Origin of the sequence: Priestia aryabhattai, assembly GCF_023715685.1 — a bacterium.
Classification (GTDB): Bacteria; Bacillota; Bacilli; order Bacillales; family Bacillaceae_H; genus Priestia; species Priestia aryabhattai_B.
In genome coordinates, this window is sequence record NZ_JAMBOQ010000003.1 from 403,699 (window position 1) to 461,369 (window position 57,671).

The 57,671-nt window shown below is 38.8% G+C and carries 59 protein-coding genes and 1 riboswitch (2 of these 60 only partly in view); of the genes, 36 read left to right on the forward strand and 23 right to left on the reverse strand.

Annotated elements, in window-relative coordinates; all coding sequences use genetic code 11:
• From M3225_RS15155 to M3225_RS15175, 5 genes are all read left to right on the forward strand, one after another.
• Positions 1–718, forward strand: the 3' portion of a protein-coding gene (locus M3225_RS15155) for an SGNH/GDSL hydrolase family protein (protein WP_251395051.1). 29 nt of this gene lie to the left of the window's left edge; only the last 718 of its 747 coding nucleotides appear in the window; the start codon falls outside the window, past its left edge; the stop codon is at positions 716–718.
• 729 nt (positions 719–1,447) lie between these two features.
• A complete protein-coding gene (nirB, locus tag M3225_RS15160) occupies positions 1,448–3,862 on the forward strand; it encodes a nitrite reductase large subunit NirB (RefSeq protein WP_251395053.1) in 2,415 nt (804 codons plus the stop codon).
• A gap of 18 nt (positions 3,863–3,880) precedes the next feature.
• A complete protein-coding gene (nirD, locus tag M3225_RS15165) occupies positions 3,881–4,207 on the forward strand; it encodes a nitrite reductase small subunit NirD (RefSeq protein ID WP_013055862.1) in 327 nt (108 codons plus the stop codon).
• A gap of 70 nt (positions 4,208–4,277) precedes the next feature.
• Positions 4,278–5,048 (forward strand): uroporphyrinogen-III C-methyltransferase, encoded by a 771-nt coding sequence (gene cobA / locus M3225_RS15170; protein WP_251395055.1) that lies wholly within the window; start codon positions 4,278–4,280, stop codon positions 5,046–5,048.
• A gap of 24 nt (positions 5,049–5,072) precedes the next feature.
• Positions 5,073–5,909, forward strand: coding sequence for a formate/nitrite transporter family protein (locus M3225_RS15175; protein WP_251395057.1), 837 nt, complete (start codon positions 5,073–5,075; stop codon positions 5,907–5,909).
• A 217-nt stretch (positions 5,910–6,126) separates the two neighbouring features.
• Here the strand turns inward: M3225_RS15175 and M3225_RS15180 are convergent, their stop codons facing one another.
• On the reverse strand, positions 6,127–6,453 hold the full coding sequence (locus M3225_RS15180) for a cyclic-phosphate processing receiver domain-containing protein (protein ID WP_063670890.1): 327 nt from the start codon (positions 6,451–6,453) through the stop codon (positions 6,127–6,129).
• Between the two features lie 456 nt (positions 6,454–6,909).
• Between M3225_RS15180 and M3225_RS15185 the strand changes: the two genes are divergently transcribed.
• From M3225_RS15185 to M3225_RS15210, 6 genes are all read left to right on the forward strand, one after another.
• The gene (locus tag M3225_RS15185) at positions 6,910–7,887 is read left to right on the forward strand and encodes a carbohydrate kinase family protein (RefSeq protein WP_251395059.1); all 978 of its coding nucleotides are present in this window, start codon (positions 6,910–6,912) and stop codon (positions 7,885–7,887) included.
• A 464-nt stretch (positions 7,888–8,351) separates the two neighbouring features.
• A complete protein-coding gene (locus tag M3225_RS15190; protein ID WP_251395061.1) occupies positions 8,352–9,215 on the forward strand; it encodes a GRP family sugar transporter in 864 nt (287 codons plus the stop codon).
• Positions 9,216–9,502: 287 nt separating this feature from the next.
• Entirely contained in the window at positions 9,503–9,949 is a 447-nt protein-coding gene (locus tag M3225_RS15195; protein ID WP_251395063.1) for a VOC family protein, read from the forward strand.
• A 106-nt stretch (positions 9,950–10,055) separates the two neighbouring features.
• Entirely contained in the window at positions 10,056–11,189 is a 1,134-nt protein-coding gene (locus M3225_RS15200) for a DUF2087 domain-containing protein (RefSeq protein ID WP_251395065.1), read from the forward strand.
• Positions 11,190–11,251: 62 nt separating this feature from the next.
• Positions 11,252–12,574, forward strand: a complete 1,323-nt coding sequence (locus M3225_RS15205; RefSeq protein WP_251396096.1) for an MATE family efflux transporter — start codon at positions 11,252–11,254, stop codon at positions 12,572–12,574.
• Positions 12,575–12,684: 110 nt separating this feature from the next.
• Positions 12,685–13,329, forward strand: coding sequence for a cupin domain-containing protein (locus M3225_RS15210; protein WP_251395067.1), 645 nt, complete (start codon positions 12,685–12,687; stop codon positions 13,327–13,329).
• Between the two features lie 51 nt (positions 13,330–13,380).
• Here the strand turns inward: M3225_RS15210 and M3225_RS15215 are convergent, their stop codons facing one another.
• On the reverse strand, positions 13,381–14,211 hold the full coding sequence (locus M3225_RS15215; RefSeq protein ID WP_251395069.1) for an LCP family glycopolymer transferase: 831 nt from the start codon (positions 14,209–14,211) through the stop codon (positions 13,381–13,383).
• A gap of 76 nt (positions 14,212–14,287) precedes the next feature.
• Entirely contained in the window at positions 14,288–14,659 is a 372-nt protein-coding gene (locus tag M3225_RS15220) for a PilZ domain-containing protein (RefSeq protein ID WP_251395071.1), read from the reverse strand.
• 607 nt (positions 14,660–15,266) lie between these two features.
• On the opposite strand from M3225_RS15220, the gene corA reads away from it, so the two are divergent.
• Positions 15,267–16,238 carry a magnesium/cobalt transporter CorA gene (corA, locus tag M3225_RS15225; protein ID WP_016763319.1) on the forward strand — a complete coding sequence of 324 codons (972 nt, stop codon included), beginning with the start codon at positions 15,267–15,269 and terminating at the stop codon, positions 16,236–16,238.
• Positions 16,239–16,276: 38 nt separating this feature from the next.
• Here corA and M3225_RS15230 read toward each other — a convergent pair whose 3' ends face one another.
• Positions 16,277–19,216, reverse strand: coding sequence for a S8 family peptidase (locus tag M3225_RS15230; protein WP_251395073.1), 2,940 nt, complete (start codon positions 19,214–19,216; stop codon positions 16,277–16,279).
• A gap of 453 nt (positions 19,217–19,669) precedes the next feature.
• Here M3225_RS15230 and M3225_RS15235 point away from each other — a divergent pair, with 453 nt between their 5' ends.
• From M3225_RS15235 to M3225_RS15250, 4 genes are all read left to right on the forward strand, one after another.
• Entirely contained in the window at positions 19,670–20,179 is a 510-nt protein-coding gene (locus tag M3225_RS15235) for an SUKH-4 family immunity protein (RefSeq protein WP_251396097.1), read from the forward strand.
• A 140-nt stretch (positions 20,180–20,319) separates the two neighbouring features.
• The gene (locus M3225_RS15240; RefSeq protein ID WP_251395075.1) at positions 20,320–20,598 is read left to right on the forward strand and encodes a YesK-like family protein; all 279 of its coding nucleotides are present in this window, start codon (positions 20,320–20,322) and stop codon (positions 20,596–20,598) included.
• Position 20,599: 1 nt separating this feature from the next.
• Positions 20,600–21,058 (forward strand): GNAT family N-acetyltransferase, encoded by a 459-nt coding sequence (locus M3225_RS15245; RefSeq protein ID WP_251395077.1) that lies wholly within the window; start codon positions 20,600–20,602, stop codon positions 21,056–21,058.
• A 466-nt stretch (positions 21,059–21,524) separates the two neighbouring features.
• A complete protein-coding gene (locus tag M3225_RS15250; RefSeq protein WP_251395079.1) occupies positions 21,525–22,010 on the forward strand; it encodes a hypothetical protein in 486 nt (161 codons plus the stop codon).
• Between the two features lie 220 nt (positions 22,011–22,230).
• On the opposite strand, the gene M3225_RS15255 is transcribed toward M3225_RS15250, so the two are convergent.
• The 4 genes from M3225_RS15255 to nagA form a co-directional block, all read right to left on the reverse strand.
• Positions 22,231–22,956 carry an SIS domain-containing protein gene (locus M3225_RS15255; RefSeq protein WP_251395081.1) on the reverse strand — a complete coding sequence of 242 codons (726 nt, stop codon included), beginning with the start codon at positions 22,954–22,956 and terminating at the stop codon, positions 22,231–22,233.
• A gap of 15 nt (positions 22,957–22,971) precedes the next feature.
• On the reverse strand, positions 22,972–23,697 hold the full coding sequence (locus tag M3225_RS15260; protein ID WP_251395083.1) for a GntR family transcriptional regulator: 726 nt from the start codon (positions 23,695–23,697) through the stop codon (positions 22,972–22,974).
• 263 nt (positions 23,698–23,960) lie between these two features.
• Positions 23,961–24,698, reverse strand: coding sequence for a glucosamine-6-phosphate deaminase (gene nagB, locus M3225_RS15265; protein ID WP_251395085.1), 738 nt, complete (start codon positions 24,696–24,698; stop codon positions 23,961–23,963).
• A gap of 2 nt (positions 24,699–24,700) precedes the next feature.
• Positions 24,701–25,885 (reverse strand): N-acetylglucosamine-6-phosphate deacetylase, encoded by a 1,185-nt coding sequence (nagA, locus tag M3225_RS15270; protein WP_251395087.1) that lies wholly within the window; start codon positions 25,883–25,885, stop codon positions 24,701–24,703.
• Between the two features lie 334 nt (positions 25,886–26,219).
• On the opposite strand from nagA, the gene nagE reads away from it, so the two are divergent.
• The 3 genes from nagE to M3225_RS15285 all read left to right on the forward strand — a co-directional run bounded on the left by nagE (position 26,220) and on the right by M3225_RS15285 (position 29,352).
• Positions 26,220–28,097, forward strand: coding sequence for an N-acetylglucosamine-specific PTS transporter subunit IIBC (gene nagE, locus M3225_RS15275; protein ID WP_251395089.1), 1,878 nt, complete (start codon positions 26,220–26,222; stop codon positions 28,095–28,097).
• A 163-nt stretch (positions 28,098–28,260) separates the two neighbouring features.
• Positions 28,261–28,977, forward strand: a complete 717-nt coding sequence (locus M3225_RS15280) for a DUF554 domain-containing protein (protein ID WP_251395091.1) — start codon at positions 28,261–28,263, stop codon at positions 28,975–28,977.
• A 57-nt stretch (positions 28,978–29,034) separates the two neighbouring features.
• Positions 29,035–29,352: a hypothetical protein gene (locus M3225_RS15285; protein WP_251395093.1), complete on the forward strand. Its 318-nt coding sequence runs from the start codon at positions 29,035–29,037 to the stop codon at positions 29,350–29,352.
• 54 nt (positions 29,353–29,406) lie between these two features.
• On the opposite strand, the gene M3225_RS15290 is transcribed toward M3225_RS15285, so the two are convergent.
• Complete coding sequence (locus M3225_RS15290) at positions 29,407–29,724, reverse strand: iron-sulfur cluster biosynthesis family protein (RefSeq protein ID WP_251395095.1); 318 nt, start codon at positions 29,722–29,724, stop codon at positions 29,407–29,409.
• 514 nt (positions 29,725–30,238) lie between these two features.
• Here M3225_RS15290 and M3225_RS15295 point away from each other — a divergent pair.
• The 4 genes from M3225_RS15295 to M3225_RS15310 are packed head-to-tail and all read left to right on the forward strand — an operon-like array spanning position 30,239 to position 35,017.
• Positions 30,239–31,933 carry a DUF6583 family protein gene (locus M3225_RS15295; protein ID WP_251395097.1) on the forward strand — a complete coding sequence of 565 codons (1,695 nt, stop codon included), beginning with the start codon at positions 30,239–30,241 and terminating at the stop codon, positions 31,931–31,933.
• Positions 31,934–31,947: 14 nt separating this feature from the next.
• A complete protein-coding gene (locus tag M3225_RS15300) occupies positions 31,948–33,171 on the forward strand; it encodes an ABC transporter permease (RefSeq protein WP_251395099.1) in 1,224 nt (407 codons plus the stop codon).
• Positions 33,168–34,310: an ABC transporter permease gene (locus M3225_RS15305; RefSeq protein ID WP_251395101.1), complete on the forward strand. Its 1,143-nt coding sequence runs from the start codon at positions 33,168–33,170 to the stop codon at positions 34,308–34,310. The genes M3225_RS15300 and M3225_RS15305 overlap by 4 nt, the downstream gene beginning before the upstream one ends.
• Positions 34,307–35,017, forward strand: coding sequence for an ABC transporter ATP-binding protein (locus M3225_RS15310; protein ID WP_251395103.1), 711 nt, complete (start codon positions 34,307–34,309; stop codon positions 35,015–35,017). The genes M3225_RS15305 and M3225_RS15310 overlap by 4 nt, the downstream gene beginning before the upstream one ends.
• A 52-nt stretch (positions 35,018–35,069) precedes the next feature.
• Here the strand turns inward: M3225_RS15310 and M3225_RS15315 are convergent, their stop codons facing one another.
• From M3225_RS15315 to M3225_RS15325, 3 genes are all read right to left on the reverse strand, one after another.
• Positions 35,070–36,425, reverse strand: a complete 1,356-nt coding sequence (locus M3225_RS15315; protein ID WP_251395105.1) for a hemolysin family protein — start codon at positions 36,423–36,425, stop codon at positions 35,070–35,072.
• 59 nt (positions 36,426–36,484) lie between these two features.
• Complete coding sequence (locus M3225_RS15320; RefSeq protein ID WP_050688249.1) at positions 36,485–36,850, reverse strand: MerR family transcriptional regulator; 366 nt, start codon at positions 36,848–36,850, stop codon at positions 36,485–36,487.
• 227 nt (positions 36,851–37,077) lie between these two features.
• Positions 37,078–37,278: a hypothetical protein gene (locus tag M3225_RS15325; RefSeq protein WP_251395107.1), complete on the reverse strand. Its 201-nt coding sequence runs from the start codon at positions 37,276–37,278 to the stop codon at positions 37,078–37,080.
• A gap of 147 nt (positions 37,279–37,425) precedes the next feature.
• Here M3225_RS15325 and gloA2 point away from each other — a divergent pair, with 147 nt between their 5' ends.
• Together gloA2 and M3225_RS15335 are read left to right on the forward strand one after the other, a co-directional pair.
• Positions 37,426–37,824 (forward strand): SMU1112c/YaeR family gloxylase I-like metalloprotein, encoded by a 399-nt coding sequence (gloA2, locus tag M3225_RS15330; protein ID WP_251395109.1) that lies wholly within the window; start codon positions 37,426–37,428, stop codon positions 37,822–37,824.
• A gap of 5 nt (positions 37,825–37,829) precedes the next feature.
• Positions 37,830–38,696: a gamma-glutamylcyclotransferase gene (locus M3225_RS15335; RefSeq protein WP_251395111.1), complete on the forward strand. Its 867-nt coding sequence runs from the start codon at positions 37,830–37,832 to the stop codon at positions 38,694–38,696.
• Positions 38,697–38,737: 41 nt separating this feature from the next.
• On the opposite strand, the gene M3225_RS15340 is transcribed toward M3225_RS15335, so the two are convergent.
• Complete coding sequence (locus tag M3225_RS15340) at positions 38,738–39,613, reverse strand: aldose 1-epimerase family protein (protein ID WP_251395113.1); 876 nt, start codon at positions 39,611–39,613, stop codon at positions 38,738–38,740.
• Positions 39,614–39,752: 139 nt separating this feature from the next.
• On the opposite strand from M3225_RS15340, the gene M3225_RS15345 reads away from it, so the two are divergent.
• Positions 39,753–40,199, forward strand: a complete 447-nt coding sequence (locus tag M3225_RS15345; RefSeq protein WP_251395115.1) for a YndM family protein — start codon at positions 39,753–39,755, stop codon at positions 40,197–40,199.
• Between the two features lie 35 nt (positions 40,200–40,234).
• Here M3225_RS15345 and lepB read toward each other — a convergent pair whose 3' ends face one another.
• The 3 genes from lepB to M3225_RS15360 form a co-directional block, all read right to left on the reverse strand.
• The gene (lepB, locus tag M3225_RS15350; RefSeq protein ID WP_251395116.1) at positions 40,235–40,786 is read right to left on the reverse strand and encodes a signal peptidase I; all 552 of its coding nucleotides are present in this window, start codon (positions 40,784–40,786) and stop codon (positions 40,235–40,237) included.
• A 190-nt stretch (positions 40,787–40,976) separates the two neighbouring features.
• The gene (locus M3225_RS15355) at positions 40,977–41,312 is read right to left on the reverse strand and encodes a LapA family protein (RefSeq protein ID WP_014461129.1); all 336 of its coding nucleotides are present in this window, start codon (positions 41,310–41,312) and stop codon (positions 40,977–40,979) included.
• A 270-nt stretch (positions 41,313–41,582) separates the two neighbouring features.
• Entirely contained in the window at positions 41,583–41,921 is a 339-nt protein-coding gene (locus M3225_RS15360; RefSeq protein ID WP_116074283.1) for a YmaF family protein, read from the reverse strand.
• 261 nt (positions 41,922–42,182) lie between these two features.
• On the opposite strand from M3225_RS15360, the gene M3225_RS15365 reads away from it, so the two are divergent.
• Positions 42,183–42,590 (forward strand): DUF1259 domain-containing protein, encoded by a 408-nt coding sequence (locus M3225_RS15365; protein WP_251395118.1) that lies wholly within the window; start codon positions 42,183–42,185, stop codon positions 42,588–42,590.
• Between the two features lie 213 nt (positions 42,591–42,803).
• Here M3225_RS15365 and M3225_RS15370 read toward each other — a convergent pair whose 3' ends face one another.
• Positions 42,804–43,556: a M48 family metallopeptidase gene (locus tag M3225_RS15370; RefSeq protein ID WP_251395120.1), complete on the reverse strand. Its 753-nt coding sequence runs from the start codon at positions 43,554–43,556 to the stop codon at positions 42,804–42,806.
• Between the two features lie 261 nt (positions 43,557–43,817).
• On the opposite strand from M3225_RS15370, the gene M3225_RS15375 reads away from it, so the two are divergent.
• From M3225_RS15375 to M3225_RS15395, 5 genes are all read left to right on the forward strand, one after another.
• Positions 43,818–45,062 (forward strand): methyl-accepting chemotaxis protein, encoded by a 1,245-nt coding sequence (locus M3225_RS15375; protein ID WP_251395122.1) that lies wholly within the window; start codon positions 43,818–43,820, stop codon positions 45,060–45,062.
• Between the two features lie 205 nt (positions 45,063–45,267).
• A complete protein-coding gene (locus M3225_RS15380) occupies positions 45,268–45,774 on the forward strand; it encodes a GNAT family N-acetyltransferase (protein ID WP_251395124.1) in 507 nt (168 codons plus the stop codon).
• Positions 45,775–45,821: 47 nt separating this feature from the next.
• On the forward strand, positions 45,822–46,976 hold the full coding sequence (locus tag M3225_RS15385; protein ID WP_251395126.1) for an amidohydrolase: 1,155 nt from the start codon (positions 45,822–45,824) through the stop codon (positions 46,974–46,976).
• 64 nt (positions 46,977–47,040) lie between these two features.
• A riboswitch (SAM riboswitch) is annotated at positions 47,041–47,142 on the forward strand.
• A gap of 68 nt (positions 47,143–47,210) precedes the next feature.
• Positions 47,211–47,453: a hypothetical protein gene (locus tag M3225_RS15390; protein WP_195780871.1), complete on the forward strand. Its 243-nt coding sequence runs from the start codon at positions 47,211–47,213 to the stop codon at positions 47,451–47,453.
• A 461-nt stretch (positions 47,454–47,914) separates the two neighbouring features.
• Entirely contained in the window at positions 47,915–49,528 is a 1,614-nt protein-coding gene (locus M3225_RS15395; protein ID WP_251395128.1) for a M20/M25/M40 family metallo-hydrolase, read from the forward strand.
• 18 nt (positions 49,529–49,546) lie between these two features.
• Here M3225_RS15395 and M3225_RS15400 read toward each other — a convergent pair whose 3' ends face one another.
• Positions 49,547–50,344 (reverse strand): VOC family protein, encoded by a 798-nt coding sequence (locus M3225_RS15400; RefSeq protein WP_251395130.1) that lies wholly within the window; start codon positions 50,342–50,344, stop codon positions 49,547–49,549.
• A 154-nt stretch (positions 50,345–50,498) separates the two neighbouring features.
• A complete protein-coding gene (locus M3225_RS15405) occupies positions 50,499–50,882 on the reverse strand; it encodes a CotG/ExsB N-terminal domain-containing protein (RefSeq protein ID WP_251395132.1) in 384 nt (127 codons plus the stop codon).
• Between the two features lie 116 nt (positions 50,883–50,998).
• On the opposite strand from M3225_RS15405, the gene M3225_RS15410 reads away from it, so the two are divergent.
• Positions 50,999–51,448: a GNAT family N-acetyltransferase gene (locus M3225_RS15410; protein WP_251395134.1), complete on the forward strand. Its 450-nt coding sequence runs from the start codon at positions 50,999–51,001 to the stop codon at positions 51,446–51,448.
• Positions 51,449–51,459: 11 nt separating this feature from the next.
• On the opposite strand, the gene M3225_RS15415 is transcribed toward M3225_RS15410, so the two are convergent.
• Complete coding sequence (locus M3225_RS15415) at positions 51,460–52,629, reverse strand: MFS transporter (protein WP_251395136.1); 1,170 nt, start codon at positions 52,627–52,629, stop codon at positions 51,460–51,462.
• 170 nt (positions 52,630–52,799) lie between these two features.
• Here M3225_RS15415 and M3225_RS15420 point away from each other — a divergent pair, with 170 nt between their 5' ends.
• Complete coding sequence (locus tag M3225_RS15420) at positions 52,800–52,994, forward strand: hypothetical protein (protein WP_285885643.1); 195 nt, start codon at positions 52,800–52,802, stop codon at positions 52,992–52,994.
• Between the two features lie 31 nt (positions 52,995–53,025).
• Here the strand turns inward: M3225_RS15420 and M3225_RS15425 are convergent, their stop codons facing one another.
• The 3 genes from M3225_RS15425 to M3225_RS15435 all read right to left on the reverse strand — a co-directional run bounded on the left by M3225_RS15425 (position 53,026) and on the right by M3225_RS15435 (position 56,212).
• The gene (locus M3225_RS15425; protein WP_098590977.1) at positions 53,026–54,327 is read right to left on the reverse strand and encodes an NCS2 family permease; all 1,302 of its coding nucleotides are present in this window, start codon (positions 54,325–54,327) and stop codon (positions 53,026–53,028) included.
• Positions 54,328–54,545: 218 nt separating this feature from the next.
• The gene (locus M3225_RS15430; protein ID WP_251395140.1) at positions 54,546–55,496 is read right to left on the reverse strand and encodes a sensor histidine kinase; all 951 of its coding nucleotides are present in this window, start codon (positions 55,494–55,496) and stop codon (positions 54,546–54,548) included.
• Between the two features lie 17 nt (positions 55,497–55,513).
• Positions 55,514–56,212, reverse strand: a complete 699-nt coding sequence (locus M3225_RS15435) for a LytR/AlgR family response regulator transcription factor (protein WP_285885646.1) — start codon at positions 56,210–56,212, stop codon at positions 55,514–55,516.
• A 176-nt stretch (positions 56,213–56,388) separates the two neighbouring features.
• Here M3225_RS15435 and M3225_RS15440 point away from each other — a divergent pair, with 176 nt between their 5' ends.
• Both M3225_RS15440 and M3225_RS15445 read left to right on the forward strand, forming a co-directional pair.
• The gene (locus M3225_RS15440; RefSeq protein ID WP_251395142.1) at positions 56,389–57,126 is read left to right on the forward strand and encodes an ABC transporter ATP-binding protein; all 738 of its coding nucleotides are present in this window, start codon (positions 56,389–56,391) and stop codon (positions 57,124–57,126) included.
• 1 nt (position 57,127) lies between these two features.
• Positions 57,128–57,671, forward strand: the 5' end (the start) of a protein-coding gene (locus M3225_RS15445; protein WP_251395144.1) for an ABC transporter permease. The gene runs 623 nt beyond the window's last position; 544 of the gene's 1,167 nt are visible here — the first part of the coding sequence; the start codon lies at positions 57,128–57,130; its stop codon lies off the right edge, out of view.

Sequence of the window (57,671 nt, forward strand, 5' to 3'; positions counted from 1 at the left end):
GGCGGCTGTTTTGTGTGGGGCGGTGATATATGCGGGGATGCATTATTGGCAGGAACAAACCGAAGCACAGGCAAGTGAAGTGAAGTCCGCTGTTGTACATAGAGAAAAACAGTTTTCCGATGTATCTGCTTATACAAAAAATCTTCCAGACTTTATCACAAAGCAAATTGAGTCATCTATTGCAAATAAAAAACCTCTGACTCTTGTGCTTGCCACGTCCGCAAAGGAAGCAGGGTGGCCACAGCAGTTAAAAAAAGAGCTAGCAGCCGCATATGGAAGTGATGTATTTACGGTTAAAACACTTTCATACGGCAGCCTAACAACTGATGAGCTTTTATCCTCACATATTGCCGATCAAATTGATCAACTTCAGCCAAACATTATTCTTTTCGAAGCACCTCTTAAAAATGATTATCAGCACCTTACGCTAGATGAGACGCTTGAAAATACAGACGAGCTAATTCATCAGCTCAAAGACTTGAAAAAAACCCTTATGATTCAGCCATCACAGCCATATATTTCACAAACGGAGTCCTATGAAGAAGGGGTAGAAGCAATTAGGGGAGTCTCTGAAGCAAATTGGGTGTATTATATGAATCACTCGCTCATTTGGCCGTTTCATTTAGGAGAATATATAAATAAAGACAGCGGCAATTTAACGAAAAAAGGAAATGAAGTGTGGGGAGATTATGTTGTGAATTGGTTTACGGGAAAATGAAAAGACAAGCCCTATTTCAAAAGAAATAGGGCTTGTTTTTTATAATTTTATTAGATTATGACTTTTCCTTGTTTTATAGTAGTAGCTTTTTGCATCTCTACACTTATAAAGCTTAAATCCAAAAATTCCCAAATGAGTCCAAAGTTTTTTGATGTTTACGAGTGGCATGATAATTCTCTGTTCTGTTCTTTATAAAGGTTCTTTATTTTCATTATAAAGAATATAAGAGTGATAGTAAATACTATAAAGAACGTTTTGTTTAAAAAATTCTTTATAAAGAATTTTCGAAACTTCTTATTTTTAGCATATAAACATTCAGAAGTCCTTGGCCCGCGATATCCGCAATAATCAATTTACATGCTGATAAAAAGATAGATGCCACGATACTAACCAGAGTCTTTAGAACAAGACTATGAAACCATTGATCATTTTTAATAGGAGTGACTTTTATCATAGCCCAGGTTCTGTATTCTTGTTACATTAACGTTGTGAAAAATATCACAAAATAAAATGCAGAGGATGATACAAATTAAAACATAATTAGACCACTTATTTTTTTTGCTTGCTGCTAAAGCAATGGAATCGCATACATACCATAACCGTGTTAGATAATCTGACACACAAGTTGAACGATTCAGAAAATTCATATATCTTAAGTATATCTTTAAAGATGCATAGAAAATATATCTTTGAAACAAGCAGGTATAGACGCCAGGGGAGGAATGGAACGTGCAAAAAAAGAAACTCGTATTGATTGGAAATGGAATGGCTGGAGTTCGAGCGATTGAAGAAGTATTGAAGGTTTCAAACGAAGCGTTTGAGATTACGATTTTCGGAAGTGAGCCGCATCCGAACTATAATCGTATTTTATTATCAAAAGTGCTGCAAGGAGATACGAATGTTGAAGACATTACGTTAAACGATTGGAACTGGTATCAAGAAAACAATATTACATTATATACAGGCGAAACGGTTACTAGTATCGATTCGATAAAAAAAGAAGTAGCGACAAACAACGGCAGAGTAGAATCGTATGATGAATTGATTTTAGCAACGGGCTCTCTTCCTTTTATTCTTCCAATTCCAGGATCTGATAAAAAAGGAGTCACGGCTTTTCGAGATATAAAAGACACGGACGAAATGCTGCAGGCATCTCAGCAGTATAAAAAAGCAGCGGTTATTGGAGGCGGACTGCTTGGATTAGAAGCAGCGCGCGGATTGTTAAATTTGGGGATGGACGTATCTGTGATTCATCTAGCTCCGTATTTAATGGAACGTCAGCTCGATCCAACGGCCGGCAAATTGCTTCAAAACGAATTAGAAAAACAAGGCATGAAGTTTTTGTTGGAAAAACAAACGGCGGAAATCGTCGGCGATGAACGAGTTGAAGGTCTATCTTTTAAAGACGGTACTTTTTTAGAAGCTGATTTAGTGGTGATGGCCGTTGGAATTAAACCAAATGTCCAGCTTGCAAAAGAAGCGGGACTTACCGTAAACCGAGGAATTGTCGTGAATGACTATATGCAAACGGATATCCCAAACATCTACGCCGTTGGAGAATGTGCAGAGCATAGAGGAATGGTATACGGACTAGTGGCACCTCTGTATGAACAAGGAAAAGCATTAGCAAAAGCGATTTGCGGTGCAGAAAAAGTTCCTTATGAAGGGTCGGTTTTATCAACGCAGCTAAAAGTATCAGGGGTTGAAGTGTTTTCAGCAGGAGACTTCACGGAAGATGAAGAGAAAAAAGCGATCAAAGTGTTCGATGAACAAGACGGCATTTATAAAAAGCTTGTTCTGCGAGGCAATCAAATCGTAGGAGCCGTTCTTTTTGGAGACAGCAGCGACGGAAATCGACTGTTTTCAATGATTCAAAAGCAAGAAGATGTATCGGATGTCGCGAAAGTGTCGATTTTACAGCCATCTGGCGGTGACGCGGGTGAAAGCTTAGTAGCAAGCATGAGCGCGGATGATATTATTTGCGGCTGTAACGGCGTATCAAAAGGTACGATTGTAGAAGCTATACAAAAACAAGGATGCTCATCGGTTGATGAAATCAAAGCTTGTACAAGTGCCTCTCGTTCTTGCGGAGGATGTAAACCGCTTGTGGCGGAAGTGCTTCAGCATACTCTTGGTGCTGACTTTGACGCGGCGGCTCAAAAAGAAGCGATTTGCGGCTGTACGACTCTGTCACGAGATGAAGTTGTAGAAGAAATTAAAGCAAAAGGACTTTCGCATACGCGTGAAGTCATGAATGTACTTGGATGGAATAATGAAGAAGGCTGTTCGAAATGCCGTCCGGCGCTAAACTATTATTTAGGTATGGTGAATCCGACCGGGTATGTTGACGAACGCGAATCACGATTTGTTAATGAGCGCATGCACGCAAATATTCAAAAAGACGGCACGTATTCTGTTGTTCCTCGCATGTACGGAGGCGTCACAAACGCAGAAGATTTACGACGGATTGCAGACGTCGTTGATAAATATGAGATTCCGTTAGTAAAAGTGACGGGTGGACAGCGTCTTGATTTGTTTGGTGTCAAAAAAGAAGATTTGCCTAGCGTATGGGAAGAGTTAGATATGCCTTCTGGCTATGCTTACGGCAAGTCACTGCGGACCGTAAAAACATGCGTCGGCGAACAGTTTTGCCGTTTTGGTACGCAGGATTCAATGGGTGTTGGGATTGCGCTTGAGAAAAAATTTGAAGGACTATGGACGCCTCATAAAGTGAAAATGGCTGTATCTGCTTGTCCGAGAAGCTGTGCTGAGTCAGGCATTAAAGATATTGGCTTTATTGGAATTGACGGCGGCTGGGAAATTTACGTGGGCGGAAATGGAGGTACGCATCTTCGCGGAGGAGATTTGTTGTATAAAGTAAAAACAGACGAAGAAGTGATGGACATCACAGGAGCTTATTTGCAGTATTACCGAGAAACGGCTAATTACTTAGAGCGTACGTCTGCATGGATTGAGCGCATGGGACTTTCGCACATTCAATCAGTGCTTGATGACGCTGAAACGAGAAGAGAGCTGAATATGCGTATGGACGAAGCGTTATCTACGTACCGTGATCCTTGGAAAGAAATCGTCGAAAGCAAAAAGACGAAAAAAGAGCTGTTCGAAACAGTTGTCACATCATAAAGCTGGGGGGAAATAAAGATGGTGAATAAAAACATTACAAAAGTATGCGTAGGGTCTATTCATGATTTTCCGGTAAGCCTGGGTAAAACAGTGAAAGTAAACGGAAAAGAAATTGCTGTGTTTAAGCTATCAAGCGGAAAAATACGGGCAATTGAAAACCGCTGTCCGCATAAAGGCGGCGTGTTAAGTGAAGGAATCGTGAGCGGTGACTCGGTGTTCTGTCCGATGCACGACTGGAAAATTTGCTTGCATGACGGCAACGTACAAGAACCTGATAGCGGATGTGTAGACACGTACGAAGCGTCTGTTGAAGGAGATTTGCTGTATCTTTTAATTGAAGAATAAGTAAGGGTGGCGCGTTGATTTTCAACGCGCCACAAAAATTCAAGGGGACATTCAAAGGAGCGAAGCAAAAATGAGACCAGGAAAAGTGTACATTGTAGGAGCCGGACCAGGAGATCCAGATTTACTAACGATAAAAGCAGCAAAATGTTTAGAAAAAGCAGATGTTATTTTATATGATCGATTAGTGAACCCTGTTCTTCTTCAATATGCAAAAGAAGGAGCAGAACTCGTCTACTGCGGGAAAAAGCCTGGTGAGCACTGCGTTTCTCAAGATGATATTCATGATTTGCTTGTATTCTACGCAAGAAAAGGAAACACCGTCGTGCGGTTAAAAGGCGGAGATCCGTTTATTTTTGGAAGAGGCGGTGAAGAAGCAGAAGTGCTCGTTCAGCACGGAATTCCATTTGAAGTCGTTCCCGGTATTACAGCGGGCATCGCGGCACCGGCGTATGCGGGAATTCCTGTCACGCATCGTGAGCTGAGCCGTTCATTTGCCGTTGTTACGGGACACTGTTTAAGCGGCAAGCCGGAAAGTATTCGCTGGGAGCATTTAGCAAAAGGAGTTGATACGCTTGCGATTTATATGGGCGTTAAAAATTTACCATATATTTGCCGTCAGCTTTTACACGCGGGGAAAAGCCCAGATACGCCGGTCGCCGTTATTGAACAAGGAACGTCCATTTATCAGCGCACGGTTACAGGTACGCTTGGCACAATCGTAGACACGGCTGCCGAGCAGCAAGTCAGCAATCCCGCGATGATTGTGATTGGTGAAGTGGTGAAGCAAGCTTCTGCTCTCGCATGGTTTTCGGAAAAAACAGAAGAAAAAGTATGCGTCTAAGATGAGTAAAAGGAGGAAACACTTTTGTTGAAACATTCACTGCAGTCAATGAATGAGTTAGCCCGTGAAAAAACGAAGCTTGTTAATGAACATTTGCCGAGTTATTTGCTGTTAGCTGTGCTAGCGGGTGCTTACGTGGGACTTGGAGTTATATTAGCTCTATCGGTAGGAGCGCCTTTAGCCTCTGCTTCTTTACCGGTAGTTTCTCTTGTGATGGGGTTATCTTTTGCTGTTGCTCTACTGCTTGTTGTATTTGCAGGAGCTGAATTGTTTACGGGAAATCACATGGTGTATACGGTCAGTACGCTATCAGGAGTTACCACATGGAAAGATACGTTCAAAAACTGGACGTGGTGTTTTATCGGAAATGCGGCAGGAGCGTTTGGGCTTTGTTTGTTAGTTACTGGAACCGGTTTGTTTAAAGGAATTGAACCAAATCATTTACTTATGACGCTGGCAGCTAAAAAGATGAATTTGCCGGTCAGTGAATTATTTTTTCGCGGCATTCTGTGCAACTGGCTTGTTTGCCTGGCGATTTGGACGGCTTCGAGAACCAAAAGCGATGCGGCAAAGATCATGCTTATTTTTTGGATGCTGTTTGCATTTGTTGCTTCAGGATACGAGCACAGCGTGGCGAATATGACGTTTCTTGGTCTAGCTTTATTGCTTCCGCATCCTGATACGATTTCGGCTGCTGGGCTATTTCATAACTTGATTCCTGTTACACTCGGAAACATCGTAGGGGGAGGACTGTTTGTAGGAAGCATCTACTGGTTCGTGAACGCTAGGCAGCTAAAAGAAACTAAAAAACAGCCGACTGCTCTCTCGGCTGACTTGGATTCTGCTAAACTGTCTAAATAGCAAAAAACCGCTCTTTATACCATATAGTCTGCTTTTTAAAGCTATCATGACGGTATTTTAGAGCGGTTTCTTCTATATATAATATAAACTGCTTAAAGCGTATTCACATCTATACGTATCGAACAAGCAGTATCGTTCTTCATTTTATAAAAACAGGAAGTCTGTGAAAGTTGAATCGGACAGATTCTGTTGAAATGAATGTGTGAGGGTGCAGGTATCATCGAAGAGGCAGAGGGCATCTTAGAATTTTAATGTTGTTTGGCATTTTATGCTCTTTTTGAGCTTCCTTAAAGCAGTTGTACATTGCTTTGCTGCCTGAATGATTAGCGGAGTGAATCGTAATTCGATCGGCATATAAATGATGCTTTACCATAAAACGCACGAGCATTAATCCATTCCGTGTCTTGCTCAGTAAATCGTGATCGAGTGACAAATGTTCAACGTCGAATGATTTTAGCAGATCAATACATTCATCAATCGTTTCGGCTAAAACATGACCGTCAGGGCATTTGCGATAGTCGTCTAGAAAAACATTGATTTTCATGACTGATTCTCCCTTCTTTGCCTTGTCTTTAGTGTAACATACATAACATCATATACCTACCTAAGTCCATTCGACACTTTTTTCTGTATTCCTTCTTAAATAGTGATAAAAACACGAATTTTTATCATTATTTGCATATTCGAGGCGAATAAAGAAGGAATAAGGAGGAGAATGTCGAACGAAAAAACGAGTAGATAAAAAATCAAAACTGGAAATTGCATTTTTTTACCCCGCTATTTTTACATAAGAAAATCATTGGAATCCCAGGTCTGATAAGGGGTGGAATGCGGTTAACAATTAAAGTATGGTCAGAAAAAAACTATCATTTACGATTTTTTTAAAATAAATTGGAAATTTCTCTTTACGAAAAAGATGGTTGGGACGTATAATTTGATTTAAGGATTTTTTGGAACATAGTATGACAATATGACAAAAAAGAAAAGTAAGGTGAATAGAATGGGTAAGTTATTTAGTATCGGTGAAGTATTAATTGATATGATTCCAGCTCAAAAAGGTCTTCAATTAAAAGAAGTGGAATCGTTTACGCGTGTGCCAGGCGGAGCGCCGGCAAACGTTGCGGCAGTTGTTGCTACATACGGTAATGAGTCATCACTTATTACAAAAGTTGGAGAAGATGCGTTTGGAGACTTTCTAGTAGATACGCTTCGTGAAGTAGGAGTAGGGACTGATATGGTCTATCGTACAGAAGAAGCAAACACAGCTTTAGCTTTTGTTTCCTTGCGTGAAGACGGAGAAAGAGATTTCAGCTTCTATCGTAATCCTTCAGCAGATTTATTATTAACAGAAGACGAAATTAACCCTGATTGGTTTGCAAGCAACGATGTTCTTCACTTCTGTTCGGTTGATTTAGTTGAAAGCCCTATGAAATACGCTCATATGAAAGCGATTAAAAGCATGAAAGAAAAAGGCGGCGTTATCAGCTTTGATCCAAATGTACGTCTTCCACTGTGGAAAGACCATGAGTTATGTCGTCAAACGATTTTAGAATTTATTCCACAAGCGCACATTGTCAAAATTTCAGACGACGAGCTATCGTTTATCACAGGCATTGAAGATGAACAGCAAGCGATTCAGTCCCTATTTACAGGTGACGTTCAGGTAGTTGTGTTCACAAAAGGAGCAGAAGGCGCAACGCTTTATACAAAACAAGCTGTCTATGAATCAAACGGTTACAAAGTAACAGTTGTTGATACAACAGGTGCAGGAGATGCGTTTATTGGCGGATTCCTTTATCAGCTATTAAGCCGCGATGTGTCACAAGAAAACTTAACAGCTATTCTTGACCGCGACCACGATGCTATTTTGCGTTTTGCAAATGCAAGCGGTGCCTTAACGACAACGGGAAAAGGTGCGATCAGTTCGATTCCAGCCAAAGAAGTAGTAGAGCAATTTTGTAAGCCTGTAGCTAACTAAAATGAAAAGGCTTTATCTCTTCTTATTTTCAATCAGCAGAGGCGCTAGTTTCTGCTGATTGCAGATCACATATGAGGGAGAAGCCGGCTGCGGAGCAAGAAGAAAAAATTTTTTTCTGTTTTTAAAAATTAATCAAAAAAATTTCTAGCTAAACAATAAATGTTCGTGTTAGTATAATACGAGCAGCAAGAAATAACAGTTTTACCGTCATTTATGAAAACGTTTGATATATATATCGATGTAGAAAATTTGATATGACCAAAGAACGGTCATATCAAATTTTCTAGACCTAAGCGTCTCCCGCCCCCCTTACGGGGTAGGCAGCATCCGCATAGGTAAACCTTTTGGGGAATATTCAAGTGGTATGAGTCATAGATTTTGCGTAGCCCTTGATAAAAGAAAAGCAGCAGGTTATTGCGTACACTGTACATAGATTAGAAATAGGAAAGTAGGTTAAGAGAAAGATGGATATTTTGCTAGGTGTTCTTCCTTCCGTTGCGTGGGGAAGCATGATTTTAGTTAGTATGAAGATGGGCGGTGGACCTTACAGTCAAACGCTTGGAACAATTATTGGAGCATTGATTCTCTCATTTGTTCAGTTTATGATTGTGCAGCCAGTGTTAACGCCAACGCTTGTTATTGTCGGAATTGTTTCAGGTTTGTTCTGGTCAGTAGGTCAAAGCAATCAGTTTAAAAGTGTTCCATACCTTGGTGTTTCAAAGTCAATGCCGATTTCAACTGGTATGCAATTAGTATCAACAGCTCTTTTTGGTGTTATTGTATTTAAAGAATGGTCAACGCTTCAAACGATTGTGCTTGGATCTATTGCGATCCTTTTAATACTAGCAGGCGTTGTGCTTTCTTCATTAGACGGTAAAAAAGAAGGGGCACAAGCGGCTCCAGGACAAACGAAAAAAGGAGTTATCACTCTTATCATTTCAAGTCTTGGATTCTTAGTTTACGTGGTTATCGCACGTATCTTCAACGTAGACGCATGGGCAGCTCTATTCCCGCAAGCGATCGGTATGTTAATTGGTGGCTTAATCATTACATACAAACATAAGCCTTTTAACAAATATACAATTCGCAATATCTTACCAGGTCTAATCTGGGCATCTGGAAATATGTTCTTATTCTTATCTCAATCAAGACTAGGCGTAGCAACAAGCTTTTCATTATCGCAAATGGGTATTGTTATCTCTATTTTTGGCGGTATTGTATTCTTGGGAGAAAAGAAAACAAAACGTCAATTATTCTATGTATCTCTTGCGAGTGTACTGATTATTTCAGGCGGTATTTGTATCGGCCTTGCGAAAGCAAACGCTTGATTTATCGATTTAGAAAAACCCCCATGGCTAAAGTGCAGCCATGGGGGTTTTTCTAGACCTAAGGTTTTGAGACCACCCCTTGCGGGGTGGCCTCAAAACCTTAGTCAAAACCTTAGTCAAAACCTTAGTCAAAACCTTAGTCAAAACCTTAGTGCTCTTAAGAGTTTCAAAGCTGTACGTTCGTGTGAAGGTTTCTCATTCTTAAGGCTGATTATTTTTCATTCTTTGTTAGGAAGCTGTTTGTTGTGAAATGGCTTATAGTAGTAGAAAAGGATGGAGGAGAGGCTATGATTAAGAGTATTTATGAAACGCATGTACAGGTGCGGAATTTGGAGGATTCGATTGAGTTTTATAAACGTCTTGGGCTGACGTTTGTTCATAGAATTAAAGAGCGGCGCTGTGCTTTTTTCTTTGTTGGTGAACAAAAGCAGATGCTTGGGCTTTGGGAAACAGACGAAAGAGAGTTGAAAACCAGCCATTTTGCCTTTGGAATCCAGGCAGCAGATATTCATGAAGCGTTAACGTGGCTGCGTTCAAAAGGCATTGAACCGGAAGAAACTTCGTTTGGAAAGCCGCAAATAGAGCCCATTGTTCATACGTGGATGCCGGCAGCGTGCGTGTATTTTAATGACCCTGACGGCAACCGCTTGGAGTTAATTACACTTTTGGATGATGAACCGGTTGTATCTAAGGACTTTCCGTATTTAAGTGAATGGAACACAAAACAGCAGTGAACACTGCTGTTTTTTTATGTATCATAAACGTATGATTGACATAATAATAAACATATAATATATTTGTTTATAAATTAACAAACAAAATAGAAAGGTGTCTATTTATATGGTAAACGATTTGTTTTGGGAATCATCTTTTGATGATATGAAAAAAGGATATGCAGAAAGCGAAGAGCACTATCAATGCTTATTGTGCGGTGAAAGCTTTGAAAAAGGCATTATTTATCCGATGGAAGGTGTTTTTTATGAAGCCAAACGTTATATGAAGCTTCATGTTGAACAAGAGCATGGGTCTGTGTTCCATCATTTAATAGAGCTAGATAAAGATGTAACCGGTCTTTCTGATCATCAAAAAAATTTAGTGAAGTTTTTTAAGGAAGGAAAAAGCGATAGTGATATTCAAAAAGAAATGGGAATCGGCAGTTCATCCACCATTCGGAATCACCGATTTACTTTAAAGAAAAAAGAGCGTCAAGCAAAAGTGTTTTTAACGCTGATGGAACTGTTGAACGACGGGGAAGAAGAGAAGAAGCTACCCGCATCAAATAAAGCTCCTAAAAGAAGTCAGCGCTACAGCATAAGTGATGAAGAACGTGAAAAAATTTTAGCGAAGAACTTTCCGCAAGGTTTGAATGGACCGCTTCGTACATTTCACTTGCAAGAAAAACACCGTCTCGTTGTTCTTGAAGAATTAAGCGGGCATTTTAAGTTTGGTGCAACGTATACCGAAAAAGAAGTAAATGATATTTTAACACCTTTTTATGACGACTATGCCGTGCTGCGACGTTATTTAATTGAGTACGGTTTTTTAGAGCGCAGCGCAGATGGAAGCAGCTACTGGAGAAAGGGAGAGACAAAGATGAGTACCAATTCAAAAGACTATAAAAAACAAATGAAACAGCTAGCGAAAGAAATAAAAACAGAAGGCGGCGTGTATCAAATAAAAAACCTTCACAACCATAAGATTTACATTGGCTCTACGCCTAATATCAAAACGTTAAACGGTGTAAAGTTCACGTTAAAGACGAATACTCATCAAAATAAAGAGCTTCAAGACGAGTGGAATACGTACGGAGCGGATGCTTTTTCAATTGAGATGCTTGAAACGATTAAAAGAGAAGAAGAAAAAGCACTTTCAAAAAAGGATTTGCTGAAACTGGAAGCGAAATGGTTAGAGAAGCTGCAGCCTTACGGCGAAAAAGGCTATCATTCGCCTAAAGCTGATACAAAGGAGAAATAGGTGTGAAAGATCAACGTGTAAAAAGTGAAGTAGTGGAATCAGAAAAATCCGTCAGTAAGCTGATGCTTGTATTTTTGATTCCGCTCATGTTAAGCAACGCCATGCAGTCAGTTGGACAGCTGGCGGGAAGTATTATTGTCGGAAGAGCGCTTGGAGTTGACGCGTTAGCCGCTATTTCCGCTTTTTTTCCTCTGTTTTTTCTGCTCGTATCGTTTTCGATTGGAATTGGATCGGGAAGTTCAATTTTAATCGGGCAAGCGTACGGCGCACAAAATGAAAAACGAGTCAAAGAAATTATCGGTACAACGCTGACGTTTACGTTTTTAGTCGGAATTGTGCTTGCTGTTGCAGGAAGCATATTTGCTCCGGATATTCTTCGGATTATGGGAACGCCGGCTAATATTATTGACGTAACGGTTCACTATGCGCGCATTTTGTTTGTTGCGATTCCTGTTTTGTTTTTATACTTTGTTTATACGACGTTTATGCGCGGAACCGGAGACTCTAAAACGCCTTTTTACTTTTTAGTTGTGAGTACGGTCTTAAACATCATTTTCCTTCCAATTTTAATTTTTGGATGGATAGGAGTGCCAAAGCTTGGTGTATACGGCGCCGCGTACGCAACGGTATTTTCCACCGTATTAACATTTATCATTATGATCGTCTATTTGCGCAAGAAAAATCATCCGTTAAAGTTTGACTCATCTATTTCGTTAAAGATGGATGGAACGCTTTTAAAGCTGCTCATGCGTTTAGGGATTCCAGCGAGTATCAATATGATTTTAGTTTCTCTTTCTGAAATTGCGGTCATTACGTTTGTAAACGGATTTGGTTCGGATGCTACAGCGGCGTACGGAGCGGTGAACCAAGTGGCAAGCTATGTACAAATGCCGGCAATCAGCTTGGGAATTGCGGTTTCTATCTTTGCCGCGCAGTCGATTGGTGCCAATAAATTTGAGCGTTTAAAAGAAGTTATTCGCTCCGGAATTATACTGAATTACGTTATTGGCAGTGTATTGATTTTACTTATTTATCTCTTTTCCAATCAAATTTTAGCGCTGTTTTTAACAAGTCAGCACACGCTCGATATTGCTCAAGAGCTGTTAGTGATAACGCTTTGGAGCTACTTAATCTTCGGGCATGCGCAAATTATTACCGCCACGATGCGAGCAAGCGGTACGGTGCTTTGGCCTACAGTGTTTAGCATTATGGCTATTTGGTGTGTAGAAGTGCCCGTAGCTTACGTACTATCGCAGTTCACGTCTCTTGAGATCAAAGGAATTTGGATTGGATATCCAGCAGCGTTTGTTGTCAGCTTAATCCTGCAGTATAGCTATTATCAATTTGTATGGAAGAAAAAGAAAATTGAACGTCTTGTCGGATGAAAAACGAGCGGAAGCGCTCGTTTTTTATTTTTTCTAATTAAAACACCCTTATCTAAGAGTTTTAATATGATAGTGCATATAACTTTTTGATGAAAAGAGGGTATGACACTATGAGTAAATCTGGATTTGTGCCGGATAATTCAAATATTAAAAAAAGCTCAGGCACGCCTAATCTGTCAGTGAATTATAAGCAAAATGTCCTGTTCAAACGAAATGATCAAAATATAGCGTATCGATTAACCTCAACTCAGCTGCCTGCCATGCTGGGAGGTGCTTTTGTTGATTTATATATGACGAAAGGGCATATGAGAGAGCCGCACTGGCATCCAAACGCGTGGGAATTAGATGTCGTCGTTTCAGGTGAAATGCAAGTATCTATCTTGGACCCTGATACAAGCAGCATGCACAATTACCGAATAAAAGAAGGCGAAGTTGTTTTTATACCAATGGGCTGGTGGCACTGGATTGAACCGTTATCGGAAGAAGCGCATCTTCATCTCTTTTTTAACAATGATCAATTTGAGTCTACAGAAGGGTCTGACGTGCTGCGCTTAACGCCTCCTATCGTGTTTCAAAAAGCATACGGAGTAAGCGCAAACGAAGTAGCAGAAGCCGTCGCTCCGATTACGGATACGGTTGTGATTGGACCGCCTAATGATAGTTCTTTTTATCAAAAAAGCTATCTTAAAGATGAACGTGATGAAAAGGTTGTTGTTAAAATAAATGAGAAAGTTGTGCCTGCTGAAGATAAGTAGCATAAAAAACCATTGAGCCTGCGGTCAATGGTTTTTTTCGTGAGGCGTTTTTTATAAAAACAGCTCGGTACGTTCTAAGTGCTTGTGCAGCCGCATTGTGACTTGTTTTTGGTTCCATTCATTTTGCGGAAACTGCTGCTTGTCTACGTGAGAAATTGCCGGTTTGTAGGTTTTTTGAATGCGTTTGATATCATTAAATGTTGCGTTGGTTTCGATGTGATCAGCCAGCGTAAATACAAGAGAATGAAGCTTTGTAACATTGGGAACCGTAGCTGCTTGGCTGAAAATGGCTTTCGCTACAGAAAGCTGTCTTTCGTGCGCAGTAAAGACGTCTTGTTCATTACGCTGCTTTAAAAAAACAAGCGCTTCTTTTCCGTTAAGACGAATCGATCCTTTTGGAAAAACGATGTTGCTGTGTTCAAAAGCATGTTTGTTTGTGACGATAATGCCGCCTAGTTTGTCTACAGCGTCGACGACGGACTGCTGATTCATTTTGACATAGTAATCAACAGGAAGCTTTGCATATGCTTCGACTTTCTGTACGACAGTATTCATGTTTCCTCGATGATAAATCGTCCGTAGCGTTTCACTGCCGAGCTGAGTTGATCCTGGCAAGTGGGTCATTTTTATCGATTCATGCTGCTTATTAACAGTCATATACACAAATGACGTATTTTGATGGTTTTCTTGAATTAAAAGCAGGGAAAACGGTTGCCCTTTTTTTAAATTGACGTGTGTTTTGTTTTCATGCTCAAGCGGTACATACGTTTGAGCAACGGCAGCTTTCACCGTATGATAGCCTGCAAATGTGATGCTGACAAAACTGACGAGTAAAAATAGTACGAGACCGCCAATCCACTCTTTTTTTGCTTTGCTGCTCATCGTCTCACCTTTTTCTATCGAAGTCGTTCGTAGTATTGCCATCTTAAAAGAGGAGTAAAACAAATGAGTGCTATTTTTATTGCGTATCTCGCTTTTTCTTGGCATAGATCTTGAGTTCTGTAATTAAGATCGCTTGTTCTTCCACATCGTTAAACGCTTCAATGCCATAAAGGTATTCTGTGTGCCGTCTTTCTTTCCACACGCAAAGTCCGGTAATATGGATAGGTTTTTCATTTAAATAAAAGCTGATTTTTAGCTGAATTTGATGGTTGAAAATAGGTAAATCAAGCGGCGTGATTATTTTGATTCCTTTGGGTGAAAGGTCGATAACAGACAAAGGACCGGGCTTAGAATCGATTTCTTTGTTGTCATATTTAGCAATGGAAAACGTTCCAACGATGGGAGTCTCAAATAAAAAACGACACGGTTCTTCACGTTTAAAATGCATGTATCATCAGTCCTTTTCGTAATCTAAGTTTGTTAAGTAAATATTCGATTAAAATCTGAAAATTCCTACACGTTTTTCCTCATTACGAATATAATGTTTATCGATGTAGAAAATCTCACATGACCACAGACCGGTCATGTGAGATTTTCTAGACCTAAGCGGAGGTCACCCCCCTTACGGGGTTGGTGGCCTCCGCTTAGGTGAACCTTTGTGGGAATATTCAAGAGGTTTTAGTTACCGATTGTGAGTACTGTCGTATTATTAAATAGCGGGTATACTAGTAAAGCATTCATAAAACAAGTGCATAATAACTGCTTTTATAGTATCGGAAGTTTTGTTTAAAACTTTAAAATAGAGAGGGAAACGTTTTGAAAAAAGCGCTACGCTAGAGTTCGATTGTATGTTAAAATTAAACTTTGTGAAGTAGCTGTATTACAAGTCAGCGTTCCTTCAACTAATTAGGAGGTGAGATGAATGGGCACTGATGACCCCATTTCGATGAAGGTTACTGCAAAACAAGATAGGGGCAACAAAGGTGGATATGTTCCTCTCATTTCAACGAAGGAAAATACTCCTTAATGCCTCAATGATGTGAGGTGAAAAATCAATGATTAAAACATACTTATATGATGATGAAACAAAAGAAATGGTAACGAATCTTGATTTAGGAGAAGTGCATGAGAAATTGCGCAATCCTGATAATTTGCTGTGGATTGATCTGTATGATGTCCACGGACAAGAGCTTGCTCAAATTGCTAAATTATTCGATTTTCACCCATTGGCAATTGAAGACTGCTTACACGACAGTCCTCGCGCTAAAATGGATGATTACGAAGACTATAAATTTTTCGTTTTTCACGCGCTTCGCTATAACGAAGAAAGTGATGATGAGATTACCACGCTTGAGTTAAATGCCTTTGTCGGATCAAATTACGTAGTGACGATTCATAAACATAAAATGGGCTGGCTTCGCAAAATGGATGCTGTATGCTCACGCTATCCAAAGTTTATGAACCGCGGCGCCGACTTTTTACTATATGCCTTGATTGATGGCATCACGGACGAATACTTCCCGATTTTAGACCGAATTGACATGCGTATTGATGAATTAGAAGATGAAATCTACAACAAAGAAGTGCGCGGAGTGACGGAAGAGTTCTTGGCGTTAAAAAGAACGATTATCTTAATCCGGCGCGTTATTCTGCCTCAGCGCCGAATTTTTTTAACGGTGAATGGAAAGTGGAAATTCGATATACGAGAAGAAAATGTTCCTTTCTACATTGACTTGCTAGACCACTTAGAGCGTATTGTAGACTCTGCTGAAACGTTTAGAGACCTCGTAAACAGTGCACTTGATACGTATTATTCTATTACCAATGCAACTTCATCTGAAAAGCTGAATGTCTTAACGTTGATTTCAACGATTATGCTTCCGCTAACATTCGTAACCGGATTTTTTGGGATGAACGTACCGATTCCATATCAAAATTCCCACTGGGCTACTGCTGTTATTATCGTTATGTTAATTGTGTTAACGTGGGGAATGTGGAAATACTTTAAAAACAAACAGCTTTTATAACAAAAAGGCACTTGGCCATAAGCCAAGTGCCTTTTTGTTTATTTTGTAACTGTTTTCGTTGTTGCTTTACTTGTGTTGTTGGCTGCGTCTGCTGCTGTTACGCTGATTGCTGTACCTGCTTTTTGTTTTTTAATTGTTATGCTGTACTGACCTTTTGCGTTGGCTTTTGTGTTGCCGATTTCTTTGTTGTTCACTTTGGCTACAACGGATGTGTTTGCTTCTGCTGTTCCTTTAATAGCTGTATCTGCGTCGCTGACTGGATTCACTTGAGGTGCATTTGGGGCAATGACGTCGCGCACCGATACTTTTACTTCTTCACTTTCTTGGTTTTGGCTGTTTGTAGCTGTGATGTACAAGAGTGTGTTTTCTTTTTGTTTTGGAATTTTCACTTGGAATGCACCTTTTGCATCAGCTTTAGCCGAAGCAATCACTTTTTTGGCGCTGTTTTTAACATTTACAGTAAAATTCACTTTAGCCGTTCCTGTTACATATTCATCTTTATTAGTCACGGCTTTTACCGTTGGTTTGGCAGGTGCTTTTTGAACAACTGCACGAATGCTTGTATTAGCTTCTCCATTCGTTACAATCACTTGCAAAACGGTATCTGCTTTTTGAGCTGGAATGTTCACAGAGAACGTATTCTTTGCATCAGCTTTGGCTGTACCAAGTGTTTTTGAACCGTTCATCACTTTAACAGTTGAACCGTTTTGAGCTTTACCTGTAACAGTTGTTTGAGTGCTGATTAGTGTATTTACCTGCGCTTGCAGCTGCTGTGCACTTACCGCGCTGTACGCATTTAAACGTCCCCATCCTGATACGTAATCGTAGCCTGGAGCAGGGGGTTCTGCTGGACTTTCTCCATCATCGTATACAGGAGCATCTTTTTCATCAAATTTAATATCTTTAGCTGTATCCGTTAAGCGTTTTTCAACGTCTTTTGGCTTTAAACCTGGGTTTTGTGATAATAATAACCCCGCAACGGCTGCCACGTGAGGGGTTGCCATTGATGTTCCGCTTAAATAAGTGACGTTTCCGTCTGGAACAAGACTTGGAATATCAGAGCCTGGAGCTGTAATATCTAATCCTTTTCCGTAGTTTGAGTAGTCAGATACGATATCTAAACGGTTTGATGCGCCGACTGAAATGGCATAGTTTGAAGAAGCAGGGTAAGAGAGCTCTTCCATACCGTCGTTTCCGCTTGCTGCTACAACCGTTACGTTATGGTCGTATGCATATTTTAATGAATATTCAAGTACGCGGCTGTAAGATCCGCCAAGGCTTAAGTTAATGACTTTTGCACCGTGATCGACCGCGTATTTAATACCGTACGCAATTTGTTCTGTATCTCCGCTTCCAGATGCGTCTAGAATTTTAACCGGTAAGATTTTAGCGTGAGAATTAATGCCGGCCATTGAATAGTTATTGTTTGCAGAGGCTGCGATAATACCCGCTACGTGCGTTCCGTGTCCGTTGTCGTCAGTTGCATTCGACGAACGATCAACGTAGTTATAGCCTGCTTTTGTATCCACGACGCCATTTAAATCAGCTAGTGATGAATCGACGCCTGTATCCGCAACGGCAATAACCGTATCTTTTAACTTTTGGCTGTTTAGTAATTTTTCAAGCGATTCAAATTGAATATCAGCATGTGGAGTGCCATCATTTTTACCCGTGTTGTTTAATGACCATTGATATGGGTATTGTGAATCCATTGAAAGGGCATGGTACTCTTGAACCGGCTCGATAAATTCAGTTTCAGGAAGTGCTTCAATTTGTTTTGCCGTCATTTTACCTTGAGCAGATGACGTGCTGAAACTTTTTGCATTGCTATCATCTAATTGAATAACAAACATATTATCAAAAGAAGCAGCTGATTCTTTTAATGGATTAATAGATTCAATGCTTGCTGATTTTGACTGTGCTTTTGTTTTAAATGACTTTGCATTTGCACCATCTTTTAATTTAACAATATAGCGAGTTTCAGCTTTTGTTGACACGCTGTTCGCGCTTACTAATTTAGCTCTTACTAATACAGACGAGACATTTAAGTCCGTTACGTCTTTTAATTTTGTCTGTGCTGCTACTTTTTCTAAGTCTTTCTTTAAAGGAGCTGGCACAGATTTGTACGCGATGCTGTATAGATCATTGATTGCTTTTTGATCAGCGCTTGTAATCATATATGTGCTTGATGCGCCGTTTTTCGCCACGTCTGTAAATAAACTCTTTAGCTGAACTAAATCTTTGTATACTTGTTCACGCATCGACTTATCGATAATCATTTTAGAACTGATAAACGGAGCTGCTTTGTAATAAAGAGAAGAAAGGTCTTTTCCGCTTGCTGTTTTTGAAAGCACAGCGTCACGAATTGTACGCAAATCTTTTAAAATACCTTTTCCGTTTTCTTTTTGGCTTGTACTTAATTCAGCCGGGCATTCTTCTGCCACCATTTGAGAAGGGGGAAGTGAAGCGCCTTCATAGCTGATTGTATAAGGAACTTCTGTTTTTTCTTCGGGCTCAGGTTCTGGAGAAGTTGAACCATCTTCTGCATCCTCTTCAATCATGCCGTCTTCGCTTCCGTAATACTCAACTTTCACATAATAAGGGCCTGTCCAAGCAATTGGAAAATCAAGTTGAGCAGGCTCGTCTTTGTAAGAGTATCCCATATAACGGTCAAATGCCACGTTGTTTTTGGCATTTTCAAGACTAGAGTAAACCGTGATATTTACTTCATCATCACTTTGCAGCTTAATTCGGTAGTGTGAAAACTTTGCTACATCTTGCTTAGAAGGATTAATCTTGTACCAATGTGCTTGTTCTGGTTCTGTAAATGTTCCTTTTGCTGCTTTACCAATGCTTAATGTTTTTTCATTAGCAGGAGGATTGCCTGCTGCTTGTGTTTTCAATAAGCCTAATTGGCTAAAACACAAGGTGAACATTAAAGCAAAAGCAATAAAACGATAAATTGACCCTTTTTTCATGTTAAACCTCCAAAAAATATAGTAAAAACTAGGAATTACATACCTATTAAACCATAAAGTTTAAAAATTTGTAAATAATTACTGTTGCTTATTTTAAAATTCTGTCAAGTTATTAATCTCGCATGAAAAATGGTGAGATAAGTCCTAGTTGCAAAAAGTAGAAAAAATTGGCAAAATAAAGAGTGAGTCTATTTATAAAAGGCGAGAGTACGCTGAAAAGGGAAGAAGGGAATGAGAATTATTTTTAAAAGCAGAATTCATTGGAGAAAATCTGATCGGTTTCTTTTTACCTGTGTTTATAAAGAGGAAATCGGGCTATATAAATAAAGATTGGAAAAATTTTCAGTCTAATTAAGTTCATTTGTAGCATATAATACGAGCCGGATTTCTTTTATAATAAACAAAAGCAAAGAAAGAGCAAATGGTGAAAAGGAGTGAAAGAAGTTGTCAAATGTGATGCAACGACAGGAAAAGCGAATGAAGTTTGATGCCGAACAGCTTGCACCCCTTGATATTGATAAAGAGACAAAGAAGTTGCTAACAGAAAAAGGATTGCCAAAAGAAGCTTCACCATTTCTAGAATTCGTTTCATCAAAAGGAAAGCTAACAACTTTATGCGAAACATTTCAGTTATCATCTCGTTACCAACACTATTGGCTTTTAGGAACAACAGGCGCTGGAGATCCAATTTGTCTTCATCAGAAAAACGGTTCAGTTGTGCTGCTCGATACGTCCAATGATGACTGCGAGCGCTTTGTTAATACAACTTTTCCACAGTTTTTAGCATGCTTAGATGTGTTTGAAGAACTAGTAGAAGAAACGATTCAAGCTAACGGAGAATCTGCATACTTAGAGCGACACATTCCTGCTGAGGTGCTGCAGCGATGCAAAAAACGTATGAATGAAATTGATGAAGCTTGTTTAGCCCCTTATTCTTTTTGGTTCAAAGAATTTTCTTTTTAATATAGTAGAAAAATAGACATGGCCGTTTTTGGTCATGTCTATTTAGTTGTGGCTGCAAGCCTATTAATATAGATAGAATAAATAAAAATGGTAGTATATAATGGATATAAATTCCTTTTGGGAGGGAGCGGAGATTATAAATGATTTCTTTATTTGGACTAATGAGTGCTTTCTTTTTTCTGCTTTTTGGTACATCGTACTTCTTCTATAGAAAGAACTCACCTGTGCAGTACGGAATTTCACTTAGCAGCATGCTAATAAGCATATTTCTATTTTTATATAGCATACTTGGAGTTGGAGGTTTTGAAGGAATGGGCCTTGGTGCTTTAGCGATTGCTTTGTTTGTGGCGTCGGTTCTGAGTTTGTTCGTCAGTGTTCTTTTTAACATAATAAATAGACACGGGAAAGGTGCTGTATGAAATGAGAGAAATAACTTTTAGAGAAGCAGTGCGGGAAGATTTAGATCAAATTGTTCAAATGCTTGCTGATGATATACTAGGAAGCAAACGCGAGCGCTACGAATTACCGCTTCCAGACTGTTATATTCAAGCATTTCAGGCGATTGACGCAGATCCAAACAATGAACTGATTGTCGCATGTAAAGATAATGAAGTAATAGGTGTTCAACAAATTACTTTTACGCCCCATATAGCACGACAAGGCGGATGGAGAGCAACCATTGAAGGAGTCCGAACCGCTTCGTCAGAGCGCGGGAAAGGGACTGGATATCAGCTGATTACATGGGCGATTGAACGAGCCAAAGAACGTAATTGTCATTTAGTACAATTAACAACTGATAAAGAACGGTCAGAGGCTTTGCATTTTTATCAAAAGCTTGGATTTACAGCTTCTCATGAAGGGTTAAAGCTACATTTGTAATCCACTGTTAATTGCTATATCCCTGTGATGAGAATTTTTTTGATTAAAATGATTTTTTTTCGTTTAGTTCAATTGAAACGTGGTATACACATAGTACAGAGCCGATAGAAATTTTTCTAAGGCTACTGTGAAAGGTAAATACTTAGCTTCACGAAGGGACTGATTTAGTTTTGGAAGACTTAACAGCAACTTCAGCAAACGTATTACCTCACATGAAAAGCAGATATTCTGATCTGACAATTGGCACTCTCGTTATGAACCGATATACGTAGCGAAAGGGCCTCACAAGGGCAAATGAACATGAAATAATAAGAGAAGAACCTGTATCAGTTTTGATGCAGGTTCTTTTTTGTGAGATGTAAAAAGAAATCTTATATAAAACTTCGGTAGGAATTTATATATAAAATCTATAAGTATGGTAAACTATTCGAAATTGTATCGGCATGAAAAAAGAAGGAGGAGTTCTATGGATACACGCGAGCTCTTTTACCACATTTATCAAAAGAGTGTCACAGCAGAAAAACATTATTTACCATGGGCACTTTCTATGCTGGAACATGAACAGGATTCTTTGTCTCTTTCTATTTTGGCTTCCCTCCGGCCACCCTATAATCTCTTTGAAATAGAAGATTACTTTCATCGTACTTCAAAAGAGCTTTCTTTGCCGGAGCCGAGTGAACAGGAATGTACAGATTACCTGATCTATATGCGGCTTCAAACAAATGTGCAACATGAAGAGATGGCGCTGACGGAAGCAAATCACTTATACACCATGTTCATTGAGCTCGACTGTCCGACTGAATTAGTAAGTTGGCTTGAAATTAGTGACATGATAGATGACTATCAGTACGGAGACAATTATTTTAACATCACGGATGAAATCATACATATAACTATTATGAAAGAAGCAAAAAGTCAGTTGGAACATTACCGTAAGAAAATCTTTAAATGAGGCATTACGAAATTTCTTATAACTCATTTGACACCAAACGTATAAAAGAGTATACTTATGTTAAACATAGTAATTATGTCGGATAAGTAGGTTATGGTGCTGTGAACAAGACTTCTACTGATAAAGAGGAGATCTAGTCCAAATCGTACAGTCCGACTTTGATGAGATGCTTTCAAGCATCTTTTTTTTTGTACAAAAAAACAGCCGCATGGGCTGTTTTCTATAGAGCAGTAATTCTTCCTTTGTAAGCATCAATCAACCGCTGGTTATGTTCATCTGAACCTTCCATATTTCCGCTTAAAAAGACAGGCGGCGTGATGCCGCGACTAAGCAGTTTTTGAATGGCTCTAGATAGGATATCATTTAAGATAGCGCCTCCAATTACTGTAGAGCCAGAAGCGAAGGAAATGTCTTGCTGATGAAGAAGAACGTCTCCTTTTGGAATATGATTATTAACGACAAGATCAACGACATCATGAAGGTACTTTCCGCTTTTATGTCGCGAAGCCCGGCTTGCGGCATAAGAAGGAGAGGTAAGTCCGATAACAAAGGCACCTTTTTCTTTTGCAATTAAGGCCACATCAATGGGAACGGGATTTACGCCCGACGTAGAAATCACAATCATAATATCACCTGGTATGATATCTTCTTTTTCCATAAAGGTGTATGCATAGTCGTTTTTACGCTCTAACTGTGAAGAGCGCGAAGCTCCTTTATGAAGCATCAGTTCTTCTACAAAAATAGGATGAATCGGTGCAAGCCCCCCGGAACGGTAAAACACTTCTTCCGTTAAAATATGAGAATGACCGCACCCAAATAAATGAATGAGGTGATGAGAAGCTAATTGCTGTGAGATTTTCTCAGCTGCGGATTCCATTGCCTGCTGTTCATGCGCCTCCACTTTAGCAAGCAGTTTTGTTAGTTCCTGTAGATATAAACTAGACATAAAAAAACTCCTTAGTTAAGATCGTGTCATGTTAATCGTAAACTTATAGCGGTCTGCCCGGTACGAAGATTTCACCACTTCAAGCGGCGTGCGGTCTTGCAAATACGTATTTCTTTGAATCAGTAGAACCGGTGAATATGAGCTGATTCCAAGATGCTTCACTTCGGTTTCAGAAGCTAAAATGGATTCTAACGTTTGATTGGCTTCTCCAATTTTCAGCCCCAGCTCTTCTTCAATATAGCGATAGAGAGAGTCATTAACAATGGATTCTGTTAATCCTTTGACTAGGTTAGCGGATACATATACGCTTTCAAGCGCCATGGGCACGTCATCAGCTAAACGAATACGCTTGATTTCATAAACGGGTGCATGCAGGGAAATTTGCAGCTGCTCGGCAATTTTCTCTGAAGCCGCAATAATTTCAAAGCTCAGCAATTTACTGCTTGGCACCATTCCCCGCGCTTTCATATCTTCTGTAAAACTCGTTAATCCAACAAGCTGCTGCTCAAGCTTTTTTTCAGACACAAAGGTGCCGCGTCCTTTTTGACGATATAAATAACCGTCGTTTACTAAATTGTTAATCGCTTGGCGAACGGTCATTCTGCTGATTTCAAATCGTTCTGCAAACTCTCGTTCAGAAGGAAGTGAATCATTTGGTTTTAACTCGCCTTTTTCAATTTGTTTTTTTAATTGTTCTTCAATTTGATAGTAAATCGGAAGAGGTGAGCTTTTATCAATCACTTGAGTTCTCTCCTTTATGTAAACCTCCTCATCTAAAAGAGATGAGGAGGCATGGTATCTATATACATTTTATTTAATAACCAGATATCTTTCTTTCATAAAGACTGATTGATTATAGCCGGGATAGACTACTTGACTATTCTTTCAAAGGTTCACATAAGCGGAGGATGCCTATCCCGTAAGGGGGGCGGCATCCGCTTAGGGCTAGAAAATTCAAATTGACCGCTCTTTAGTCATATTTGGATTTTCTACATCGATACAAATTAAACTGTAGTCGATACTTTAGCTAAAGCTTCTTGGTCCGCAATAATTGTAACACAAGGATGCTTTTTTAAAATAGAAGCAGGAAAGTCTTCTGTGATTTCGCTGTTAAGCAGTTGATACATGGCTTCTGCTTTGGCTTCTCCGGAGATAAGCAGTAAAATTTCTTTACTTTTCATAATTGATTCAATTCCCATTGTAATAGCTTGAGTAGGCACTTCATCAAGAGAATTAAAGTAGCGCGCATTGGCTTTTCGCGTTGACTCTTCTAACGTCACAATATGAGTAGGAGAGTTGAATGACGTACCCGGTTCGTTAAAGCCAATATGTCCGTTTTGGCCGATTCCAAGGATTTGAAGGTCAATGCCTCCGTGATTTTGAATCATTTCATCGTAGCGTCGGCATTCTTCTTCAGGAGTATCAGCTAGACCGTTAGGAACATGCGTGTTGTTTACGTCAATGTCAATGTGATTAAATAACGCATCTGCCATATAGTAGTGATAGCTGTTTGGATCTTGTGGCTTCATTCCGACATATTCATCTAAGTTAAATGAAGTAACGTGTTTGTAAGACGTGCCGTGCTCATTATGATCTTGAATTAAGCGGTCATATAATCCTTTAGGTGTGCCTCCTGTTGCAAGTCCCAAATTGATATTTGGATTTTCATGAAGTTTGCTAATCAGCATATCAGCTGCTTTTGCACTCATTTCACTGTAATTTTTCACTTGGATGATATTCATTGTTAGTCCTCCTTTTGAAAGCTCAATGCGCCTCGGCAAAATGTCATTTCAACATCTAAGTTTTCATTTAACACCACGATATCTGCATCTTTTCCAATCTTGATGCTTCCTTTTGTATCGAACAGATTAAGCTGTTTTGCTGGGTTTTCAGCGGTCATTTTTACGATGTCTTCTAATGAACAGTTCGTAAAGCTCATCGTGTTTTTGATTGCATCGTTCATCTTTAAGATGCTTCCTGCTAATGTTCCGTCTGCAAGGGTAGCCGTTGTATCGTTTACGTGAACAGGCTGTCCTCCTAAATCATACGTACCATTTTTAAGCCATTTAGCACGAAGAGAATCGGTGATGAGAATCATGCGTTCACTTGTAATCTGATCGTACGCAAGCTTGACCATTTCAGGTCGGCAGTGGATGCCGTCTGTAATCAGCTCTACAAATAATTCATCTCTCAAATAAGCGGCGCCTAATACGCCAGGCTCTCTATGGTGAAGACCGCGCATGCCGTTATATAAGTGCGTAATATGAGACGCTCCTGCTTCGATGGCTTCACCAACTTGATCATATGTGGCATCCGAGTGGCCAATTGAAGCGACAACATTTGTTTCTTTTAAATGTGAAGTCAGTGCTAAACCGTTTGGCTGCTCAGGAGCTAATGTGACAAGTTTAATATGTCCTCTGGCTGCTTTTTGCCACTCTTGAAACAGTGACACATTCGAATCTTGAATGTGAGTAGGCGGCTGTGCACCCGCACGTTTTGGTGAAATAAACGGACCTTCTAAGTGAATACCAACTACTTCAGCCTCCGTGCTTGTTTGTTCTTCTATATAAGCGCCGGCATTGCGAAGAGCTTTTTCAACCGCTTCATTCGATTGCGTCATAGTGGTTGCTAGAAAGCTTGTTGTACCTTCTTTTGGAAGCGTGCGTGCCATTGTTTTTAATGCTTCTGCTGTACCGTCCATGGCATCCGCATTGTTAACGCCATGAATATGCACATCAATGGCACCGGGAATAACTTTATAGGAAGGAGAAAGCTCAATTACGTGATCATTTGGCTGACGTACGTATTGATTTATATCTCCAATTTCAGTAATTTTTTTATTCGTTAGTTTAATATACCCATTTTTTAATGTCTGATTTTCACTATAAACGGTTACATTATAAATAATGATGGATGAATGTGTATCCATACATACACTCCTTTGCTCGTTGTAATAATGTAAGTGTAACGCTTTTTGGAATAGTTGTCTAGACCAGTTGGGTGTTTTTATAAAAATAGAAAAGTTTGTAAGGGCTTTTAACATTGATATATAAAGGTTTGTAAAAATAAAATTGGTATAGACAACTATATATTTTATGTGCTAGTATGAGTCCATGCAGTGAAACCGCCATCATTATTTCAGCTGATGAACAACTTATCAAAAGCTGGGGATGAATGCGGTAACTTGTCATCCGATAAATATTGTTACGAAAATCCTTGCTCGTAACATCGGGTTAAATACGTTTTACAAAGGGGATAGAAACATGCTGAATTTTTTACAACGTATTGGTAAATCGCTTATGCTGCCAATAGCAGTATTACCTGCTGCGGCGTTGCTTCTTCGTTTGGGTCAAAAAGACTTATTGGATATTCCATTCATGGCTCAAGCCGGAGATGCGATTTTTGCGAATTTAGCTTTACTGTTTGCACTCGGGATTGCTGTAGGACTTTCAAAAGATGGAAGCGGCGCAGCAGCACTTGCCGGAGTAGTCGGTTATTTTGTTTTAACAAAAGGGACTGTAGCTATTGATAAAGATATTAACATGGGTGTACTCGGCGGGATTGTCTCAGGGGTAACGGCTGGTCTATTATACAATCGTTTCTCAGCGATTAAGCTGCCCGAGTGGCTCGGCTTCTTTGCAGGTAAGAGGTTTGTACCGATTGTTACTTCAGTCGTTATGCTTGCGCTTGCAGGAATCTTTGGCGTTATTTGGCCGCCGATTCAAGATCAAATTAACAACTTAGGAACTTGGATTACAGGAGCAGGAGCGCTTGGTGCAGGTATATACGGATTTTTAAACCGTCTATTGATTCCAATTGGACTGCATCACGTGTTAAACAGCTTAGTATGGTTTGTATTCGGAGACTATCACGGCGTAACGGGAGACTTGAATCGTTTCTTTAAAGGAGATCCAACGGCAGGAACATTCATGTCTGGATTCTTCCCGGTTATGATGTTTGGTTTACCGGCAGCTGCGCTTGCGATGGTTGCAGCAGCCAAAAAAGAAAAGCGCAAACAAGTCAGCGGTATGTTAATCGGACTTGCTGTTACCTCTTTTTTAACGGGAATTACAGAACCAATTGAATTTCTATTTATGTTCGTAGCACCGCTATTATATGTTATTCATGCAGTTTTAACAGGAATTTCGATGGCTTTAGCCGTTGCTCTTGGTATTCACGCTGGGTTTGGATTTTCAGCAGGGGCCATTGATTTCTTCTTAAACTATGGAATTTCACAAAAACCGCTGCTGTTAGCGGGAATTGGCATTGTGTATGCAGTCATTTACTTTGTCATTTTCTACACGCTGATCAAAGCTTTAAATTTAAAAACACCGGGACGTGAAGATGATGAAGAAGTAGATACGTCAAATGAAACGGTTGTGGCAACAGGCGATAAATATGTGGATATGGCGTCTTATTTTATTGAAGATTTAGGCGGAAAAGAAAACTTAACCGTGATTGATAACTGTGCGACTCGTCTTCGTTTACAAGTAGCTGATGCTAGCAACATTAACGAAGCTGCCTTAAAGCGCCACGGAGCGAGAGGAATTATGAAGCTCAGCAAAACAAATGTTCAAGTAATTGTCGGAACAGAAGTAGAGTTTGTTGCAGACGCAATGAATCAATTAGTTAAATACGGCACAGCGTCAACAGCTGCACCTGTCGAACAGCAGGCGGTTCAAGCAGATGCACAAACAGAGTTTGTTTTACCGTTTGAAGGTGTGGTTAAGCCACTTAGTGAAGTGGAAGACCAAGTGTTTTCACAAAAAATGATGGGCGACGGTTTTGCGATTGAACCTATTGAAGGAACGCTCGTATCACCGATTGACGGCGAAGTAATGACCGTATTCCCAACAAAACATGCGATTGGATTAAAAACAGTAGAAGGAATTGAAATCCTGATTCACGTTGGATTAGATACGGTGAATTTAAAAGGAGAAGGATTCGAAGCGCTTGTTCAAGAAGGGGACAGCGTTCAACAAGGAACGCCACTTTTACAAGTGAATTTAGAGTATGTTAAAAAGCATGCACCTTCTATTGTGACACCGGTTGTATTTACCAACTTGCCAGCGGATAAAGAAGTGAAGCTGTTAAAAACAGGCTATCAAAAGCAAGGGACAAAAGACGTTATTACATTTTAATAAAAAAGCATAAGCTCGTCTGAGCTTATGCTTTTTTTCTTTTTTTAATAATTACAAGAATTTTGTGTTAAAATTTAGTGTGTTTGATACAGCTAGTGCGGAACGGAGAGGAAGTAGAAAGAATGAAAAAAGAAACGGTATTATTCACAGTAAAGGTGACACCATGTTTATTATAGGAGCATTGGTGAATGGAGTAGCGATTGTGATAGGAACATTAATGGGCAAGCTTGCTCACCGCATTCCTGAAAAAGTCAGCGTGACGGTGATGCAAGTGATGGGTTTATCCGTTATTACGCTCGGTTTACAAATGGGCTTTAAAAGCCATCAGTTTTTAATTGTGATTTTGAGCTTAGCCATTGGAGCGGTTATTGGTGAGTTTATCGATTTAGATGAAAAGCTAAACCTTTTAGGCAATATGATTGAACGGAAATTTCAATCACAGCAAAATGACAAGCAAACATTCAGTATTTCACAAGGCTTTGTGACAGGAACGTTAATTTTTGTGATTGGAGCGATGGCGATTGTAGGGGCATTAGACAGCGGAATACGCGGCGATCACAGCATCTTGTTTACGAAAGCGGTAATGGATGGATTTATCTCATTATTATTAGCGACTACGCTTGGAATAGGCGTCATTTTCTCAGCGGTGCCTGTGTTTCTGTACGAAGGCATCATTGCGTTATTTGCCACGCAAATTAATGCGGTCGTGCCGCAAGATTTAATGAATAGTATCATTGCCGAAGTCACAGGAGTAGGCGGCGTGTTAATTTTAGCGATTGGGATTAATTTATTAGAAATTATTAAAATCAAAGTTGCGAATTTACTGCCTTCGATTTTTATTGCAGTTGTGATTGTAGTTGTTCAGCATACATATTTTTAAAGTATAGTATACTAATAAGAAAACCTTAAAGAAATGAAGTAAGGAGAAATACTACCTATGAAAGACAATCAACAGATTACAGCTCTTATTACCGCACAGGTGGAGAAGTTAGCACGTCAATTCGGGTATGATTTTTTATCTGAAAAACAAGGTGATCAAACGCTTTGTCAAATTCTTCAGCGAGATGAAGACGGATCTATTTTGGCGACGCCGCTTAGTTTTCATTTGCATATTAATGAAGATAAAGGGACGGGAGATATTATTTACTACCATGAACAAGGAGAATTTAAGCGCCAGCAGGTGAATGTATATGAAGAAAGTAGCCTTGTGAACGTTTTATTATTTATCCAAGAGCGGTTGAAGGTCAATCGATAGAAGCGAGTTTACGAACATATGCAAAGAAAAAAGCAGGGGAATCCCTGCTTTTTTCTATGAATTGATATAGCGCAATCCCACGCGGTTATTAAAAATTTGGTTGTGATTTTTGAAGACAAAAGCCCCTGCTGCGTGATCAATCACCAGCTCATTGTCGTACACTTCTTCCATGTCATCATCAACAATAAATTCTAAGCCTTCAACCGTTACAACTTTTTCGTAGGGTTGAAGGGTGCGCTTTGAGATGATCTTCATTTCATAAATTGTATTAACAATATCGCAGCTTCCTCGATCAAAAGAAAGCTGAATCATTTGATTGTGTTCCACATTCTGCAAAGCTTCTTTTGCAGAAGGAGTTACGCGTATATTCATGAGTGTATCCTCCCTTTTCTATCCTCAAATTAAATTGTGTGAAATGTATTTGTGAGTACTTTATTCGATTTTTATGTCATCGGCAAGAAAAAAGCTCTCTTACTATTATTGTTTCCCTTTCGAAACAGAACAAAACGCTGATTTTTTTATCATGTTTCCATGAAGACGTACATAGATATCACCTGTATGAGATTAAAAAAGGAGGTTGAATACAGAAAAACTGTGCTTAGTAATTCTTAGGTGTAAATGCTTAATAATAGGAATATATTGTAAAAATACAAGAAGATAAGTCATTTCTCTATTTTGATAGTTATTGAGATAGTTTTGAATAATTGGTTTTATTTTCAATATATTAGGTACTTAAGTAGAGTACTTTGTACACGATATTGAACCGAAAGACATCGGTTTATCGGACTAATTATTGTCTTATTTTGTCGAAGTAGTAGAATTTATGGAAACCATTCCTTATCATGTACAAAGTGACTAACAAAATACATAGGAGGTTCTGGTGTAGATGAGTGAGAAAGATCAAAACAGAACAACAGACGAAACAGCGACTTCGCTAGAAACAGCGCCCGCTCCCAAAAAAGCGCCGGCTAAATGGATTATCATTTTGGCAGCTTTAATTGTGATTATTGGAGGAGCAATTACATTTGCTACGGTATTTAAAAAATCTCCTAAGCAATTATACTTAATTTCTGAAGTGAATACGTATCAAAAAGCAGCAGATGAATTAGAAACGAAGTACAGTGAAACGATGGCTTATCAAGAAAAAGCGATGAAGCAGCCTTCTAGCACAAATGCTACCATCAAAGGCGGCTTTAACATGGATTCACTTGCGTATGACCCAAGCTTTAAAATGATTCAAGATCTTATCAGTAAAGCTGAAATTAAAATTAAAGCGGAACAAGATCCGAAAAAGAGTGAAGGATACGGTTCACTGGCTCTTAATATCGGCGGTTCAAAAGCGCTTGACGTAGAAGGTTTTCAAACGAAAGACAGAATAGGCTTTAAAGCGCCGATTCTGGCAAATGAATATTTTTATTTAAACTTAGACGAATATGGACAGGTAGCGCGAAAATTCGATCCTTTGTATTCAGGTCCTGAAACGCTTGATATTAACACAAGCAATGTGAGTTTAGAAGACTTAAAGTTAACGGAAAAAGAAAAGACATACATTGCAAAAGAATACGGAACGTTCATTTATGATGAGTTAGACAGCGATTATTTTACAAAAGAAAAAAATGTAGATTATAAAACAAATGGCAAAACGCTTCAATTAACAAGCGTGACGCTTAACATGTCTGATAAAGAAACAAAACAATTTATGGATAAACTTATTGCGAAGGTAGCAAAAGATGACAAGCTTCATACCATCTACGCAAATCACGTGTCTAAGCTGTTTAAATCTTCGGCAGCGACGAATCCAGAATTAAAAGATATGGCAGACCCAAAAGAATTGAAAAAATCAGTAAAAGAAGATCTTCAAGAGTTCCAAAAAGAAGCAAAAGATACGACTTATCCTGGCGGTGTTAAATCAACTGTGTACGTTCAAGATGATGTTGTGGTAGCTCGCGATATGAAAATGGGCGTAAAAAATGCTTCTAATGATAAAGGCAAACTTAACGTAGTGACTAAAAATATCCCGTATGAAGATAACAAGACGGCTAAGCAGTTCAAAGCAGTCCTAACGGATAGCACTACCGATGATGCGTTTACGTTTGATATGAAAAATGACGTAACAACGGAAAGTGAAAAGCGAAAAGAAAACATGTCTATTCATTTGTTAACAAAAGACTCAAAAGATGAAGATACGAATATGACGTTTAAAATGGATTCGGTGATCAACGGTAAAACCGATGCAAAACAAACGGCTGACCGTACTTTTTCTCTAGACTTAGGCAATCAAGAAGATTTAGTATTTAACGGAGAAGTAAAGCAGAATCAAGCGATTAGTGCTTCAAAAGGAAAAGCAGATTATTCGTTTGATATTCGTACAAAAGTTGGACCCAAAGCAGATCCGGCAAACGTTACGTTGAAAATTGACTCTGCTTCTCAATTAAAAAAATCAGCAGCTATTCCAGCGCTTGACGCATCTAATGCAACAAATGTAAAAGATGTAACGCCTGAAGATATGCTATCGATTCAAGAAAATTTCGCTAAAAATGTTCAAGGTCTCATGATGAATATGGGAACCGCTGGTTACTAAAAGGTGCAAAGCAGATGAAGATATATTTCTCTCTGACTCTTTTTACATGTAAAACTCTATTGAAAAATATAAAATCTCTCATACTGCTATTTATGATCCCTGCTCTGTTTTTACTTGGAGCAGGGATCATTATTAGTCAGACCATGCAAGGTGAGGAGAGAGTAAATCAGTTTCCGGTAGCAATTGTGGATAACGATCATACTGCGCAAACGAAGTACGTCATCGAACAGCTGACTGAAGGTAAGCTCCATAAAATCATGAAACCTCTTTACACGAACGAACAAGAAGCTAAAGAGCTGCTGCAGCAAAATAAAGTGGCAGCCATTGTGACGTTGCCAAAAGGTTTTAGTCGTGATATTGCTCATGGAAAGAATAAGCCTTTACACGTCATTGGAAATAGCAATAAGCCGCTTCAGTCACAGCTGTTTCGCTACGTGATGGAAAGTGCAGCTGACTACACGTCAGCTGCTCAAAGCGGTATTAATACGGTTGATTACTTTTTAGAAAAAGAAAATGTTTCTGATAAAAATCGACGCGCAGAGTTTAAGAAGAGCTTGGTGACGTTTGGGCTTCATGTATTAGATAGAGGAAGTTTATTTGATGAACAAGTAGAAACTAGTTTCTTTCAGCAGGATATGAAGCAATATTATGTCGTGTCTTTTGCTGCTTTGCTGCTTATGATTTGGAGTTACGGCGGATGGCTGCTTGCTAGTGAAACGCAGACTTCTCCTGTGCTGGCTCGAATGAAAACAAGAGGTGTATCTTTTGTCCACATTTATTTAGCGCAGCTGACGGCTCTGTATGTTCTTGTGCTACCGGTATCTATCGTTTTGTATGGTAGCATCATTAAGGGATTAAAACTGTTTGTAACCAGTACGTACGGAGAGCTTTTTTTGGCAATAAGCGGAAGTTTGTTTGCTTTTTTATGTTTGTTTTTACTGCTGCGCGTTCTCTTTTCGTCACAAAAAGCTTATCAAATAACCGGTTTGCTGTTTATTTTGCTGAGTGCAATTTTAAGTGGACATGTTGTGCCGGTCGTCTATTTACCAGACTGGGCGAGTGGTTTTCAGAAATGGACACTCAATACCCGCGTCTTGGAACTGTTATTTTATGAATTTGATGGATATAACACAAATGAAGCTTTTCTTTACCTTACGCCTATTCTCATTACGGCAGCAGGAAGTTTTGCTATTGCTGTTGGCTACGTGATGATTATGCAAAGGCGGTGGAGAAAATGATAAGTGAAAAAATAAAGCAGCTGCTGACGCGTCCTATGCTTGTTGTCATGATCTTCTTTTTACCTTTAATAGGAACAATCATTAGCAGCTCGTTTTTAGCAAAAGTAGAAAGCGATTCAAAGGTTCCCGTTGCTCTTGTCGATCAAGATCAAAGCAAAATGTCTACACAAGTGATCAATCGGCTTCAGGAAACAAAAGAAATTCAATTTCTTTCTATGAACGAAGAACAAGCTAGAAAGCAGCTGGCAAAAAATAAAATTGACAGCATTTTTGTGTTTCCTAAAGGATTTCAACAAGAAGTAGAAGCAGGGAATTATCAAGGAGTAATTGATTTGCTTACGCTGCCTTCTTCTATTGCCACAGGAGCGGTTCGAGAAGTCATGGCGAGTGAAGTGACAAGGTTAACGACAAATGTCAAAGCGGCGAATGAAGTGCGTTTTTTATATAAAGTCTATAACATTCATGCAGCGCCGGACTTATGGAAAGAAGCGTACCGCTATACCGATAACCAGTGGAAGCCGCAGCCGCTGATGACAATTGATTATGAAGCAAAAGGAACGAAACATACGAAGCAAGGGAGCGTTCAAACGACCGGATATGTACCGCTATGGGGATTCTTTACGCTTTTGATTTGCTGTATCACATCAGATTGGATGATTAAAGAGCGGAGGCATCTTTTTAAACGAATGAAAACGATGCAAAAAGGACTTCACGGTTATATTCGAAGCGTCAGCGCCGCTTATGCTGTGTTATACGTACTTCAAGCTCTCATAAGTTTTGCTCTATTTAAATGGCTTTATGGAGTAGAGTCTTACGGTGTGCTGCTGTATATGTGTATCTATGTTATCGTATGCGTCGCTTTTAGCACGTGGCTTGCAAGCGAAAGTCAGCGAGTTGGATCATATTATATGATCAGCGTCGTCATGGTCACAGGAATCAGCATAATAGGAGGGAGCTTTTTCCCGGTAGGAGAGCTCTCTGCAACGATTGAAAGAATAAGTCAGTGGCTTCCGCAGCATCTGCTTCTGTATCAGCATGCATTACCGCTTACGTTCATTTGGAAAGAGGTAGCTGTTTCCATTGCATGCATAAGTTTGTGCTGGTTTAAAATAGTGTGGAATGTGAGGAGCATCAAATGATTGAGATTAACAATGTTAGCAAAACATACGGAAAAAAACGGTCGTTAGCAAATGTTACGCTGACCGTAGAAAGTGGAGAAGTCATTGGTCTTTTAGGACCAAACGGTGCTGGTAAATCAACGCTTCTTTCTATTTTGTCTACCATTACGGCTCCTACAAGCGGAAATGTCATGATTGGAGGCTTATCGCTTAAGAAAAATCAAAAAGCGATTCGAGAAGTCATTGGCTACGTTCCACAAGACATAGCGCTGTGGGAAGAGCTTAGCGTAAAAGAAAACATGAAGATGTGGAGCAAAATGACTTCACGCTCCGTGTCGAATGAACAGCTTCAATCTCTTTGCTCAGCTGTACAGCTAGAAGGAAGATGGAAGGAAAAAGTGAAAAATTTATCAGGAGGCATGAAGCGAAAGTTAAATATAGCCGTATCGCTTATTCATGAACCGTCCGTTTTGTTAATGGATGAGCCGACAGTCGGAATTGATTTGCAGTCCAAGCTTGAGATTATCCGTTATATTAAACAGCTGGCGGCAAAAGGAAAGACGATTATCTATATTACCCATGATTTGAATGAAATCTTAGACGTGTGTCATCGGTTTGCGGTCTTAAAGGAAGGAAATCTGGAGTTTGTCGGCACGATGGACCAAGCGAAGGAAAAGACTGGGGAAGATGCAGAAGAGAACGTTGTGTATAAGCTGCTGCATGATTAAGATAAAGAAATGATAAAAAAAGAGCCGCTTCATGAAGAAGCGGCTCTTTCTATTATGCTTTTGTAACTTCTTGTTCCGGTGAATGACTTTCAGGCTGCACGCGTTCTTCTTCAGGAAGAGCACGTACTTCTACTTCTTTCATTTGGTGACCGTCCATTTCTTTTGCAATAAACTCGTATCCAAACAGTTTGAACGATTCGCTTTCTTGGATATCGATATTTTGCATCAGCATCCAGCCGCCAATTGTATCAATATCGTCGTTTTCAATTTCGATATGAAGCACTTCGTTGACTTCTTCAAGCAGTACTTTTGAGTTAAAGACAAAGTGCTGATCGCTAACTTTTTGAACAAGCGGCTTTTCATCTGTATCAAACTCATCTCGAATTTCTCCAACGATTTCTTCTAAAATATCTTCAACGGTAACGATACCAGCCGTACCGCCGTACTCGTCAATCAATACAGCCATATGCGTACGTTTCTTTTGCATCGAGCGCAGCAGGTCTTGAATAGCTACGGTTTCAATTACTTGAATAATAGGATTCATATAAAGCTTCACGCTTTGCTTTTTTAATGCATCGTTAATCACGACATCGTTTAGGATTTCTTTGACGTTGACTAAGCCGATAATGTTATCTTTGTCTCCGTCAACGGTAACAGGGTAACGAGTGTAGCGATCTTCTACAGCAAGCTTTAAGAAATCTTCAATGCTGTCGTCTTCAGAAACAGCCGAAATTTCTGTTCTTGGTACCATGATTTCGCGAGCAACACGGTTATCGAATTCGAAAATGTTGTTCACGTACTTATATTCAGACTGGTTAATTTCCCCGCCTTTAAAACTTTCTGATAAAATAATGCGCAGCTCTTCTTCACTGTGCGCAAGCTCATGCTCTGAAGCTGGCTTTAATCCAAACATTCCAGTTAATAAACGAGCAGATCCATTTAGTAACCAAATGAACGGGAACATAATTTTATAGAATAAAATTAACGGACGAGCAAACAATAACGTAACTGTTTCAGCTTTTTGAATCGCAAATGTTTTTGGCGCTAATTCACCAACGACTACGTGAACAAACGTTACAAGCGCAAATGCGATAATAAATGAAAGAATATGTGTTAAAGATGCAGCAACACCCATTTTTTCAAACAGCGGTTCTAAAATCTTTGCAACAGTGGGTTCTCCTAACCAACCTAATCCTAAAGCAGTAATCGTAATACCAAGCTGACACGCAGATAAATACTCATCTAAGTGTGTCGTCACGGTTTTAACCGCACTCGCTCCTTTTTTTCCTTCAGCAACAAGTTGGTCTACCCGTGAACTACGAAGCTTCACAATTGCAAACTCTGAAGCAACGAAAAAGGCAGTGAGTACAATTAAAATCGCAAAAATAATTAAGTTAATGGTTATCAATGAATATACTTACTTTATAGTGCTATAAAGTAAGTAAACACCTCCTGTAAATAATAAATTTACGACAGCAGCATCAGTAAAGAGTGCAAAAGAGTGACGCTTTCCGGTGAAAGCCGATTCATCATTACTTTTCGATCTTCTTCATTCAGCTTTTCCATAAGCGGTGCAACTTCTTTTAAACTGTCGTTTAGTACGTAAAATTTGGATGCTAATTCGTCTTTAGAGTGGCTATTCTCGGATTGCTCTATAGAAAATAGAGAAGAAATCTCTTCAAGAGAACGGCCTTCGCTTTTTAATTTTTCAATTAAGTAAAGACGTTTCAGCGCTTCTTCGTTATAAAAGCGATAGTTAGAAGCAGAGCGTTCTGCTTTTAACAAACCAATGTTGGTATAATAGTCAACCGTGCGTTTCGTTACATGTGCCATCTCTGCAAGTTCGCCAATTTTGTATGTCGCAACCCCATCAGAATACCACCTCCTTCAACTATGTCAACCATCACGTGATGGTTTTTATCTGCGTAACTACTTATCTTTTATCCTATCGTAATTAAGTATACGCGTGTAAGATCAAAAAGTTTCATTTTTTTATTAGCATTCAGTATATCTCAAAATAAGGTAGTTTGACAAAGATTTTATAAAAAAACTCGCTTGTATTAAGCGAGTTTTTTAGTAAGATGACGTACGATAATATGCATGCGTTCATACACATATTGAATACGTTCTGTATATTCCATGAACTCAGGGCTCATTGGAGATAGCTGATCAGCGATACGGTGCATAATAGCAGCTTCTTCCTTTAATGCATCTAAATTTTGAGTTCGGTCAATTCTTGTTTTAAATGTTAACGAAATCATGTTATTCACCTCATCGTTATGTTACTTGTTTTGAAGTAGCAAGTCCGTGACTTTTATCACTCTAGTCACAGGTGGTAACGTAATTATTTGATGTTTGCTGGCATTTTGTGTAGGATGATTAGAAAAGGGTTTTTATGGGAGAAGAAAATGAATTTAAAACGAATGCACCACGTAGCCATTATAGGAAGTAATTATGAACGTTCAAAAGCTTTTTATGTAAATGTGTTAGGATGCAAGATTATAGAAGAGACATATAGAAAAGAAAGAGATTCATATAAGCTAGATTTAGAAGTAGCTCCTGGCTATCAAATTGAGTTATTCTCGTTTCCAAATCCGCCACAACGTCCTTCAAGACCTGAAGCGTGCGGCTTACGCCATTTAGCTTTTGCGGTTGAAAGCGTAGAGGATTCCAAGCATGAATTAGAGCAGCAAGGGATTGATGTGGAACCGATTAGGATAGATGAACTAACGGGAAAAAAATTCACATTTTTTACTGATCCGGACGGGTTACCGCTAGAGCTTTATGAAGAGAAAGAGGGGGAATAAGGAGTATGTGCAATTATTTATTTGTATATGGAACACTTCTTGAAGGAGAAGGCAATCACGGTTTGCTGCATCATGCGCGTCCTATTGCCAAGCAGGCAAAAACGAAAGGGAAATTATATGACACTAAGCAAGGCTATCCGATGCTCGATATCGACAGTGAACATGTTGTGTATGGAGAAGTATATGAAGTGACCGATCAGCTTATGTGGAAGGCGCTTGATGAATTAGAAGGATACATTCATGAAGGTCATGAAGACAATGAATACGATAGAGTTGTTCAAACTGTCGAAACGGACCAAGGTGAATTTGAAGCCGTTGTCTATGTGGCAAGGGATCGTTCGCTGCTGCAAGAATTTATCCCAGGCGGAAACTGGCGCGTGTGGAAAGAAGATCTATTAACAGGCATGCTGTATTTTGCTTACGGTTCATGTATGGATAACAATCGTTTTATTCAGCACGGCGTTGATCAGCATTTCCAGGACTGTCTCGGCAGAGCTGTTTTTAAAGGCTATACGCTTCGATATAACCACGTTATTCATGACGGAGGACGTGCAGACATGGTTGAAGAAGGCGGAGTCGTTGAAGGCAAACTGTACCGCGTGCCGCCTGAAGCAATTACGTATCTGTACGGCAGAGAAGGGGTAGATAATAACGGCTATCGTCCTGCTATTATCTCTGTCGAGCATGAAGGAAAGATTGTGGATCATGTTCTTACTTTTTTTGTGTTAAATAAAGAAAAAGAAGTCGCACCTCCAGATCATTATTCGACTGAAATTATTCGAGGAGCGACAGGCGTACTTAGCGAGGAGTACGTTCAGAAGCTAGTAGAGCAAGTCCATGCGCTAAAAAATAGCGATGTTGTAAATAACTAATATAAAAGCCTATTTGGATATATCCAAATAGGCTTTTTGCATTAGCTAAAGGAAACAGAGAACTCTGTTTGAAATATACCGTCTTTTGATAAACGGTTGATGCCTAATTTTTCTTTGAAATTTCCGTTGTGATTATGCGTATCTGCAATTCCAAACCAAGGTTCGATGCAAAGAAACGGAGCGATTGTATGATTTTCTGCATCATACTTTGACCAAATACCTACATACGGGAAATCATTAAACTGAACGTTAATTTTATTTTCATTGACCGACGATTTAATCGTCATTCCGTCAATATGACTAAAAATTAACGCATCATTTGCAAATAAATCTGCGCTTAGCGGCAGCTGGTGCAGATTTTCTATCGTTCCTTTTTCATGAATAAGAGCATCTTTTAATACAAATTCCCTCGGCTTAGTTTCAGCGGGGGTTATTTCTAAAAAGTAATCAGAAATCTGCTCATTTTCATGTAACGGAATACGAAAAGCAGGGTGAGCCCCAATTGAAAAATACATATCGTCTTTATCTTCATTTATAACATTCCACTGAAACGTTAGCTTGTTGTTTTCCAAGCGATAGCTAATTTCAATACGACATTCAAACGGATATACGTCTTTAAAACGGCCGTTTGTGGCAAATTCCAGCCGTGCTGTTTCGTTTGTTTGCTCAACCACGCTGAAAGTAGAATCACGTAAAAAACCGTGCTGAGGCAAAGAGTATACGCGCTGATCAACGGTATACTGATCATTTTTTAATCTGCCTACGATCGGAAACAATACGGGCGATACTCGTCCCCAATAAGCGGGGTCTCCGCTCCACATAAACTGCAGCTCTTTTTCTTTATGAAATACTTCTACAACTTCCGCTCCTTTTTCTTGAATGCTGACTTTCATTTCGCTATTTTCTAGTACAATCATTACAACATCTCCCAAATCATTCTTGTACGCTAGAGCTGTGTCAAACGTACTGGCTTTGCTTATATTATACCCTTCTTGGCAAAAAAGGTATTAATTTCCCTATTTTTGTTTAAATTAAATAGAAAAGGAGGGTTCAAATATGAATCATGCAACATTATTGCTCATTAAATTTGCAGCGGCACTTATTGCGTTTGGTATAGGCCTTGATTTGTTTTTTGATGCAACCATCGGAGACATTATTTCCTTTAGCTTACTAACGACAATTGTGACATATCTAGTAGTGGATCGAATTGTACTGCCTCGAGTGGGCAATCGTGATGCCATTATTGTTGAATTTGTTCTAACATATATGAGCGTATGGGTTTTTGGAACATTGTTATTAGACAGTTACGTTCAAATTGCTTGGGGAAGTATCATTTCTGCAGCTATTATTACATTTGCCGAGGTTTTTGTTCACCGCTACTTATTCAACCATATTGAAACAAAACATACAGCGAGAACGCGCCCGACTTTTAAGCGAAAACTAGCGTATGACACAGAATTTGCAGAAGAACAGCATGTAGAAAATAAGGAAAATCCAAAATAAAAAGAAAGCTCATTTTTGAGCTTTCTTTTTATTTGTTAATGCATAAGAGTTATTTCCTTTAAAGGCCAGTATTTCATATTTACTTCTCCCATGATTGAAGAAATCGGAGTGAGGCCAAAATGCCTTCCATCTCGGCTAATGCGTCTGTTGTCACCTAGCACTAATACGTATCCATCCGGTATCGTGCCGTCTGGAGACAGTTCGTACGTTGAAAAATTTTCAGTGAATCGCTCGTAAACGGGCACTTTGGATAAATATTTATGAAGATGCGGCTCTTTTTTGACTTTGTTATTTATATACAGAACATCATCTTTGTATTCGACCGTTTCTCCTGGTAAGCCTACAATACGCTTTACTAGAAAATCACTGCTATAGGGAGCTTGCAAAACGACAATGTCAAAGCGCTCTAGCTTGCTGTGTTTGTTAATAATAATTCGATTGCCTTCGTGCAAAATAGGTTTCATAGAATCGCCTTTTACAGTGTAGGGCTGAAACCAATAGTGCTGAACGACAATGGAAAGCAAAACGGTGCCGAGGATGACGCTTGTGTATGTAAGAATTTCACGCTTTATTTTTTTATTGATCATAATGGATGAACACCTTCTTAACGGTAAGACTATCAATTTAGGTTTTTCATAGAGATATAACAGTGTTGATTGTACCATTCAGAACTAAAGTTTTCCATATCTATCTGTTTATGCGTGTATTCCGAAAATATGCTTGGGGGAACAAAAAATGAAAAAAGCCGTTATTCTCTAGAATAACGGCTTTTCTTTATTATAACTGAGCGCGCTCAGTTCGAGTAGCTGGTTGATTTGGCTCTTCTTCAACAACAGGTTCAACAGGCTTATGCTGCTTGATTTCTTCTTCTAGTTCAGCAATTCGCTTGTTTTTCTGTTTCACTTGTCCTCTTAATTGAACAATTTTTACAAAGCTCAATGAAGCAGCAACAACTCCTCCAAACACAGCCGTAGTTAAGATGATTAAAATAAGAGGCCATTTCTGTGAACCAAATACATAGTTAAATTGTACAGGGTCGTTGTTAATTACAGCTAAAACAGCAATGATAAGAGCAAATATAAGTCCTAAAATAAAAAAGCTCTGTCCTTTCATAAGCTGCACTTCCTTTCTTTACATGGTCATTACAACTTTTATAGCGTAACCACTTATCTTGAGTGTTTGCTATCTTGCTTATAGGTATACGTATCCACATTTAAACAAAATCAAACATTTTCTTGATTATATATCTTTCATTTAAATCATATATGTACAAAGAGACCTTTATCTATTAAAGGTCTCACTTTTATTAAAGGAGTTATATAAACGCAAGATAAGAATTAGTGTAAAGCTGAGATTTTGGCTTAATTCTCATAAATCACTTCATTATCTATCGCCCGGAGCAGGGTGGTCTACACCTTTAACATGATGACGATGCTGGTTGTCTTCACTGGTATAAAAGTCATAATGGTGAACGTGCATACCGTTTCCAACGGGAATAGCTGGGCCGGAGTAGGCTTTGTAATGATGGGTATGTCCGTCTTCAAAAACAACATAGCCTTCTGTGTAGTGAATGTGACTTCCATCCTCGCTTGGAATTGGAGGAGAAGTTACATCGAGGCACTGGTGGACATGGCCTGAGGCAACAGAAGTGTAATCTACGGAACCATGATTATGATGAGGAACAAACCCTGAAATAAAATCGTCTTTTCCTATCTTTTTCATTCTACTTCCCCCTATAAATTTAATTAAAATAAACTGTTTAAGTAAATTCTAAAGTCTTTAAATAGGCATTTGAATTTCACTTTTTAGTTAAATTCAAAAATACATGCTATTGATATGAACAAATAAAAATAAATATGCCTTTTTATGATTCATATTTATAAAATGGGCAGTTTTCCTGTGTAATTTGCCGTTTCTAATTGATAAATTTTACATATATTTATTAAGGAAGGACAAGTTATTATACGAAAGGAAGTCAGCATAATGAGTTGGGAAAATAAAAAGAGTCTATGTCAGGAGTTTGCGAGAATTCTAGGTGGACAAGGCAGTTTAGATGAAAATGGTGTTTGTTTGGTACAAAAGTTTCGTACGATTCGTTTTAAAATTTTGGGGCGTCCAACACGCTCTCCGTTAGTTACTCCTCAATTTTTTACTTTTGAAGATTTAGATAGCAGAGGAAGAGCGCTAAATCTAGGTGAAACCGTGCTTCTGCAAGAAGAGGTAAATCCATTATTAACTGAGCTTAGAAAAAGAGATATTAAGGTTACTGCCGTTCATAATCATTGGTTATTTGAAGAGCCTAGAGCAATGTATATGCATTTTGAATCTGTAGAACCACCGTTAGATTTTGCACGAAAAGTAAGAGAAGCGTTTAAAGTATTAAAGGGGTAAACATCAGATTTTTATAGAATAAGCTTAGTCTCATTATTGCTAATAAAATTAAGGTTAATAAAACTTTAAACATGTATATTATATATTGGTTTATAAGATGTATTTGAATGAACCTATCAGGTTAACTAATTCTTTGAACAGTGAGATTATTTGCGTACTCCTATCAAAATAAAAAAAGCACGCGTTCGCCGCGTGCTTTTTTTATGTATAAACTTAAAATGCGTTTAAGTTGTTATCGCTTAACCACTGTTTGCGTTCAGCTGCATCTTCGAATAACTCATCTGCATTCGTAAATTGAGAAGCAATGACATATTCAATTGTTGCAAGAGGAGCTGTTAGCAAACGCCAGTTTAATACGATAGTCTTATCTTGAGTCGTAGCATATTCTTCACCTAACTCGTTCCACTTAACAGATTCAGGAGCATTGTCTGCTGCTTTTTTAACAGATTTTAAAGCTTCTTGGAATTTTTCACCTGCACGGCCTTGGTACCATTCTGTTAATAGTTGTCCAATACCTTCATTTGTTTGCTGCTCGTTCCAGCTTTCAGGTACTGTAGCAATGAATTTTGCACGGAATGTCATTTCAGCCTTTGTTACATCTCCACGAACGATGTTTAAGCGATATTGACGTCCTAGGTAAGGGAATTTGTCTCCTTCTTCAAAAGAACCAGTTTTAGCTGCAGAAGCTGCTGCTTTAGGAGCTTCTTTTTTAGCTGTTTCTTTTTTTACTGCTTCTTTCTTTGGAGCAGCTGGCTTTTCCTCAGATGGTTGTGAACCGTTTAGTTGTTTTAAAATCCATGTTGCTTTGCGTGCGATGATTGAACGCACATTGTTTTCATTAAGACCTCTCGGGACAATAACTTTTACCCCTTCTTTGTCACAAATTTGCACCGTGATATCGGTTCTATTTGGAACGACTTCAATTTTGTAGTCAATTGTTTGATTGCCTGTTTGATACGTATACATAAAATTTTTCGTACTCCTTTCTACAAATCTTCATTTTATAAGCAAAGGTAGAGTTTGGTCAAATGAAAGAATAATCAGACAGTTATCAACTGCTGTTGCAGCGCCTTGCGGAATGATATATATTCTAATATTTAGTGAAAAAGCGCTAATAATAATTGTTTCAATTCTTCTTTAGTTTTTACAAAAAAATATAAAAATATGCCGATACTACTAATATAGATTAGACATTCTATGTCTTTAGATTGTATAGGGGATGAAAAAATGAAAAAAGTTTTTCAAAGTTTACGCATGAAAATGCTATGTATGATTGCAGCCACGATGGCCATAACATCTACTGTAATTGAAGTAACAAATTATTATCTTATTGTGAAACAAGAGCAAGCAGCTTCGATTACGCTAGTGATTACATTTCTGTTTGTTTCTCTTACAACTACCGTGTTCTATTTTATCATACGTCGCTACATAATTGCGGTTGAAAATTTGTCAAAAACAATGAAAGGGATTTCAAACGGCGATTTATCTGTAGATGTTGTTCCTTTGAAGGGGAAAAATGAGATTAGTACACTCATATCTTCATTTAATGAAATGACGACTCACATGAGAATGCTGCGTCAGAAAATAAGTAAAACAAAGCGCACGGTCAGTCATTCTTCAGAGCAATTGCTTGTAAGCATGGAGGAAACAAAAACAGCTGTAACAGAAGTTACGATGTCTATTCAAGAAATTGCTGCGGGTTCTGATAAGCAGTTGTTAAGTGTTGTTGAAACCGAGCAAGCTATGGTAGATATGGCCAAGCTGCTTCAGAAAATGATTGATCATTCTTCAAGGGTACAACAATCGATGAACAGAGCCTCTGAACATGCTTCCACTGGAAATGTTTCGGTGAAAGAGGTGACGAATCAAATGAATAAAATCTATGAATCAGTTAAAGTATCCACCAGTAGAGTAAAGGGGCTCGAAGATCGTTCTGCAGAGATTGGCCGAATTATTGACACTATTACAAGAATTGCTGAACAAACAAATCTTCTTGCACTTAATGCTGCTATTGAAGCTGCAAGAGCTGGAGAACATGGAAAAGGTTTTGCTGTAGTAGCAGGGGAAGTACGTAAGCTGGCAGAGGAATCTAAAACGTCCGCTATACAAATCAGTCATCTGTTAAAAGAAATTGAAGCACAGGCAAAGCAGGCTTATCGAAATATGGAAGTCAATACGGAAGAAGTCACGATTGGTATTTCCACTGTGGAAGATGTAACTGAACAGTTTTCCACAATTATGGAAGATGTCTTTACCGCTCAAGAACAAATGAACAAAATGACAAAGGTAACAGGAGAGATTGATGGGTATTCGTTCAAGGTAATGGAATCTGTCATGGCCCTTTCAGAGGTGGCCAAACAAGCAGCTGCTTATGCTGAAGAAGCAGCTGCGGCTTCACAAGAGGAGTTAGCATCTATAGAAGAACTTGTGTTGTTGGCAGCTAACTTAAAAGCTACAGTGAGTGAGTCATGAAGTCTATCTTGATATGTACGTAATACGCACAGAAAACTGCGCGTATTTGTTTTATTTATACCTTTTATAGAAAACAATAAATAGAATTGACACATTATAAAAGCAGTTGTATAGTGAGTACGCAAGGCGGCAGTCTGTCTTTTTTAATTCTTAGTAAACTTATAAGTTAAATAAAATATTAAGCACTACATAAGGAGACGAAGAGATGAAAAATGAATTCCGTTTGGCAACAAATGATGACGCAGCTAACTTATTGAACTTAACTATACAAGCGTATAAGCCTATTAGAGAGCTAGGTATCCCTTTTTTAGCAGCTACTGCTGATCTTGCCCTCGTTAAGAAAAATATTTCTCAAAACCTTTGCTATGTATATGAAGAAGATAAAAAAATTGCTGCTACTGTGTCTGTACGAATGCCTTGGGGAGAACATCCAGGTCCGTTTGATGTTCCGCATCTTTGGTGGTTTGCAGTGGAACCATCGTTTGCGAGGAAAGGAGTCGGATCTAAGCTGCTGCGTCTAGTAGAGCAAGAAGTAATAAAAAATATGTTTAAATCACCGGGTGTGTCTTTAGGCACAGCAAAAGAACATCCTTGGTTAGTTGAGATGTATGAACGAAAAGGATATGTTCAAGCTAAAGAAAAGCACCTTGCAGAAGGTTATACGACCGTATTTCTTTATAAAAAATTCAATGAGGTACACTCTTTATCGTAAAAAATAGAGGATTGTGCCAAATTAAGAAATGTGAAAGAGTGATAAATATGACAGATCAATTACTACTAAACACGCTAATAGATATACGCCGTGAGCTGCACCGATTTCCAGAGCTTTCAATGAAAGAATATAAAACAACTAAACGTATTAAAAAGTGGTTAAAGCACTATGATATTTCTATAGTAAATGCATTCCAATTAAACGTAGGAGTAGTAGCAGAAATTGTGGGAGAAAAGCCGGGACCTACTATCGCTATTCGAGCTGATATTGATGCGCTGCCAATTGAAGAAAAAACCAATCTGCCGTTTGCATCTGAAGTCACCGGTGTTATGCACGCATGCGGCCATGATTTTCATACGGCTTCTATAATCGGAGCAGCTATTCTTCTTAAACAGCGTCAACAGGAGCTTTGTGGCACGGTTCGATTTATCTTTCAGCCGGCTGAAGAAACGGCTTCTGGAGCAAAAATGCTAGTTGAAAAAGGTGTGCTCGAAGGAGTAGAAGCGATATTTGGGGTGCATAACAAACCGGATCTTCCTGTAGGAACCATTGGTATCAAATCGGGACCTTTAATGGCAAGTGTTGATCGTTTTGAAATTGACGTCAAAGGAGTAGGAGGTCATGCAGGTATCCCTGAAAAAACAATAGACCCAATTGCTGCTGCTGGTCAAATCGTTACTAGTTTACAAACCATTGTCAGCCGTAATCTCAGCCCATTTCAAAATGTTGTTGTCAGCATAACTCAAATCCATGGAGGGAGCTCGTGGAACGTCATTCCTGACAAAGTAACGCTTGAAGGAACCGTGCGTACATTTCAAGAAGAAGCGAGAGCAAAAATACCGGCTCTTATGAAACGAACCGCTGAAGGGATTGGAGCAGCTTTTGGAGCTTCAGTAAACGTCAAATGGTACCCATACCTTCCTGTAGTAAACAATGATGATACGCTGGAAAAGCTTGCTATTAAAGCAGCAGAGAATCTTAACTATCAAGTTGTGGAAGCTGAACAATCGCCTGGAGGAGAAGATTTTGCCGTATATCAGCAGCATGTACCAGGATTTTTTGTATGGATGGGTACGGCTGGAGAATATGAATGGCACCATCCTTCTTTTTCATTAAAGGAAGAGGCATTACTTGTAGCAGCTTCTTATTTTGCAAATGTAAGTCTTCATTTTTTGAATTCATTCCATTACACAAAAAATTAAAATATTTTCATTTTTCTATTTACGCGGATAGAATTGTTTGATAAAATAAATTTTAAATTAAAAAAAGTTATCACGAGTGGACGAGAGATCTGGCTCTTTGACTCCACAGCAACCTACGAATGTAAGGTGCTCCTACCAGCAAAGCATGTGCTTTGGGTGATAAAACGGGTGAAAAACTCATTTTGCATCAAAGCAAAATGAGTTTTTTTTATTTTTCTAAAAGGAGAGGATTTTATGAGTCATACAGCAGTTGCAGCACATACAGGGGAGAAAGCATTAAAGGAAGCAGTGAAATTATTAGGAAAGCATTATCAAGTAGCTTATCGTGAATTAGAAACATTTTACGAAATTGTGGTCGAAAACCAAGTTCGTACATATGCTGTAGGCATAGATATTAAGGATGTACAAAAAGCAAATGAACTAGAAATTTATTCATCATGCTGTTCCAAGCTTGAGCGAGTAGGCTGTCTTTTATAGAAGTCTACTCGCGCCTCTATTTGTTAAGTGTTTTTGAATGGAAAGCATAGTTTTTGACAAGCAAAGAATTCCATGGGTATAATCTATATTCACTGAATTTAGCTGTTAAAAATAAATTGTCGAAATTTTTACACAAATTAAAGGTTACATTCAAAATGAATTGTGGTATGTTATAAAACAAGAATATTTTATGAAAGGAGTATTGAAATGGAAATGTCTCTTGAACACGGAAACGATGCAGGAAGCGAACAGCTTATTGATCGTATCCTAGACTTTTTAGAAGATGACGAAAAGTAAAAAAAAGAGTGTGCGGTGCTAGTCGCGCACTCTTTTTTTATCATGCGCGTAAAGGCAGTGTCATACTATGATACATAGGGATAGAATGAAAGGGTCTCTGTCAAAGGGATTGACGAATCGTTTTGTTTGATAGAAAATTTAGAAAAAGGAAAGAGATGAAGGGTATGTCGAACAAAACATCTTTGTATCAAACAAAAGAACAGTTAAAAAAGCTTGTAAGCGAATTAGTTTCTATACCTAGCGTGACAGGAACTATGGCAGAAGCGGAAATGGCTGAATCGATAGCGTCGTACTTATTAAAACTGCCTTACTTTCAAAAAAACGAGCACGTCGAGCTTCATTCGACAGGAGACGGGCGATCGATTGTCACGGCTTTTGTCGAAGGGAAAAATACGAATAAAACAGTTGTATTAGTCAGTCATTACGATGTAGTGGATGTACAAGATTATGGACAGTGGAAAAAGGACGCTTTTCACGCTGATACATTAACGAGTATTTTTTATAAACATATGGAACAAGTTCCGGCGCACGTGCAAAAAGATATGCTAAAAGGAGACTGGCTTTTTGGGCGAGGAACGATGGACATGAAAGCAGGCATTGCACTACATATCAGTATGATTGAAAGAGCATGCAACGGGGAGTTTGAAGGAAACATCCTGCTGCTATCGGTGCCGGATGAGGAAGTAAATTCACTCGGAATGAGAAAAGCAGTGCCTGTTCTTTTAGAACTTGCGCGCAAACATCAGCTGGATTTTTCTCTCATGCTAAATGCAGAACCAGTGTTTAGCCGCTATCCTGGAGATCAAACGAACTATGTGTACTCAGGATCTATTGGGAAGATCATGCCAAGCTTTTTGTGTTATGGAAAAGAAACTCATGTAGGGGAACCGCTAGCTGGTTTGAATGCTAATTTACTAGCTTCTTATTTAACGAAAGAAATAGAATTAAACCTTCGTTTTTGCGAAACAATAAGAGATGAAACCAGTCCACCTCCTACGGTATTGATGCAAAAAGATTTAAAAGAAGAGTATTCAGTTCAAGTCCCGCACTCTGCCGTTGTATTGTTTAATTTATTTATGTTAAACCATTCTCTTAAAGAGGTAACAGATCTGTTGCTAAAATCCGCCAACAAAGCGGCTTTGAATGTAAAAAAACACTATAACAAAGCCGCTAGGCAGTATGCGGAGGGAATGGAGGGTTCATCTCTTGACGTGAACGTATGGACGTATGAAGAACTTTATACTCATGCAGTAAAACAGCACGGTGAAAAATATGTGCAAGAAATGGAAGAAGCACTTTTAGCACAAGAGGATGATGACAGAAATAAAACCATTAAATTAGTAAACTCGTTAGCCGGTTTATGTAAAGAAGCAGCTCCGATAATGGTCTTATTTTTTACGCCGCCTTTTTATCCAGCCGTTTGTTCACATAATGATCCGTTTGTACAAGGGATTTTGTCAAACGTACAGGCAACTGCAAAGGAACAATTCCAAGTGGAGCTAGTTGAACAAAGTTATTTTGGCGGAATTTCGGATTTAAGTTATGCTAGTCTGCAGCATCCGCTTCATACATTTAACACGTTAGTAGCAAATATGCCGCTATGGAATAAAGGATATCATATCCCGTTAGAAGAGCTAGAGAAGCTGAAGATGCCGGTGCTGAACATTGGACCGCTGGGAAGAGATGCACATCAATGGACAGAAAGATTAGACGTTCAGTATTCCTTTGAAATTTTGCCTCATTTCATCTATCAAGCTATAAAAGAAGCACACAAATAAACATCCGCCCACGGATATTTATTTGTTGAATTTAAAAGAAGCTCCTTGTATGGTAAATTGTTGTGGTGTTAGTGCGTGATCCAATTCAACTAAAAATGGACGCTCTCCAACTTTTTTTAATGTATCATGGACAATGCCTTGTGTTCCGCTGCAAAAAATGAGGTTTCCTCCATTGACATATAGTTTTTGACAACATGCATCAAGTAAAGAGTCTTTGTAGCTTTCTCCAGACTGAACGCCTAGCAGTTTCGTCCACCTGCTGATGGATTCTTCAAGGTTATGTACAGCACAGTAAATGTTTTTTAGCTGCAGCTGACCGGCTTGGTGGGAAGAAAGAGCAGCTAGCTTTGGTTTGCGTTTTTCTTCTGGTTCACCCCACTCAATAAAAAAAGGAAGAGGCAGGGAATCGTGGTCAACTTCAATAAAACACATTTTCCATTGCAGCTTTTCTCCATCATTGGTTTGACGGGAACCCGCTACAGGACCTTTTACAGTGTAGCTCTTGCTTTGCAACTCTTTTATTAGCAAATCCATATCATCTGTACGGAGTGCAAATCGACCAAAATGACCAAACGGTGTATGTTCGTTAACGAGCTGCTGAATAAGGTCATTATCTGTAACTGTTTGAGCTAACGCGATATCTCTAAGCCCAAGCCATTCAATGTAGCTCAGGTTAAAGTAAGCCAACGTATTAAAAGTTCCCCATTTTTCATGGAAGCCGCCTTTAATGACAGTTATTCCGTATTCGTTTAGTTCTTTCTGAGCTTTAATAGGATCAGGTGAAAAATGAACAAGGTGATCAAAAGATAAATGCATGGATAGGCCTCCTTTTAAGAGAGATTCTTTCCTATTATTATACTTTGTTTTCTTTTTCAAGAAGAGTAAAACGAATGATTATGTAAAATAAAAAATAGAAATCTTTAAAAAAGCAAGCCGCGTATGTTTTAAACTCGACTTGCTTTAGATTTATTTAGCGACGACAACCATGCCCTTTAAAGCAGCAGCCAAATGATTTATTAAACCATGGGTATGAGCAGCAAGGTGAACCGCAGTGACAGCGACGACGGCTAGAACGACGAGTAGAACGGCGAGTAGAACGACGGGTAGAACGGCGAGTAGAACGACGAGTAGAACGGCGAGTAGAACGACGAGTAGAACGGCGAGTAGAACGGCGAGTAGAACGGCGAGTAGAACGACGAGTAGAACGGCGAGTAGAACGGCGAGTAGAACGACGAGTAGAACGACGACGAGAGCGTCTGTGAAGAGCAGTTGGCTCTTGGTACATAAATGTTTCAAGCTCAGTACAAGCAAGCGCTTCTGTTGCTTCTCTAATTCTTTCAGCAGTGATATGCATATAAACACCTCCTGGCTAATTCAGTAGTACATAATACAATATGTACAAGGAAGGTGTTTGGATATAGTGAAAACATGGAATTTATCTAAATTTATGAATGAAGTGGAGTGGGTTTAATGCTTCAAATCCTAGAACATCAAAGAGTGGACATCGCTTTGCAAATAGTAGCTGTGCAAGTAGAAGCTTACCAAGAAGAAGCCAAGCTCATTGGTTTTTCAGACATTCCTCAGCTTACAGAAAGCAAAGAAGATATTATGAAAAGTAAGGAAGTGTTTATCGGAGAAATGATTGAAGGTAAGCTAGCTGGCGTGCTGTCGTTTGAAAAAGAAAATGGGCGATTAACGATTTGCCGTCTCGTTGTGCTTCCTCGGTACTTTCGAAAAGGAATTGGAAGCCGTCTTTTAACGTATGTACTTCAAAGATATTCAGAATGTGAATGTATGGTGTCTACAGCCGAGCGAAATACACCTGCTATTAAGCTATACGAAGCTCATCAGTTTTCAATTATAAAACATACTGCAGCTGCTGATAATCTTGTATTAGTAACAATGAAAAAAAGCACCTAATATAGGTGCTTTTACGATGAAAGTGTTTGCTCAGAATAATCTAGAGCTGTATGGCGCTGAATCAGCAGTAAAGCAGCTAAAGTGACAACCGCTCCAATAATAAAAGGCAGCGTCATATTAAGTTTAAAGGCAAATGCACCAAGCAGAGGGCCAAAAATACGCCCTAAGCTATCCATTGAAGCAGTTAGCCCCGAAGCAGAGCCATATCCTACTTTGGTTCTCATCGTAATTAATGAGAGGACACAAGGACGAATAAGGGCATTTCCTGCTGTAAATATGCACAGAAAGAAGGTAGCATTAGAGGCATTGGAAGATAACAAAATAGACGTGAATCCTATTGCTGAAACCAGCAGGCCAATGGCCATCAGCTTTTTTTCATTTCCTTTTTTAAACCGCTGCAGCACACCGCCTTGAATCAAGGTTTGAGTTAAACCGCTCGCCATAAACATCCATCCGATTGTCGTAGGAGTAGCATTAATTTTCGCTATTTGAAAAAATTGAAAAGTAGCTTCTAATCCAGCGAGCGTAAAAGTGGCTAAAAAAGAAAGAACATATAAATACTTCATAGCTCCTTGAAAATCTGACGTGAAGTCATGCCATCTGGATGTCTGTACTTGGGCAGCAGGTTCTTTTCGTAAAGATTCTTTTAACGTAAAGAATGAGAACGCTGTCATAATCAGTGACAAGATACCAGAGATAACAAAGGGAACAAACAAGCCGAAAGATGAAAGGACACCGCCTAATGCCGGTCCAAAAATAAAGCCTAAGCCAATCGACATTCCTAACAGTCCCATTGCCTTCGTTCGGTTTTCTTCATCTGTACTATCAGAAGCATATGCAAAAGCACAAGGAATAACAGCTCCTGCGAACAAACCTCCGATGATGCGTGACGTATACATCAGAGTCAGAGAGTTTTCTGCCACCGAAAAAAGAAAAAAGCTTGCGCTAAAGCCAAGTAAGCCCCAAAGTAAGATGGGACGCCGGCCTTTTATATCTGAAAGCTTCCCCCAAAAAGGTGCAGTAATAAAAGATGCGATCGAATAGCTAGCCATTAGTATCCCTAAATTGACCGTGCTCGCACCTGTGGCACGAATAACTTCAGGTACGATTGGAATAATTACTCCAAACCCGACAAATACCATAAAAATAACAAACATTAACGTTCCAAGCTGTTTGTTCATATGCAATTAAGCCCCTTTCTCTGTAGAACATGTCATGAGTTTAGTATATCAAATACAAAGAAGTTTTTTACGTATATTTGGTAAAAAGCTTTTTATTTACAAGTGGAGATAACGTGTTAATATTTACCTGCTGATGATGATACAATTAAAAGAAAAGGGAAGTGAAGCGATTGCCAATATGGATTGTATTTGCTGGGATCATAGGCGGTCTTTTAGGATTTGGGGCGCTAGTGGATTATATCGCTAAAAAGAGAAGTATTGAGCTAAATCCAGAAGAAGGGATAAAGAATGCTTCTGATGCAGAACAAATCTATGTGGAAAATTACCTTTATCAAACAAAAGAAAATAACAATCACTTTCAATAAAAAAAGCTTGGAGACGAATCTCCAAGCTTTTTTAATGCGGTAAAAAGATGAGTTGATAGAGAAATAAAACAGCAAAGACATAAACAAGCGGATGGACTTGTTTGCCTTTTCCTTTTACCAGCTTCATTAACGGATAAGAAATGAAGCCAAGTGCAATTCCTGTTGCAATACTTGATGTAAGAGGCATTGCTAGAACAACTAAAAAGGCAGGGAACGCTTCATCAAAGTCATTCCAATTAATTTTAGCTACAGCACCCATCATCAAGCTTCCGACAATAATTAATGCAGGTGAAGTAATGGCTGCTACGCCAGAAACTGAGCTTACAACCGGGCTAAAGAACGCTGCAACAATAAATAAAATGGCTACCGTCACACCCGTTAGACCTGTACGCCCGCCTGCTGCTACACCAGATGAAGATTCAACGTAAGCCGTTGTTGGGCTTGTACCAAATAAAGCTCCAATCGTTGTACCAAACGAGTCAGCAAGCAATGCTTGACGCACGCGCGGCATCTTATTACCTTTCATAAGACCGGCCTGTTGAGCTACTCCTACCATTGTACCTGTTGTATCAAAAATCGTAACAAGTAAGAAAGAAAAGACAACTGTGTACAAATCATGATGAATAACATCTCCAAAAGCAGCAAAAGGATTTGAAATCATTAAGCCGTCTGGAAGGTGAGGGGCAGCAAACAGACCTTTATCAAACGAAAGCTGTCCTCTAAAAAAAGCAATTAATCCTGTAATAATCATACCGAAGAATAAAGCGCCGTTTACATTTAATGTATATAAAATGATTGTAATCGCAAGTCCAATCAGTGTTAAAACCACTTTTTCAGACTGCAAATCACCAAGTCCAATTAAATTTGATTTATTTGCAACGATAATACCGGCTGAACGAAGCCCGATAAAAGCAATAAATAAGCCGATACCAGCACTAATAGCGTGCTTTAAATTGTTTGGAATGGCTTCAATTAATTTTTCACGAAACGATGTTAACGATAAGATGATAAAGATAATACCCGCTACGAATACAGCTGAAAAAGCAGTAGCATAGTCGATACTTCCATTTGAACCAACAACTAAAGCAGCAAAGTATGCGTTCATTCCCATACCGGGAGCAATAGCAATTGGATAGTTAGCTGCAAGAGCCATCCATAGCGTAGCTACGACTGCTGAAATAATAGTAGCTGTAAATACTTGATCAAAAGGAACTCCGGCGCTAGACAAAATAACCGGGTTCACAATTACAATATAAATCATGGTTAAAAACGTTGTAATACCAGCTAAAATCTCCGTTTTAGCATCCGTGTTATATTCTTTTAACTTAAACATAAGTAACCTCCAAAAATAACGAACATTAAAAGCAACATGATATATAATATTCGTTTTTTACTTGAAATGCAATAGATTTGCATATAAAAAATCAAAAACTAAAAAAGGGACGATAAAAGAGCTAAAACAAGTGTGAAATATTTCTTTTTTCGGTGCTTTTTATAGTGTGTACGTATAGAAGAGGCTCATACGAAAAAAAGCCGCTTAGGCTGCAGCGGCTATGTTGCTTGTTTTGAGGAAACAACTATTGGGAATTTTATTTTAATGGAAAGAGTTAAATCGTGATATGTATATTCCAATCGTCCATGGTATTTGGAAACAAGTTCAGAAATAATCCACGTGCCAAGGCCTTCGTGACGTTCTTTCTTTTCTGTAACATGAAAAGAAGTAAACAAATGATCTTGACGCTCTCTTGATAAAGGAGCGGTAGAATTGCTGATTTCTAAAATGTAAATGCCACTTCGAATCATGCTTGAAACGGTTATCTCTTTTTTTTCGGAAGAATGAGCGGCTTCTAAAGCATTATGCAGTAAATTCATAATGAGGTTCATTTGGTCAAGGTGCTTCAATGGCAGCTGTGATAAAGGTGAATCTAAGTGAACATTCATATGTATTCCCCACGAATGTGCTTGATTTTTGCTTTGATGCACAACAGAAGCAACATGAGAATGTTCACCTTGAATATATGAATTCGTATCATTCAAGGCTTCAACGTAATCTTGAATATAATCTTGGGCCTGCTGTCTTTGGTTTGTTTCTAGAAGGTAGGATACGGCACTGACATGTTTGATAAAATCATGCCTTTCAGCTCTTAACGCTTGAAAAAGTTCATTACTCTTTTGAATTTCACGTGAAGCGCTGCTTTCCCGGTTTGTTACGAATATGTACTGTTGATAAGACGAAAAAATGTCGGTCATGTAACCAATCATCGCGATAACGGCTAGACTAATACTGAAAGGTGAAGATAGACTACATAGAAGCAGGAAAAACAAAGCCAGGGTAATTGTTTTCTTTATATTTATTGAAGGAGCCGTCTGATATTTTTTTCTCCATACAAAAAATGAACCAATAATAAAAGAACTAAGTATAAGATGTAAACTAACAGGCAGGGTTTTGAAAAAGAGGAGCACCAAAACGGTTAGTAAAACTAGTGTGTAAAATAGTTTCATTTTAGATAGTCCCTCCTTTAAAAGTATTCTTTTTGCAAGACGTCTAAATTTGTTTTCGTGATTAAAGCTGTTTTTTCTGTACGTTGAAACATCACTGAGTATGAGTGTTTGGTATACAGCGAGAAATTTTGAATATAGGAAATGTTGATAATAAAAGCTCGATGAGACCTTAGAAAATGACTGGCTGTTAATTCTTTTTCGATTTCGTTTAACGATTGATAGGTACTAAACTCTCCATTTGTCGTTATGATTGTGGTAGAGCGACCCGTTCGTTCTGCAAATATAATATCTTGTTTGTTCAGCACTTGCATTTCGGTTTTTTGTTTTAAAATAAGCTTATTGCTTGTTTCTTTTGATTGTTTTTTTGGATGGAAACGCTGAACGCCTTTTAACAGACGCTCTTTAGAATAAGGCTTCATAATGTAGTCCAAAACGTTGAGCTCAAATGCATGAACGGCAAAGCCGCTGTGCCCAGTTACAAAGATGACTTGAATATCAAGTGCGTAAGTATTGATGAAGTCTGCAAGCTCGTAACCTGATAGCTTTGGCATTTCAATATCTGTGATTAATAAATCAATTTCATTTTTTTTAATTTCGTTATATGCTTCCTCCGCACTGCTAGTTGCAAAAAGTATGTCTATATAGTCTTCTTTTTCTAAAGAAAGCCTCAATTTCTCTAAATCATATGAATGATCGTCCACTAATCCTACCTTCATAATTAAAAAAACCTCTTTGTTTCATTCTATTGGATATTCTCACACTATTTTACCATGATTTACAAGATAGAAAGGACGTTTCGCGACATAAAAAACCCTCTTTATGACAAGATGGAAGATGCTGTATAGAAAATAAGCTAAGATATAGTCAGTCACATCAAAAAGGGAGAGCGGATATGATTGAAATCAAAGGTGTTACTAAATACTTTAAAGAGAAAAAGCAAACAATTGCAGCTATTCAAGATGTTAATGTAACCATCGCACAAGGAGAAATTGTAGGGCTTTTAGGTGAAAACGGAGCGGGGAAAACAACACTTTTACGCATGCTGTCGACTGTGCTTGAACCATCGGAAGGAGATATGTTCATTAATGGAATTAACATTCATAAACAGTCCGATAAAATAAAACAAAGAATCGGCGTGCTTTTTGGCGGTGAAACAGGTTTATATGATCGTTTGACTGCCCGTGAAAACTTAGCTTATTTTGCAAAGTTTTATGGAATGAGCAAACATGAAACAAAGATAAGAATTGAGGAACTGGCTAAACGCTTTGGAATGAAAGCCTATTTGGATCGCCGCGTAGGAGGCTTTTCAAAAGGAATGCGTCAAAAAGTAGCCATTGCACGCACCATTCTCCATAACCCGGACGTTATCCTATTTGATGAGCCGACTACAGGATTAGATATTACATCGGCAAACATGTTTCGCGAGCTTATTAAAAGTCTGCAAAGAGAAGGAAAAACGATTATTTTTTCCAGTCACATTATGGAAGAAGTAGAGATGCTGTGTCAGTCTATCATCATGATTCATAAAGGAAAAATGATTTATCAAGGAACAAATGAACAGCTGTATAAAGAAGAGGAAAGCACAGATTTAAACTACATCTTTATGTCGCGTATCGTGAGAGGGGCTTAATATGATTTGGCATATTTATAAAAAAGAGTTAATTGATTGTTTGCGAGATCGCAAAACGATTATCTTTAGCGTGTTGATTCCGATTCTGTTAAATGTAGGGAGTATCTTTTTTGTCGACAAAATGATGGCTAGTGATCAATCTGGTTCCATGTCCGTAGCTGTTAAAAAAGGTTCTGATACTAGTGTTATCGACTGGCTAAAAAATGATGACAATATCAAAGTAGTCGAAAGTGAAAATCCACTCAACACTGTAGAGGAAGGAAAAGCATTAGCGGCGTTAAAGGTGCCAGACAATTTTTCTTCAGCAGTGCTTAATATGAAATCGCCAGAAGTTACTGTTTATACTGATTCTGGGAGTATGAACTCAGGTACTACGGCGGAGTATATACAAAATATACTGAATAAACATCGAGAAGCTATAGTCAACGAACGTTTAGGTCAATTAAATATTAATAGTCAAACGATTGCCCCGTTTAATGTGATTGAAAAAGGAGTGTCTAAGGAAGATGACGGCTCTTTAACTATGATTGCTATGTTCGCGCCAA

Excerpts from the sequence above, each read along its gene's own strand:
- corA (WP_016763319.1), top strand. The coding sequence starts at position 15,267 with ATGATTAAAACATACTTATATGATGATGAAACAAAAGAAATGGTAACG.
- M3225_RS15285 (WP_251395093.1), top strand. The coding sequence starts at position 29,035 with ATGAAAGACAATCAACAGATTACAGCTCTTATTACCGCACAGGTGGAG.
- M3225_RS15345 (WP_251395115.1), top strand. The coding sequence starts at position 39,753 with ATGAATCATGCAACATTATTGCTCATTAAATTTGCAGCGGCACTTATT.
- M3225_RS15200 (WP_251395065.1), top strand. The coding sequence starts at position 10,056 with ATGGTAAACGATTTGTTTTGGGAATCATCTTTTGATGATATGAAAAAA.
- M3225_RS15240 (WP_251395075.1), top strand. The coding sequence starts at position 20,320 with ATGATTTCTTTATTTGGACTAATGAGTGCTTTCTTTTTTCTGCTTTTT.
- M3225_RS15415 (WP_251395136.1), bottom strand. The coding sequence starts at position 52,629 with ATGAACAAACAGCTTGGAACGTTAATGTTTGTTATTTTTATGGTATTT.
- M3225_RS15380 (WP_251395124.1), top strand. The coding sequence starts at position 45,268 with ATGAAAAATGAATTCCGTTTGGCAACAAATGATGACGCAGCTAACTTA.
- M3225_RS15365 (WP_251395118.1), top strand. The coding sequence starts at position 42,183 with ATGAGTTGGGAAAATAAAAAGAGTCTATGTCAGGAGTTTGCGAGAATT.
- M3225_RS15435 (WP_285885646.1), bottom strand. The coding sequence starts at position 56,212 with ATGAAGGTAGGATTAGTGGACGATCATTCATATGATTTAGAGAAATTG.
- M3225_RS15210 (WP_251395067.1), top strand. The coding sequence starts at position 12,685 with ATGAGTAAATCTGGATTTGTGCCGGATAATTCAAATATTAAAAAAAGC.
- nagA (WP_251395087.1), bottom strand. The coding sequence starts at position 25,885 with ATGGATACACATTCATCCATCATTATTTATAATGTAACCGTTTATAGT.
- M3225_RS15395 (WP_251395128.1), top strand. The coding sequence starts at position 47,915 with ATGTCGAACAAAACATCTTTGTATCAAACAAAAGAACAGTTAAAAAAG.
- M3225_RS15305 (WP_251395101.1), top strand. The coding sequence starts at position 33,168 with ATGATAAGTGAAAAAATAAAGCAGCTGCTGACGCGTCCTATGCTTGTT.
- M3225_RS15185 (WP_251395059.1), top strand. The coding sequence starts at position 6,910 with ATGGGTAAGTTATTTAGTATCGGTGAAGTATTAATTGATATGATTCCA.
- M3225_RS15360 (WP_116074283.1), bottom strand. The coding sequence starts at position 41,921 with ATGAAAAAGATAGGAAAAGACGATTTTATTTCAGGGTTTGTTCCTCAT.
- M3225_RS15205 (WP_251396096.1), top strand. The coding sequence starts at position 11,252 with ATGCTTGTATTTTTGATTCCGCTCATGTTAAGCAACGCCATGCAGTCA.
- M3225_RS15320 (WP_050688249.1), bottom strand. The coding sequence starts at position 36,850 with ATGGCACATGTAACGAAACGCACGGTTGACTATTATACCAACATTGGT.
- M3225_RS15290 (WP_251395095.1), bottom strand. The coding sequence starts at position 29,724 with ATGAATATACGCGTAACTCCTTCTGCAAAAGAAGCTTTGCAGAATGTG.
- M3225_RS15425 (WP_098590977.1), bottom strand. The coding sequence starts at position 54,327 with ATGTTTAAGTTAAAAGAATATAACACGGATGCTAAAACGGAGATTTTA.
- nirD (WP_013055862.1), top strand. The coding sequence starts at position 3,881 with ATGGTGAATAAAAACATTACAAAAGTATGCGTAGGGTCTATTCATGAT.
- M3225_RS15440 (WP_251395142.1), top strand. The coding sequence starts at position 56,389 with ATGATTGAAATCAAAGGTGTTACTAAATACTTTAAAGAGAAAAAGCAA.
- M3225_RS15370 (WP_251395120.1), bottom strand. The coding sequence starts at position 43,556 with ATGTATACGTATCAAACAGGCAATCAAACAATTGACTACAAAATTGAA.
- M3225_RS15220 (WP_251395071.1), bottom strand. The coding sequence starts at position 14,659 with ATGCATTTTAAACGTGAAGAACCGTGTCGTTTTTTATTTGAGACTCCC.
- M3225_RS15355 (WP_014461129.1), bottom strand. The coding sequence starts at position 41,312 with ATGAAAGGACAGAGCTTTTTTATTTTAGGACTTATATTTGCTCTTATC.
- M3225_RS15340 (WP_251395113.1), bottom strand. The coding sequence starts at position 39,613 with ATGATTGTACTAGAAAATAGCGAAATGAAAGTCAGCATTCAAGAAAAA.
- M3225_RS15245 (WP_251395077.1), top strand. The coding sequence starts at position 20,600 with ATGAGAGAAATAACTTTTAGAGAAGCAGTGCGGGAAGATTTAGATCAA.
- nagB (WP_251395085.1), bottom strand. The coding sequence starts at position 24,698 with ATGAATATCATCCAAGTGAAAAATTACAGTGAAATGAGTGCAAAAGCA.
- M3225_RS15385 (WP_251395126.1), top strand. The coding sequence starts at position 45,822 with ATGACAGATCAATTACTACTAAACACGCTAATAGATATACGCCGTGAG.
- M3225_RS15195 (WP_251395063.1), top strand. The coding sequence starts at position 9,503 with ATGATTAAGAGTATTTATGAAACGCATGTACAGGTGCGGAATTTGGAG.
- M3225_RS15280 (WP_251395091.1), top strand. The coding sequence starts at position 28,261 with ATGTTTATTATAGGAGCATTGGTGAATGGAGTAGCGATTGTGATAGGA.
- gloA2 (WP_251395109.1), top strand. The coding sequence starts at position 37,426 with ATGAATTTAAAACGAATGCACCACGTAGCCATTATAGGAAGTAATTAT.
- M3225_RS15230 (WP_251395073.1), bottom strand. The coding sequence starts at position 19,216 with ATGAAAAAAGGGTCAATTTATCGTTTTATTGCTTTTGCTTTAATGTTC.
- M3225_RS15300 (WP_251395099.1), top strand. The coding sequence starts at position 31,948 with ATGAAGATATATTTCTCTCTGACTCTTTTTACATGTAAAACTCTATTG.
- M3225_RS15375 (WP_251395122.1), top strand. The coding sequence starts at position 43,818 with ATGAAAAAAGTTTTTCAAAGTTTACGCATGAAAATGCTATGTATGATT.
- nagE (WP_251395089.1), top strand. The coding sequence starts at position 26,220 with ATGCTGAATTTTTTACAACGTATTGGTAAATCGCTTATGCTGCCAATA.
- M3225_RS15410 (WP_251395134.1), top strand. The coding sequence starts at position 50,999 with ATGCTTCAAATCCTAGAACATCAAAGAGTGGACATCGCTTTGCAAATA.
- M3225_RS15255 (WP_251395081.1), bottom strand. The coding sequence starts at position 22,956 with ATGTCTAGTTTATATCTACAGGAACTAACAAAACTGCTTGCTAAAGTG.
- M3225_RS15335 (WP_251395111.1), top strand. The coding sequence starts at position 37,830 with ATGTGCAATTATTTATTTGTATATGGAACACTTCTTGAAGGAGAAGGC.
- M3225_RS15190 (WP_251395061.1), top strand. The coding sequence starts at position 8,352 with ATGGATATTTTGCTAGGTGTTCTTCCTTCCGTTGCGTGGGGAAGCATG.
- M3225_RS15215 (WP_251395069.1), bottom strand. The coding sequence starts at position 14,211 with ATGAGCAGCAAAGCAAAAAAAGAGTGGATTGGCGGTCTCGTACTATTT.
- M3225_RS15390 (WP_195780871.1), top strand. The coding sequence starts at position 47,211 with ATGAGTCATACAGCAGTTGCAGCACATACAGGGGAGAAAGCATTAAAG.
- M3225_RS15430 (WP_251395140.1), bottom strand. The coding sequence starts at position 55,496 with ATGAAACTATTTTACACACTAGTTTTACTAACCGTTTTGGTGCTCCTC.
- M3225_RS15310 (WP_251395103.1), top strand. The coding sequence starts at position 34,307 with ATGATTGAGATTAACAATGTTAGCAAAACATACGGAAAAAAACGGTCG.
- cobA (WP_251395055.1), top strand. The coding sequence starts at position 4,278 with ATGAGACCAGGAAAAGTGTACATTGTAGGAGCCGGACCAGGAGATCCA.
- lepB (WP_251395116.1), bottom strand. The coding sequence starts at position 40,786 with ATGATCAATAAAAAAATAAAGCGTGAAATTCTTACATACACAAGCGTC.
- M3225_RS15250 (WP_251395079.1), top strand. The coding sequence starts at position 21,525 with ATGGATACACGCGAGCTCTTTTACCACATTTATCAAAAGAGTGTCACA.
- M3225_RS15400 (WP_251395130.1), bottom strand. The coding sequence starts at position 50,344 with ATGCATTTATCTTTTGATCACCTTGTTCATTTTTCACCTGATCCTATT.
- M3225_RS15405 (WP_251395132.1), bottom strand. The coding sequence starts at position 50,882 with ATGCATATCACTGCTGAAAGAATTAGAGAAGCAACAGAAGCGCTTGCT.
- M3225_RS15295 (WP_251395097.1), top strand. The coding sequence starts at position 30,239 with ATGAGTGAGAAAGATCAAAACAGAACAACAGACGAAACAGCGACTTCG.
- M3225_RS15180 (WP_063670890.1), bottom strand. The coding sequence starts at position 6,453 with ATGAAAATCAATGTTTTTCTAGACGACTATCGCAAATGCCCTGACGGT.
- M3225_RS15325 (WP_251395107.1), bottom strand. The coding sequence starts at position 37,278 with ATGATTTCGTTAACATTTAAAACAAGAATTGACCGAACTCAAAATTTA.